The 57,416-nt window shown below is 59.9% G+C and carries 55 protein-coding genes (2 of these 55 cut by a window edge); 35 read left to right on the forward strand and 20 right to left on the reverse strand.

Annotated features, from left to right (window positions below; all coding sequences use genetic code 11):
• Nucleotides 1-406, forward strand: partial view of a thiamine pyrophosphate-binding protein gene (locus LG281_RS06755; protein WP_404405626.1) — the end only. It extends 1,259 nt beyond the left edge of the window; the window shows 406 of its 1,665 coding nt (coding positions 1,260-1,665); its start codon lies off the left edge, out of view; it ends in the stop codon at nt 404-406.
• Nucleotides 407-446: 40 nt separating this feature from the next.
• On the opposite strand, the gene LG281_RS06760 is transcribed toward LG281_RS06755, so the two are convergent.
• The 7 genes from LG281_RS06760 to ehuB form a co-directional block, all read right to left on the reverse strand.
• Complete coding sequence (locus tag LG281_RS06760) at nt 447-1,817, reverse strand: aspartate aminotransferase family protein (RefSeq protein ID WP_404405628.1); 1,371 nt, start codon at nt 1,815-1,817, stop codon at nt 447-449.
• Nucleotides 1,818-1,844: 27 nt separating this feature from the next.
• Nucleotides 1,845-3,335 carry an NAD-dependent succinate-semialdehyde dehydrogenase gene (locus LG281_RS06765; protein ID WP_404405630.1) on the reverse strand — a complete coding sequence of 497 codons (1,491 nt, stop codon included), beginning with the start codon at nt 3,333-3,335 and terminating at the stop codon, nt 1,845-1,847.
• A 136-nt stretch (nt 3,336-3,471) separates the two neighbouring features.
• Nucleotides 3,472-3,954, reverse strand: a complete 483-nt coding sequence (locus LG281_RS06770; protein ID WP_404405632.1) for an Lrp/AsnC family transcriptional regulator — start codon at nt 3,952-3,954, stop codon at nt 3,472-3,474.
• A 470-nt stretch (nt 3,955-4,424) separates the two neighbouring features.
• Nucleotides 4,425-5,201, reverse strand: coding sequence for an ectoine/hydroxyectoine ABC transporter ATP-binding protein EhuA (ehuA, locus tag LG281_RS06775; protein WP_404405634.1), 777 nt, complete (start codon nt 5,199-5,201; stop codon nt 4,425-4,427).
• A complete protein-coding gene (gene ehuD, locus LG281_RS06780) occupies nt 5,198-5,890 on the reverse strand; it encodes an ectoine/hydroxyectoine ABC transporter permease subunit EhuD (protein ID WP_404405636.1) in 693 nt (230 codons plus the stop codon). The genes ehuA and ehuD overlap by 4 nt, the downstream gene beginning before the upstream one ends.
• 3 nt (nt 5,891-5,893) lie before the next feature.
• The gene (gene ehuC / locus LG281_RS06785; protein ID WP_404405638.1) at nt 5,894-6,565 is read right to left on the reverse strand and encodes an ectoine/hydroxyectoine ABC transporter permease subunit EhuC; all 672 of its coding nucleotides are present in this window, start codon (nt 6,563-6,565) and stop codon (nt 5,894-5,896) included.
• Nucleotides 6,566-6,726: 161 nt separating this feature from the next.
• On the reverse strand, nt 6,727-7,608 hold the full coding sequence (gene ehuB, locus LG281_RS06790) for an ectoine/hydroxyectoine ABC transporter substrate-binding protein EhuB (RefSeq protein ID WP_404405640.1): 882 nt from the start codon (nt 7,606-7,608) through the stop codon (nt 6,727-6,729).
• Between the two features lie 339 nt (nt 7,609-7,947).
• Here ehuB and eutB point away from each other — a divergent pair, with 339 nt between their 5' ends.
• The 4 genes from eutB to argE all read left to right on the forward strand — a co-directional run bounded on the left by eutB (nt 7,948) and on the right by argE (nt 12,637).
• Complete coding sequence (eutB, locus tag LG281_RS06795; RefSeq protein ID WP_404405642.1) at nt 7,948-8,967, forward strand: hydroxyectoine utilization dehydratase EutB; 1,020 nt, start codon at nt 7,948-7,950, stop codon at nt 8,965-8,967.
• 268 nt (nt 8,968-9,235) lie between these two features.
• Nucleotides 9,236-10,228, forward strand: a complete 993-nt coding sequence (gene eutC / locus LG281_RS06800; RefSeq protein WP_404405644.1) for an ectoine utilization protein EutC — start codon at nt 9,236-9,238, stop codon at nt 10,226-10,228.
• 36 nt (nt 10,229-10,264) lie between these two features.
• The gene (locus LG281_RS06805) at nt 10,265-11,449 is read left to right on the forward strand and encodes a M24 family metallopeptidase (protein WP_404405646.1); all 1,185 of its coding nucleotides are present in this window, start codon (nt 10,265-10,267) and stop codon (nt 11,447-11,449) included.
• An 18-nt stretch (nt 11,450-11,467) separates the two neighbouring features.
• Nucleotides 11,468-12,637 carry an acetylornithine deacetylase gene (gene argE, locus LG281_RS06810; RefSeq protein WP_404405648.1) on the forward strand — a complete coding sequence of 390 codons (1,170 nt, stop codon included), beginning with the start codon at nt 11,468-11,470 and terminating at the stop codon, nt 12,635-12,637.
• On the opposite strand, the gene LG281_RS06815 is transcribed toward argE, so the two are convergent.
• Together LG281_RS06815 and LG281_RS06820 are read right to left on the reverse strand one after the other, a co-directional pair.
• A complete protein-coding gene (locus LG281_RS06815; protein WP_404405650.1) occupies nt 12,634-13,248 on the reverse strand; it encodes an SRPBCC family protein in 615 nt (204 codons plus the stop codon). The genes argE and LG281_RS06815 overlap by 4 nt on opposite strands.
• Entirely contained in the window at nt 13,245-15,533 is a 2,289-nt protein-coding gene (locus LG281_RS06820) for an RND family transporter (RefSeq protein WP_404405652.1), read from the reverse strand. Before LG281_RS06820 ends, LG281_RS06815 begins: the two co-directional genes overlap by 4 nt.
• A 248-nt stretch (nt 15,534-15,781) precedes the next feature.
• On the opposite strand from LG281_RS06820, the gene LG281_RS06825 reads away from it, so the two are divergent.
• From LG281_RS06825 to LG281_RS06845, 5 genes are all read left to right on the forward strand, one after another.
• Entirely contained in the window at nt 15,782-16,375 is a 594-nt protein-coding gene (locus LG281_RS06825) for a uracil-DNA glycosylase family protein (RefSeq protein ID WP_404405654.1), read from the forward strand.
• A 65-nt stretch (nt 16,376-16,440) separates the two neighbouring features.
• Complete coding sequence (locus LG281_RS06830; protein WP_404405656.1) at nt 16,441-18,312, forward strand: ATP-binding protein; 1,872 nt, start codon at nt 16,441-16,443, stop codon at nt 18,310-18,312.
• The gene (locus tag LG281_RS06835) at nt 18,309-19,673 is read left to right on the forward strand and encodes a sigma-54-dependent transcriptional regulator (protein ID WP_404405658.1); all 1,365 of its coding nucleotides are present in this window, start codon (nt 18,309-18,311) and stop codon (nt 19,671-19,673) included. The genes LG281_RS06830 and LG281_RS06835 overlap by 4 nt, the downstream gene beginning before the upstream one ends.
• A 210-nt stretch (nt 19,674-19,883) precedes the next feature.
• The gene (locus tag LG281_RS06840; RefSeq protein WP_404405660.1) at nt 19,884-20,861 is read left to right on the forward strand and encodes a TAXI family TRAP transporter solute-binding subunit; all 978 of its coding nucleotides are present in this window, start codon (nt 19,884-19,886) and stop codon (nt 20,859-20,861) included.
• Nucleotides 20,862-20,974: 113 nt separating this feature from the next.
• The gene (locus LG281_RS06845; protein WP_404405662.1) at nt 20,975-23,158 is read left to right on the forward strand and encodes a TRAP transporter permease; all 2,184 of its coding nucleotides are present in this window, start codon (nt 20,975-20,977) and stop codon (nt 23,156-23,158) included.
• Here LG281_RS06845 and LG281_RS06850 read toward each other — a convergent pair.
• Nucleotides 23,155-24,537 carry an FAD-containing oxidoreductase gene (locus LG281_RS06850; protein ID WP_404405664.1) on the reverse strand — a complete coding sequence of 461 codons (1,383 nt, stop codon included), beginning with the start codon at nt 24,535-24,537 and terminating at the stop codon, nt 23,155-23,157. The two genes, LG281_RS06845 and LG281_RS06850, sit on opposite strands and share 4 nt — an antisense overlap.
• 369 nt (nt 24,538-24,906) lie before the next feature.
• Here LG281_RS06850 and LG281_RS06855 point away from each other — a divergent pair, with 369 nt between their 5' ends.
• From LG281_RS06855 to LG281_RS06890, 8 genes are all read left to right on the forward strand, one after another.
• Nucleotides 24,907-26,094: a substrate-binding domain-containing protein gene (locus LG281_RS06855; RefSeq protein ID WP_404406651.1), complete on the forward strand. Its 1,188-nt coding sequence runs from the start codon at nt 24,907-24,909 to the stop codon at nt 26,092-26,094.
• 76 nt (nt 26,095-26,170) lie between these two features.
• Nucleotides 26,171-26,938, forward strand: coding sequence for an ABC transporter ATP-binding protein (locus LG281_RS06860; RefSeq protein ID WP_404405666.1), 768 nt, complete (start codon nt 26,171-26,173; stop codon nt 26,936-26,938).
• 135 nt (nt 26,939-27,073) lie between these two features.
• Nucleotides 27,074-27,808 (forward strand): ABC transporter ATP-binding protein, encoded by a 735-nt coding sequence (locus LG281_RS06865; RefSeq protein ID WP_404405668.1) that lies wholly within the window; start codon nt 27,074-27,076, stop codon nt 27,806-27,808.
• Nucleotides 27,805-28,839 (forward strand): branched-chain amino acid ABC transporter permease, encoded by a 1,035-nt coding sequence (locus tag LG281_RS06870; protein WP_404405670.1) that lies wholly within the window; start codon nt 27,805-27,807, stop codon nt 28,837-28,839. Before LG281_RS06865 ends, LG281_RS06870 begins: the two co-directional genes overlap by 4 nt.
• A 6-nt stretch (nt 28,840-28,845) precedes the next feature.
• A complete protein-coding gene (locus LG281_RS06875) occupies nt 28,846-29,907 on the forward strand; it encodes a branched-chain amino acid ABC transporter permease (protein ID WP_404405672.1) in 1,062 nt (353 codons plus the stop codon).
• Nucleotides 29,904-30,743, forward strand: a complete 840-nt coding sequence (locus tag LG281_RS06880; protein ID WP_404405674.1) for an alpha/beta fold hydrolase — start codon at nt 29,904-29,906, stop codon at nt 30,741-30,743. Before LG281_RS06875 ends, LG281_RS06880 begins: the two co-directional genes overlap by 4 nt.
• Nucleotides 30,744-30,880: 137 nt before the next feature.
• On the forward strand, nt 30,881-31,027 hold the full coding sequence (locus LG281_RS06885) for a hypothetical protein (RefSeq protein WP_404405676.1): 147 nt from the start codon (nt 30,881-30,883) through the stop codon (nt 31,025-31,027).
• 82 nt (nt 31,028-31,109) lie between these two features.
• Nucleotides 31,110-31,655 carry a universal stress protein gene (locus LG281_RS06890; protein WP_404405678.1) on the forward strand — a complete coding sequence of 182 codons (546 nt, stop codon included), beginning with the start codon at nt 31,110-31,112 and terminating at the stop codon, nt 31,653-31,655.
• 97 nt (nt 31,656-31,752) lie between these two features.
• Here the strand turns inward: LG281_RS06890 and LG281_RS06895 are convergent, their stop codons facing one another.
• Complete coding sequence (locus tag LG281_RS06895; protein ID WP_404405680.1) at nt 31,753-32,379, reverse strand: TetR/AcrR family transcriptional regulator; 627 nt, start codon at nt 32,377-32,379, stop codon at nt 31,753-31,755.
• 100 nt (nt 32,380-32,479) lie between these two features.
• Here LG281_RS06895 and LG281_RS06900 point away from each other — a divergent pair, with 100 nt between their 5' ends.
• The 5 genes from LG281_RS06900 to LG281_RS06920 all read left to right on the forward strand — a co-directional run bounded on the left by LG281_RS06900 (nt 32,480) and on the right by LG281_RS06920 (nt 39,398).
• Nucleotides 32,480-34,516, forward strand: a complete 2,037-nt coding sequence (locus LG281_RS06900) for an FAD-dependent oxidoreductase (RefSeq protein WP_404405682.1) — start codon at nt 32,480-32,482, stop codon at nt 34,514-34,516.
• 352 nt (nt 34,517-34,868) lie between these two features.
• Nucleotides 34,869-35,963 (forward strand): ABC transporter ATP-binding protein, encoded by a 1,095-nt coding sequence (locus LG281_RS06905; RefSeq protein ID WP_404405684.1) that lies wholly within the window; start codon nt 34,869-34,871, stop codon nt 35,961-35,963.
• A gap of 82 nt (nt 35,964-36,045) precedes the next feature.
• On the forward strand, nt 36,046-37,137 hold the full coding sequence (locus LG281_RS06910) for an extracellular solute-binding protein (RefSeq protein WP_404405686.1): 1,092 nt from the start codon (nt 36,046-36,048) through the stop codon (nt 37,135-37,137).
• A gap of 28 nt (nt 37,138-37,165) precedes the next feature.
• Entirely contained in the window at nt 37,166-38,527 is a 1,362-nt protein-coding gene (locus tag LG281_RS06915) for an ABC transporter permease (RefSeq protein WP_404405688.1), read from the forward strand.
• A gap of 19 nt (nt 38,528-38,546) precedes the next feature.
• A complete protein-coding gene (locus LG281_RS06920) occupies nt 38,547-39,398 on the forward strand; it encodes an ABC transporter permease (protein ID WP_404405690.1) in 852 nt (283 codons plus the stop codon).
• 100 nt (nt 39,399-39,498) lie between these two features.
• Here LG281_RS06920 and LG281_RS06925 read toward each other — a convergent pair whose 3' ends face one another.
• Nucleotides 39,499-39,954, reverse strand: coding sequence for an Lrp/AsnC ligand binding domain-containing protein (locus LG281_RS06925; protein ID WP_404405692.1), 456 nt, complete (start codon nt 39,952-39,954; stop codon nt 39,499-39,501).
• Between the two features lie 242 nt (nt 39,955-40,196).
• On the opposite strand from LG281_RS06925, the gene LG281_RS06930 reads away from it, so the two are divergent.
• Together LG281_RS06930 and LG281_RS06935 are read left to right on the forward strand one after the other, a co-directional pair.
• Nucleotides 40,197-40,814, forward strand: a complete 618-nt coding sequence (locus LG281_RS06930) for a helix-turn-helix domain-containing protein (protein ID WP_404405694.1) — start codon at nt 40,197-40,199, stop codon at nt 40,812-40,814.
• A 225-nt stretch (nt 40,815-41,039) separates the two neighbouring features.
• On the forward strand, nt 41,040-41,597 hold the full coding sequence (locus LG281_RS06935) for a hypothetical protein (RefSeq protein ID WP_404406653.1): 558 nt from the start codon (nt 41,040-41,042) through the stop codon (nt 41,595-41,597).
• A gap of 175 nt (nt 41,598-41,772) precedes the next feature.
• On the opposite strand, the gene LG281_RS06940 is transcribed toward LG281_RS06935, so the two are convergent.
• The gene (locus LG281_RS06940) at nt 41,773-42,507 is read right to left on the reverse strand and encodes a GntR family transcriptional regulator (RefSeq protein ID WP_404405696.1); all 735 of its coding nucleotides are present in this window, start codon (nt 42,505-42,507) and stop codon (nt 41,773-41,775) included.
• Nucleotides 42,508-42,640: 133 nt separating this feature from the next.
• On the opposite strand from LG281_RS06940, the gene dctP reads away from it, so the two are divergent.
• The 4 genes from dctP to LG281_RS06960 all read left to right on the forward strand — a co-directional run bounded on the left by dctP (nt 42,641) and on the right by LG281_RS06960 (nt 46,550).
• Nucleotides 42,641-43,648 (forward strand): TRAP transporter substrate-binding protein DctP, encoded by a 1,008-nt coding sequence (gene dctP / locus LG281_RS06945; RefSeq protein ID WP_404405698.1) that lies wholly within the window; start codon nt 42,641-42,643, stop codon nt 43,646-43,648.
• A gap of 71 nt (nt 43,649-43,719) precedes the next feature.
• Nucleotides 43,720-44,283 carry a TRAP transporter small permease gene (locus tag LG281_RS06950; RefSeq protein WP_404405700.1) on the forward strand — a complete coding sequence of 188 codons (564 nt, stop codon included), beginning with the start codon at nt 43,720-43,722 and terminating at the stop codon, nt 44,281-44,283.
• Nucleotides 44,280-45,575, forward strand: a complete 1,296-nt coding sequence (locus LG281_RS06955) for a TRAP transporter large permease (protein ID WP_404405702.1) — start codon at nt 44,280-44,282, stop codon at nt 45,573-45,575. Before LG281_RS06950 ends, LG281_RS06955 begins: the two co-directional genes overlap by 4 nt.
• A 24-nt stretch (nt 45,576-45,599) precedes the next feature.
• Nucleotides 45,600-46,550: a dihydrodipicolinate synthase family protein gene (locus LG281_RS06960; protein ID WP_404405704.1), complete on the forward strand. Its 951-nt coding sequence runs from the start codon at nt 45,600-45,602 to the stop codon at nt 46,548-46,550.
• Between the two features lie 9 nt (nt 46,551-46,559).
• Here the strand turns inward: LG281_RS06960 and LG281_RS06965 are convergent, their stop codons facing one another.
• The 7 genes from LG281_RS06965 to LG281_RS06995 form a co-directional block, all read right to left on the reverse strand.
• The gene (locus LG281_RS06965; RefSeq protein WP_404405706.1) at nt 46,560-47,402 is read right to left on the reverse strand and encodes a shikimate dehydrogenase family protein; all 843 of its coding nucleotides are present in this window, start codon (nt 47,400-47,402) and stop codon (nt 46,560-46,562) included.
• 666 nt (nt 47,403-48,068) lie between these two features.
• Nucleotides 48,069-48,524: a hypothetical protein gene (locus LG281_RS06970; RefSeq protein WP_404405708.1), complete on the reverse strand. Its 456-nt coding sequence runs from the start codon at nt 48,522-48,524 to the stop codon at nt 48,069-48,071.
• Nucleotides 48,525-49,293: 769 nt separating this feature from the next.
• Nucleotides 49,294-49,506: a hypothetical protein gene (locus LG281_RS06975; RefSeq protein WP_404405710.1), complete on the reverse strand. Its 213-nt coding sequence runs from the start codon at nt 49,504-49,506 to the stop codon at nt 49,294-49,296.
• Between the two features lie 55 nt (nt 49,507-49,561).
• A complete protein-coding gene (locus LG281_RS06980) occupies nt 49,562-49,771 on the reverse strand; it encodes a cold-shock protein (RefSeq protein ID WP_404405712.1) in 210 nt (69 codons plus the stop codon).
• A 541-nt stretch (nt 49,772-50,312) separates the two neighbouring features.
• Entirely contained in the window at nt 50,313-51,299 is a 987-nt protein-coding gene (locus LG281_RS06985) for a hypothetical protein (protein WP_404405714.1), read from the reverse strand.
• A gap of 47 nt (nt 51,300-51,346) precedes the next feature.
• On the reverse strand, nt 51,347-52,267 hold the full coding sequence (locus tag LG281_RS06990; protein ID WP_404405716.1) for a nucleotidyl transferase AbiEii/AbiGii toxin family protein: 921 nt from the start codon (nt 52,265-52,267) through the stop codon (nt 51,347-51,349).
• A complete protein-coding gene (locus LG281_RS06995) occupies nt 52,264-52,866 on the reverse strand; it encodes a type IV toxin-antitoxin system AbiEi family antitoxin domain-containing protein (RefSeq protein ID WP_404405718.1) in 603 nt (200 codons plus the stop codon). Before LG281_RS06995 ends, LG281_RS06990 begins: the two co-directional genes overlap by 4 nt.
• 775 nt (nt 52,867-53,641) lie before the next feature.
• Here LG281_RS06995 and LG281_RS07000 point away from each other — a divergent pair.
• The 6 genes from LG281_RS07000 to LG281_RS07025 all read left to right on the forward strand — a co-directional run.
• Nucleotides 53,642-53,869, forward strand: a complete 228-nt coding sequence (locus tag LG281_RS07000; protein ID WP_404405720.1) for a hypothetical protein — start codon at nt 53,642-53,644, stop codon at nt 53,867-53,869.
• Between the two features lie 37 nt (nt 53,870-53,906).
• Nucleotides 53,907-55,013, forward strand: coding sequence for a hypothetical protein (locus tag LG281_RS07005; RefSeq protein ID WP_404405722.1), 1,107 nt, complete (start codon nt 53,907-53,909; stop codon nt 55,011-55,013).
• Nucleotides 55,007-55,459, forward strand: a complete 453-nt coding sequence (locus LG281_RS07010; RefSeq protein ID WP_404405724.1) for a toxin-activating lysine-acyltransferase — start codon at nt 55,007-55,009, stop codon at nt 55,457-55,459. Before LG281_RS07005 ends, LG281_RS07010 begins: the two co-directional genes overlap by 7 nt.
• Complete coding sequence (locus tag LG281_RS07015) at nt 55,456-56,577, forward strand: cupin-like domain-containing protein (RefSeq protein WP_404405726.1); 1,122 nt, start codon at nt 55,456-55,458, stop codon at nt 56,575-56,577. The genes LG281_RS07010 and LG281_RS07015 overlap by 4 nt, the downstream gene beginning before the upstream one ends.
• Before the next feature lie 158 nt (nt 56,578-56,735).
• The gene (locus LG281_RS07020) at nt 56,736-57,014 is read left to right on the forward strand and encodes a hypothetical protein (RefSeq protein ID WP_404405728.1); all 279 of its coding nucleotides are present in this window, start codon (nt 56,736-56,738) and stop codon (nt 57,012-57,014) included.
• A 295-nt stretch (nt 57,015-57,309) separates the two neighbouring features.
• A protein-coding gene (locus LG281_RS07025; RefSeq protein WP_404405730.1) for a M16 family metallopeptidase crosses the window boundary here: on the forward strand, nt 57,310-57,416 show its beginning. Its footprint extends 1,231 nt past the window's final position; the window shows 107 of its 1,338 coding nt (coding positions 1-107); its start codon is at nt 57,310-57,312; the stop codon falls past the right edge of the window.

A 57,416-nucleotide genomic window follows, 5' to 3' on the forward strand; every position in this document is an offset into this window, starting at 1 on the left:
GGTTGCTGCCGCACGGCTCGATAAGGGCCGGCCGGTCGTCGCGTTTGCGGGCGATGGGTGTTTTTTGATGAACGGACAGGAATTTGCGACGGCAATTCAATATGATCTGCCGATCATCGTGGTCATCGTGGACAATGCGATGTACGGCACGATCCGCATGCATCAGGAGCGGGAATATCCGGGCCGGGAGATGGGAACCGCGCTCACGAACCCCGATTTCGCGGCCTATGCGGAGGCCTTTGGCGGGTATGGCGAACGCGTTGAAACAACAAGCGAATTTGCTCCGGCCTTCGAGCGCGCGAGGGCCGCGGGCAAGCCCGCGATCCTCCATTGCATCGTCGACCCGGAAGCGATCACGATCGATGCGACGCTCTCGGAAATCCGCGCCAGGGCTTTGTCATCGTAAGCGCGACAATTGTTCCATTGTCGCGCACGATGAAAACCCGCTAGCCGAGCACGGATTTCACCGCGTCGACGGTTTTTTCCACAACGATATCCGCCTCGGCTGGGGTGAGGCAGAAGGGCGGCGCGAAGCCGATGATGTCGCCCTGTGGCATGGCGCGGGCGATCACCCCGTTCTTGGCCATCTCGGCTGAAATCCTGGGGCCTACCTTCTCGGAAACGTCAAAGAATTCAGTCGCTTCTTTATCCTTGGCGAGCTCTACAGCGCATATCATCCCCTCGCCGCGCACCTCGGCCACATACGGATGATCCGCCAGCGCCGCAGCCATTGCCTTGTTGAGATATGCACCTGTTTTCCCAGCGTTTTCCACAAGACCGAGCTGATCGATGAGGTTCAAATTGGCCACACCGGCAGCCGCACCGATCGGATGGGCCGAATAGGTCCAGCCATGCCCGATCGGACCGAACTCATCGGTGCCATCCTCGAGCACTTTCCACACCTTTTCCGAGACAATCGACCCGGAAAGCGGAGCGTAGGCGGAGGTCAGGCCCTTGGCGATGGTGATGATGTCGGGTTCGATGCCGTAGTGAAACGAACCGAACATCGAGCCAAGCCGCCCGAAGCCGGTCACCACCTCGTCAGCGATGAGCAGAATGTCGTGCTTTTTCAAGACCTTCTGGATCGCCTCCCAATAACCCTCCGGCGGCGGAACGATGCCGCCGGTCCCCAGAACAGGCTCCCCGATGAAGGCCGCAATCGTATCCGCGCCCTCGCGCTCGATCAGCGCTTCGAGCTCGGCGGCGCAATGCGCGACGAACTGCGCTTCACTCAACGCCTTGTTTTTCCTGCGCAAATAGTAAGGCGCCTCGGTGTGGATCACCTGAGCCAGCGGCAGGTCGAATTTGTTGTGGAAGGCCGCAAGGCCGGTCAGCGACCCGGTCATCAGCCCCGATCCGTGATAGCCACGCCAGCGCGAGATGATCTTCTTTTTCTCCGGGCGACCCAGTATGTTATTGTAATACCAGATCAATTTTATATTGGTTTCATTGGCGTCCGAGCCACCGAGGCCGAAATAGACCTTGCTCATATTCCTCGGAGCGCGGTCGAGAATCATCTTGGCGAGCGTGATCGAAGCCTCGGTGCCGTGGCCGACATAGGCGTGATAGTACGCTAACTCCTTGGCCTGCCTCGCAATTGCGTCAGCGATCTCGGGCCGGCCATAGCCGACATTGACACAGTAGAGCCCCGCGAACGCATCGAGCAGCCGGTTCCCGTCGCGGTCCTCGATATAGACGCCTGAGCCGCCGGTAACGATGCGACTGGGGCTTTCGCCGCGCGCGTGCTGGGCGAGATGGGTCGAGGGATGGAAGAAGTTTTCGCGGTCCCAGCGGTCGAGTTGATCGTTCGAGAGCATTGTTGTTTTCCTTTTTTCTTGAATGGGTTAGCGCCAGTCGCGGCAAACGTATTTGACTTCGGTAAATTCTTCCATCCCCAACCGGGCACCCTCGCGGCCCATGCCGGATTGCTTGTAGCCGCCGAAGGGAATGGGTGCACCGGTCACCTTGGTGCGGTTGACCGCGACCATGCCGAATTGCAGCCGTCGCGAGGCACGATAGATGCGGCGCGGGTTGTTGGTGTGGAGGTAGGCGACGAGGCCGTATTCGGTCGCATTTGCGCGTGAAAGCGCCTCCTCTTCGGTGTCGAATGCGCAGAGCGCCGCCACCGGTCCGAAAGTTTCTTCTTTCATAATCAAAGCATTATCGGGAACGTCAGCGAGCACAGTCGGTTCGAAGAACAACGGCCCCGCCGCGTGCCCACCGCCGCCGGTCAGAAGCCGGGCGCCCTTGGCCACGGCATCCTCGACATGGCTCTTCTGCTTGGCAATGGCGCGCTCGTTCATCAGCGGGCCGATATCGGGATCGGTATTCCCCGGCCCGACGCTCAACGCCGCTGTCGCCCTGGCGAAGCGCGTACAGAAGGCCTCATAAACCGGGCGTTCGATATAGAACCGGTTGGCGCCGAGACAGTCCTGCCCGGATGTCGCGAACTTCGCCTTGATCGCCTCGGCAACGGCCTGATCGAGGTCGGCGTCGGCGAAGACGATGAAAGGCGCATGGCCGCCCAATTCCATCACAAGGCGTTTCACGGTATCGGCGGATTGCCGGTAAAGCAGCCGACCGATTTCGGTTGAGCCAGTGAAGGACAACACCCGCACGCGCGTATCGCGGGTCCATGGCTCGACGATGGTGGAAGCCTTGCCCGTAACCACGTTGAAGCAGCCGCCCGGCATCCCCGCTCGACTGGCCAATACCGCGAGTGCGGTCGCCGAATAGGGCGTCTCGGACGATGGATGCACGACGCAGGTGCAGCCGGCGGCGAGCGCGGCGGCGGCCTTGCGCGTGATCATGGCCGAGGGGAAGTTCCACGGCGTAATGAGCGCGGCAACGCCCGATGGCTCGCGCCAGATCTCCACCTCTGCATCGGGAAGATGCGAGGTGACGGACTCGATATTGGGCCGCTTCGCCTCCTCGGAATAGAACTCGATGAAGCTTGCGGCATAGTCGATTTCGCCGCGCGCCTCGGAGAGGGGCTTGCCCTGCTCGGCCGTCATGATTTGCGCAAGGTCTTCCCTTGCGTCGACCATCAGCTCGAACCAGCGGCGCAGGATCGCGGCGCGCTCTTGCGGCAACAGCCCGGACCATTGCTCGAACGCAGCCTCCGCGGCATCGACCGCTGCGATTGCGTCCTCGGCTTCGAGCGATGGGATGGCCCCGATGGCGGTGCCGGTGGCGGGGTCGGAAACGGCAAGGTCCGTACCGGTGCTAGAGGCGACGGCCTGTCCGTTGATATGGGCGAATTCGCAAAGGAGTTCAGGGTCGGCAAGAAGGCTTGCGAGCCCGGATGGCTGATGTTTGTGAGATGAATTGGACATGATCGGGTGCTCCCAAGGCGATGGGAGAATCATAGCGATCATTGCGGAGAGACGTTCGCCAAACTAAGCCGCGCGAAGCGATGGTTGTTCTCCCGGGAGCCATCCCGAAGCGAGGAAAATTCTCCCCAGGCGGAATTTAGCCCGGCTCGGCGATGATGCCGACCGGCAGGGGCGTATCCTTCACCGGCATGGTGACGACATAGGAATAATAGCGGTTAACCCCGATCTTTGCCGCCAGAAGGTTTTCGATCAGTTTCTGATAACTCTCGAGGTCGCGGGTCATCACCTTGAGCATGTAGTCGATACCGCCCCCCACCGCCCAACATTCGACGACTTCGGGGATGTCTGCAATGGCCTTTTCAAAGCGCGCGAAGTCCTCGGCCTGATGGCTTTGCAACTCGATCTCGACGAAGATGACCGAAATTGGCCCCAGTGCCCGCAGCGATATGCGCGCGCCATAGCTCTCGATAATCCCTGCGTCCTCCAGCCGCTTGAGGCGCTCCCAGCAGGGCGTTGGGGTCAGATTGACCCGCTCGGCCAGCGTGGCCTTGGGAATGCGGCCTTCGTGCTGAAGGATCGAGAGGATTTTCAGATCACGATCGTCGAGTTTAGCCCGCATTTCTCACATTCCTTGCGCCCTGCGTCGGATTTTGGCGAGTCGCATACGGGTGCGGAGCGAAAAAGCATAGTAAACCTATGCTTTTCTCGCTCCGTGCCTGTAGGCGGCCGCCAAAATCCGACCCGGAGGGCCGCTTGAAAATGGCGACAGAGGGCGTCAGAGAACTTGCACGTATGTCCAATACGCGCTGCGCTCTCTTCTTGCCCTGCTCGCCATTTTGAAGCGGCGCAGGGCACAAGGAATGTGAGAAATGCGGGCTAAACTGACCGTTGCGAATGGGCCTGTCTCCGGATCGGCAATGTCGAGAACTATGCGGCCACGGTACATCCGCAAGGGTCGGCGCGTCCAGATTGACCGGAAAAAAGTTTCACAACAAGACTTTCGCCGGACGAGACCACCCAGCGGGGAAGATTTGTCCTGCCGCGGCGTGCGCGCCCGCGGCAGCCATAGGGCCTGGACCGTTCCGAGCCCTATTCGCCTTCGAGCACCGCCTTCAAGAAGGCGCGCGTTCGTTCTTCCTTGGGATCGCCGAAGATCTCGTCGGGCGTCCCCTGCTCCTTAATCTTGCCGCGGTCAAAAAAACAGACGCGGTCGGAAACCTGCCGCGCGAACTGCATCTCGTGGGTGACGAGCAGCATGGTTAGATCGTGCTCCTCGGCCAGCCGGCGGATGACGCCCAGCACCTCGCCTACGAGTTCTGGGTCAAGCGCGGAGGTCGGTTCGTCGAACAACATGATTTTCGGCCGCATCGCCAGAGCCCGCGCGATGCCCACGCGCTGCTGCTGCCCTCCCGAGAGCTGGTGGGGATATTTATCCGCCTGGTCGGACAACCCGACCATCTCAAGCAAACCCTCGGCGCGCTCGCGCGCTTCGGCCTTGGACATCCCGAGCACCTTGACCGGCGCCTCGGTGAGGTTGCGCCGTACACTCATATGCGGGAACAGATTAAACTGCTGGAAGACCATGCCCATTTTCTCGCGCATTTTACGCAGATGCGCTTCGCTGGCAGGTTTGATGCCACCATTGGCCTTCTCGTGCCAAAGCATGTCCCCGTCGACATAAACGATGCCTTCCTGGATCGGTTCGAGCGTCATCAGGATGCGCAGCACTGTAGATTTGCCGGAACCGGACGGGCCGATAATCGTCACCTTCTCGCCTTGGCCGACCTCGAAATCGAGCTCGTCGATCACGGTCAACGTATCGAAGCGCTTGACGACCTTGTCGAATTTAATGATGGGGTCAGTCATTTGAGCGGCAAGCCTCTCTTGGGAAGGGTCATGTCGAGGTAACGTACGGCGCTCGAAGCCACGAGCGTCATGATGAGGTAGAGCCCGCCCACCATCGAGAGCGGGATCAGATAGTTGAACGTCCGGTCGCCGATGATTTGGGCCACGTTGAGCATTTCAAGGACGGTGACCACAGAGAGGACCGGTACGTCCTTCATGATGGAAACCAGGTAATTGCCCATCGCCGGAATGATGCGCGGGATTGCCTGAGGCAGGACGACATGCGTGAATGTCCGCAGTGCCTTGAAATTCAGCGCGCGCGCGGCCTCGTGCTGCCCTTTGGCAATGGCCTCGATGCCGGCCCGATAGACTTCCGACGTATAGGCGCTGTACTGGATGCCCAGTGCCAGCGCCCCGGTCAGGAAGGCGGGGAATACCAGCCCATATTCCGGTAGCACGTAATAAAGGAAGAAAAGCTGTATGAGCAACGGTGTATCGCGGATGAACTCCGTGATCGCATAGGCGGGCCAGGAAACGATCTTCAAGGGCACCGACTTGAGCCCGGCCAGAATGAGGCCAAGCACGATAGCAATAAGAAAGCCAAGGACTGTCGCCTGGATCGTCACCCACATGCCGATAAGAAGAATCGGTAGGATTGATATAGCGAAGGCTAGGCCGCTCGAGGTATCCCATTCAAATCCGAAGAGCATTGGCTACCTCCTCACCGCACGCCAGCGGCCGACATTCCGCTCAAGCAGCTTCATAAAGGCGGTCAGAACTAGCGCCATACCGAAATACATAAACAGGACCATCGTGTAGATCGTAGTCGAATCCTGGGTAAAATTACGCAGCTGTTCGGCACGGAAAGCCAGATCGCCGAGGCTGATCAGCGAGACCAGAGCGGTATCCTTGAGGTTCTGGATCGCGAGGTTGCCAAAGGGCGGCATCATCTCAGGGACCGCCTGGGGCAGGACGATGGAATAGAGTGTCTGCCGGGGTGTGAAATTACAGGCCTTCGCCGCCTCGTATTGCTCTTTGGCGACCGCCTGGATCGCCCCGCGCACGACTTCGGCACCGTAAGCCCCGATGTTGAGCGAGAGCGCCATCACACCTGCGACGACGGGTGGCAACCGTAGGTCGATACCGACCGCGTCGCCCACAAGCGGAAGAGCGAAATACAGCCAGAAAAGCTGCACCAGCAAAGACGTGCCGCGGAACACTTCGATATAGACCACCGAAATGCCCTTCAAGATCGGATTGTGCGATGTCTTTCCGATGCCGGCGGCAAAGGAGAGGATCGCGCCGAGGATCGTCGAATAGATGGTCAGCTCGACTGTGACCCATGCCCCTTGCGAAAGGGGTCCGAAATATTCCGTCCAATGCATCAGAGTGTATCCATCGCAAATACCCCATGCCGGGGCTCAGGTCCCGAAATTTCCGACACGAAGCCGGTCGGGGCAGCCATCCTGGGGATGACGGCCCCGGCCGGGCCGATCGTTAAACGCCGGCACGACCTGCGCGAGTCGTGCGCGGACTGCAAAGCGCCTTACATAGGGGACTCGGCGCAGAGCTCTTCGGTGGTTGCATTAAACACACCGTTGATATCGGCTTCGGTGAAGCCGTAGCCAGCGAGCGTGCTGCTCCACTCTTCGGTCTGCTGGTATTCAGCCAGCACCTCGTTGACCGCGTCACGCAGCGTTTCCGAGCCCTGGGCGAAGGTGAATCCGCCCCAGGACCGGATTTCAGTGCCATCGATCACCGGGTCGACAAAATCCGACGCCGCTTCCACGGCATCGCTCCGGTTATCAAGCTCGCCTACCGTCAAGCCGGTTGCCGCATAAGCGTCAGCGCGACCCGTCGAAACGGTCGAGATCGCATCGGCGTTGGAGTTGATGGTTACCATCTGCCCTTCGGAAACGCCGAGGGCCTGCAGCATATCGAGCTGGTCGGCCCCTGCCATGATGGCGACCGTCAGGTCGGGGTTATCGGCGAAGTCCGAATAGGCATGGACGCCGGAGGGATTGCCCTCAGCAACGAGCAGACCTTCGCCGTACGAAGTCGTGGGGCTCGAATAGATCACCTGCTCGCAACGCTGCGGCAAGATCGCCATCTCAGCCGCGACCATATCGAAACGGTCGGCCTGCAGACCGGGGATCAGCGACGAGAATTCCGTGGTGATCCACTCGATGTTCTCGATGCCGAGTTCCGACATGACATAACTGGCCACGTCCGGGCCCGCGCCCTTGGCTTCGCCGTTAGGATCGATATAGCCATACGGGATTTCGTTGGCTACGGCGATACGAATGGTACCGCTTTCCTGGATTTCCTCGAGCGACGCTGCCTGCGCGGTGCCGGTCATCGCCAGCGCACCCAGCGCGACGCCGGCGAGAAGCGTATTGCGCAGTTTGTGTGTTGTTTTCCCGTGCATGAGGTCTCCTATCCTTTGATGTTATCGCGGTTGTGCAAGTTCCTATGAAGATGAAGCGCACTATTGTGCGCAAATCACTCATAGGTTTGAGCGGGCACATCGACTATGGTAGTCATGTCCGCACAAACGCTTTGTCATCTTCGATACTTGCGAAGATGGAAACGGATTGAGCACGTAAGGGTTGCCAACTTCTCGCCACAAGTCGAGGGACGATGCGTCTTTTTAGACGCGCTATGGCAGCAAGATCGCCTATTGCGGGTGCTATAATTGGAAGGACCGCCCTTCGGAAGTGGCTGCATAGTCCATTGAATATGCGTCGCTTTTGTCAGCGGTGCTTCCATGAAATTCTGGTGGTCACTGGGTGCGTGCATGGGCAAGGCTGTTGCGTTCACCGATATTCTGGCGGCGGCCAAACGGCTCGCTCCACACATTCGCCGTACGCCCGTCGAAGCGAGCCTCGCACTCACTCGCCGTTGCGGGCATCCGGTGCATCTAAAGCTCGAACACCACCAGATCACTGGCAGCTTCAAGCTGCGGGGCGCGACTAATGCCGTGCTCAACCTGCCGGAGGAGATGCGCAGGCGGGGCGTCTCGGCGGCGTCAACCGGTAACCACGGGCGTGCCGTATCGCATGCGGCCAGGGCGACGGGGACGCATGCGATCATCTGCATGTCATCACTTGTGCCGTCCAACAAGGTCGAGGCCATCGAAGCGCTTGGCGCCGAAGCACGGATCGTCGGCAACAGCCAGGACGACGCTCAGGTCGAAGTCGACCGGTTGGTCGCCGAGGACGGGTTCAACAACATCCCACCGTTCGACCATCCGGACGTTATCGCCGGGCAAGGCACGATCGGGCTGGAGCTGATGGCCGAATTGCCCGAGCTTGAGGCTGTGCTCGTGCCGCTCTCGGGCGGCGGGCTGATTTCGGGTATCGCACTGGCGGTCAAAACCATGAACCCGAAAACGCGTATTATCGGCATCACTATGGAGCGCGGCGCAGCGATGGCGGCATGTCTCAAAGCCGGACGGCCGATCCACGTCGAGGAAGTTCAGACGCTCGCGGATTCGTTGGGCGGCGGCATCGGACTCGATAATAAGCTGACATTTACGATGGTGCGCGATCTTGTCGACGAGACGATCCTCGTATCCGAGCGCGAGATCGCCGAAGCGATGCGCTTCGCCTATGAGGTTGAGCGCGAGGTCATTGAGGGTGGAGCCGCAGTCGGGCTTGCCGCGCTTTTGTCGGGCAAGCTTGCGACCAACGGGCCCACGGGTGTCGTTCTGACCGGCCGCAATATCGATACCGCGCTACACCGCGATATCATATGCGGAACCCATCCAGCATTCGAGGAGGCTTAGGACCTGTTAACACTATGGATAGGGGTTTGATTTTGCATAAATCGTTCAATGACAAGCGTTTCCCGCAATGCGGGGTTGTCCCCCGTGCTGCGGGAAACGCGCTGGCAGTGGGCGATTTATGCAAAACCGTTCGGGCGGGTCATGGTCCGGCCCCTTGTCGCGAAAAACCCGCTTGTGGACAAGCGTCCACGGCGCGGCATTTTTCCACGAAAGGTTCTCGGACTATGACCCGTCAAACCCCTATCCATAGTGTTAACAGGCCCTAATCATGCCAGACGTTTCAATCCTCACCGAAGCCCAGTTGCGCAATCTCGTGCCGCTCGACCGCGAAGCCGTGGCATGCGTCGAAGATGCATTCACAACGCTAGCGAGTGGCAAGGTGGTCATGCCCGATATCCTGCGGCTCGACATCTTCGACGCCAATGGAGAGGTGGACGTCAAAACAGCCTACGTGCCTGGGTTGGATTCCCTTGCGATCAAGGTCAGCCCCGGTTTCTTCGACAACCCCAAGATCGGGCTCCCCTCGGTCAATGGCCTGATGGTCGTCCTTTCAGCGCGCACCGGGCTGCTCGAAGCTTTGCTTTTGGATAATGGGTATCTCACCGATGTGCGCACGGCGGCCGCTGGCGCGGTCGCCGCCAAGCATCTTTCGCGAATCGACGCCAGGCGCGTGGCGGTCATCGGCGCGGGCGTTCAGGCTGCGCTACAGCTTGAAGCGTTGGCGCTGGTCCGCCCGCTTACCGAAGCCGTGATCTGGGCACGCGATCCGATCAAGGCCGAAGCGCTGGCGGAAAAGATGTCACAGCATTTGCGCATCGCCGTCGCACCCGCGCGCGACATTCCATCCGCGATTGAGGGCGCCGATATTGTCGTAACGACAACCCCGGCGAAGGAGCCGCTTGTAATGGCCGACTGGTTGGTGCCCGGCCAGCATCTGACTGCAGTAGGCTCGGACGCCGAGCACAAGAACGAGATCGACCCCGAACTCGCCGTCAAGGCCGATCTCTATGTCGCCGACCGGCTCTCGCAGACCCGGCGGCTGGGCGAGCTGCACCACGCCATTAAGGCCGGGATCATCGATCCGGAAACAATCTTTGCGGAACTTAGCGCCGTCGTCGCGGGCACCGCAGCCGGTCGTACACGCGACGACCAGATTACCTATGCGGATCTCACCGGTACAGGAGTGCAGGATACCGCCATTGCCAATTTCGCCCGCAAACGCGCACAATTGGCGCGAGCAGGGACGATACTTTCAACCTAGCAACCCGAAAGGGGTTTCTTACGGAGCATACCTTGAATGCCTAGTACGCGTTTGCCCTTTACCCTGCCAGAGTTTCACGAGCGGCTCGATTCCACGCGCCGGGCGATGCAGACGCAAGGCATTGATATTCTGATCGTCACCAACCCCTCCAACATGCACTACCTCACCGGCTATGACGGCTGGTCGTTCTACGTGCACCAGGCCGTGGTGGTTTCCCTCGTCGAAGATCCCATTTGGTGGGGACGCCCTATGGATGCCGTCGGAGCGCAAATGACAACGTGGCTCGGCGACGATTCGATTTATTCGTACCCGGACGATTACGTGCAGAACGTCGAACGTCACGCCTACGAGCACCTGTGCGGGATTCTTGAGGAGCTTGGCTGGAACGAACGCCGTATCGGCGTGGAAATGGACAATTACTATTTCACCGCCGCGTGCCTCGAAACGCTCCGCGCCAAGCTTCCCAATGCAACCTATGTAGACGCTACCGGGGTCGTCACCTGGCAGCGCTCGGTCAAATCGCATGCCGAGCTCGAATATATGCGCCGTGCCGCGCGCATCATCGAGGCGACGCACGCGCGCATTCGCGAGATCACCGAGCCGGGTCTGCGCAAGAGCGACCTCGTAGCGGAAATCTATGCCGCCTCGATCAAGGGGGTCGACGGGTATGGAGGGGACTACTCCGCCATCGTCCCGCTGACCCCTTCCGGACGCGACGCAGCGGCAGCGCACCTCACCTGGGACGACCGTCCACTGGTCAAGGGCGAAGGCACATTTTTCGAGATTGCGGGCTGCTACCGGCGCTATCACTGCCCGATTTCACGCACCGTCTATCTGGGCACGCCGCCGCCGGAAATGATGCGTGCGCAGGAAGCCGTGCTCGAAGGCCTTGAAGCCGGCCTTGCCGTCGCGAAACCCGGCAACACCTGCGGGGAGATCGCGGAAGCGTTTTTCGGGACGCTTCTGAAATACGGAGTCGAAAAGACCAGCCGTGCCGGTTATTCGGTGGGGCTTTCCTATCCGCCCGACTGGGGCGAGCATACCATGAGCATCCGTCCCGGCGATCCTTCGATCCTCAGGGCCAACATGACCTTTCACTTCATGCCGGCGATCTGGACGCCCGACTGGGGGCTCGAGATCACCGAAACCTTCCGCGTGTGCGAAGAGGGCAGGCCCGAGTGCCTCGCTAACGTGCCGCGCGAACTCTGCATCAAGCCCTAATCGCAAGCTGGGGGATCAATGGCACATAAACTCCTGGGCGAAACGCTCGAAATCCTTGCCGATCTCATCGCGTTCGAATCCGTCTCGCGCGACAGCAATCTCGATCTGATCGCCTATGTGAACCAAAGGCTCGACCAGATTGGGACGCGGACCTATCTGACGCTCGATCCCACCGGCACAAAGGCAAATCTCTTCGCCACGCTCGGCCCGCCTGAGATGGACGGTGGCATCGTGCTCTCCGGACACACCGATGTCGTGCCCGTCGATGGACAGGAGTGGAGTTCGGACCCGTTCACCGCGACCATCCGGGCGGGCAAACTCTTCGGGCGCGGTACTTGCGACATGAAGGGCTTTCTTGCCTGCGCGCTGGCCTATGCGCCCTACTACGCCGAACTGGACCTCAAGCGTCCACTGCACCTCGCCTTCACCTATGACGAGGAGGAAGGATGCCTGGGTGCGCAAGTGATGCTCAAGGAACTCCAGGCTGTCGGACGCAAGCCCTCGATCTGCATCGTGGGCGAGCCCACGATGATGAAGATCATCGAAGGCCACAAGGGCTGCTGCGAATATACGACGAGCTTCTCCGGCCTTGAAGGCCATGGATCGGTACCCGACCGCGGCGTCAATGCCGTCGAATATGCCGTGCGGTTCGTCTCCAAGCTCCTTGAAACCAGCGAAGCGCTCAAAACCCGCGCGCCGGAAGGATCGCGCTTCGATCCGCCCTGGTCGACGATCCAGATCGGCAAGATGGCTGGCGGGATCGCGCGCAATATCATTGCGGGTTCGTGCTCGGTCGATTGGGAATTGCGCACGGTCAACACGTCCGATTTCGACTTCACGCATGAACAGATCAAGGCCTATGTTGAAGACGAGCTTCTGCCGCGTATGCGGCACGTCCATCCCGAGGCCGAAATCGTCACGCAAGTGATCGGAGAAGTCGTCGGACTTGAACCGATGAGCGATTCCGAGGCGGTCGCACTCGTCCGCGCGCTTACCGGCACCAATGATGAAGCCGAATGCGTATCGTTCAACACCGAAGCCGGGCTTTACCAGCAGCTCGGCGTAGACGCGGTCATATGCGGCCCAGGCTCGATCGAGCAGGCGCACAAACCCGACGAGTTCGTTGAGTTGAGCCAGCTTAGCGCCTGCCTCGAAATGATTGAGAAGCTCGAGTCGAACCTGACCTAACTCCACCCCCGGCGTGCCGAACGGCGGACCTGCCAGGCGCGCACGAACGGCAGGTTGTGCGGGAAGGTTGCCCCTTTGCGGGTGAACTGGTGCGTCCCCACCCTGCGCCGGTGGACCTCGGCCTGCATGAGTTTGCGCGCCCAGCGCACAGCCCATTTATGGTTCCAAACGAAGACTGGATGAAGGATCCGCATGAAATAGCGGACATAGGGATGACCGATATTGACCGTCCAGACGAGCCGCGCCCGGCATCCGCCGTCCGGATCGGGCTCGACGTAAAGATCTCCGAACCCATCGAAGTCGCCGGTGACCTGCAACCTCATATATCTTTCCGGGATGACGTCGACGACCTCCGCTACAAAAAAGAAGCTGTGCGGCAGCAGTCCCTTGGAGTGCAGCCTGACAACCATTCCCAGGCCGTCGGCCGCGCCGCGCTCGACCATTTCGGAGGTCAGGAAAACACGCGGGCACCAGACGTGTAGCAGTTCGGGCGTCAGCGCGATCGCGGAGAGTTCGTCTGGTGTCGCATCGAGGTGCCATTGGGTGAGGATCGTGAAGTCCGGTCGATCGACCCCGGCCGTCCCTCGGGCGATTGCAGGTTGTCCGCTCACGCGTCCCCCTCTTGTAAAATGCGGCTTTCGCGCCGTTTCTGTTCAAACCCGTGAAGCACCATGAGGCATGCGGGCAGCACCACGAGATCGGCGAAAATGGCGAGGATAAAGACCGCGATCGACAGGACCCCGAAATAGCCGATCATCGGCGACGCGCTTGAAAAGGTGCTCAAAAGCCCGAATGACAGCACTGCTGTCGTCACGACCAGTGCCGGTGTCACTTCTACGACAGAGCGATGGATCGCGCCGGGATCGAACGGCTTGCCCTTCGGCGCATTGATCCGCAGCCGGTTGATGATGTGAACCGTATCGTCCACCGCGATGCCGAAGGCGATGGTGAGCGCCACACCGCTGGAAAACTGCAGCCCCCGCCCCGAAAGCACCAACCAGGCTCCGACCGCCAGGATCGGCAAAACGTTGGGTACGAGCGCCACCGCGCCATACCGCCAATTGGCAAACCACAGTGTCGTCAAAAGCCCCGAAGCGACCACGGCGATGAAGAAGCAGTAGTTGAGATCGAGGATCATCCCCCCGCTCACGAAGGACGACATCACCATGAAGCCCGTGGGTGTTCCTGCGGCTTGGGATGCGATGGGATCTGCGGCGAGCGCGTGTTCGATGCGTTCGGTCATGGCGCGGATTTCGCCGGCGTCGTAGGTGTTGATATGAAGCCGCACGAGCGCAGTCGTGCCATCCTCGGACAGCACCCTGCCCCTTTGGTTCGCCGACATTGACGATACGATCCGCGAGAGGCGCTCCGCTCGCTCGGCGGGCGATAGTTCGGCGCCATCGGGTACAAGACTATGGAGCGAGACCGTCACCGTTCCCGGGATAAGGCCGGCAACAGCCTCATGCGTGGCCGCAACGCGCTCAAGGGCGCCGGCGTCGAGCCCGTTGGAGGCGTCGACAGCAACGGGTATGTCGATCGTATTGATTGGCGCGAGTTCGTTGTTCAGTGTTTCGATCGCCTGCACGCGCGGTGCATCGCGATTGATGTTTTCGAGCACCGAGTAGGACGGCTCAATCGCCGTATAGACAGCCCCAAATGCGATGAGCACCGCAATGGCGGTCGCCGCTATGGGCTTGGGATAGCGCAAGCCGAATTCTGGCAGAAACCGCCAATCGAAAACGCGCAGCATCGCTTTCCGCCGCGGTGGGAACAGCTTTTCGGCCGGAACAAACCGCCCCGCCGTTGCGAACACAAGCGGCTGCACCGTGAGTACCGCAACCAGCGCAATTAGCGCCGCGACGATACCCGCCACACCGAAATCGCGGACGATTTCGCTTTCCGAAATCATAAGCCCGCCAAATGCAATGGCGGTGGTGAACGAAGCCAGCGCACAGGCCGGCCCGACACGTTTGAGCGCCAAAATAGCGAGCCGGTCGGGCGAGGGTTCGTCAGGCGCCAGCCGTCGAATCTCGAAAGCCAAATGCAGACTGTCCGCAAAAGCGAGGACAAGTATCAGCACCGGCAACGCAATCGAAAGCACGTTGATACCGAAACCGAAGATCGATAACGCCCCGAGCGACCACAGCAGCGCAGTGCCCGCCGGCAGAGTCACAAGGAACGCGAGCCGAATGCTGCGCAATGCCAGAACGCAGATCGCAAACCCCGCGATCATACCCAGCGAGTTGAGCCTGATAAGATCGCTGAAAAGGCTGTCGACAATATCGAGGCGAACCGCTGGCAGCCCGGTCAGGGTGTAGGAGACATCCGTTCCAGCCGTGAGTTCGGTGGCGATCGTCTCAAGTTCTCCAATAATCGTACGGGCGCCATCGATCACCGCGGAGGAATCCGTCGCGATCACGACTGCCGTCAGTTTACGTCCCTCCGAGACAAGCCGCCCGCCTGAGGTATTCCCCGCAATATCGTCAAGCGTTTGGGCCAGTGAGCCATCGCGCGGCACATCGATCCCGATCAGCGGCGCACCAACACCACCTTCGGTCGGTTCACGCAGCGCGAAAACCGAAAAAACGTCGACAACGCCATCGAGAAAGCTTGTCTCGATAACGAAATCCGAAACCGGCTGTAGATTGTCGGGATCGGCAAAGTCAGGACTTTCAAACACAACAACGGTATCGCCCTCGCTGGGCGTAAATTCTCCCGAGAGTTCCCGATAGTCCGCATTCCGTGCGCTATCGGACGCGAAAACGCGCCCCAGCCCATCATCGAACCCAAGACCCGTAACCGCGATGAGCGCGAGAAGGTCGAGGATAAGCACCAGCGCCCACATGACCGTCGGGGCGAGCCCGCGCATGCCTCTGAAACCTGACGGGACCGGCATCACCAGCCGATCCGACAGGTCGCCGGCCTTTTCCAATAAGCGTCGAGGGGTCCGCGCGCAGAACCTGCGCCTGCCGGTCGACAAAGCATCCGAACCCTCATGGAATCGTGTAACCTCCCGCCATTGCTACACATTCGGCCGAGCTGAGCAAGCCGACCGACGACTGGAAACGTGTTATTGATCGGCCCGTGTTTTGGCATGCGAGGGTTCCGGGCTATTGTCATGCGCGTCTTTATTCGGGGGGACCGATGACCGAAGACAGCTTGCAGGCATTGCGCGACCAGGTTCAGGGGTGCGACATCTGCGCCGCCGAACTGCCTTTGGGTCCGCGCCCGATCGTCCAGGTCGGCAGTGCGGCGAAAATCCTCATCATCGGACAGGCACCGGGCCGGAAGGTTCACGAGAGCGGCGTGCCCTGGGATGACCAGAGTGGGCAAAGGCTGCGCGAATGGCTGGGGATTACGCCTCAGGACTTCTACGATTCTGAAAAGGTAGCGCTGCTGCCCATGGGGTTTTGCTATCCCGGCGTCGCAGCCGGTGGCGGTGATCTGCCACCGCGCCCGATCTGTGCGCCCACATGGCACCGGCGCTTTCTCGAGAAGATGCCCGACATCGGCCTGACACTCCTCGTCGGGCTTTACGCCCAGCGCGCCTATCTTCCGGGTGCGGACAAATCGCTTGGGACAAATGTGGCATGCTTTGCCGATCATATGCCCCGGATTTGCCCCTTGCCCCATCCGAGCTGGCGGGTCGTGGGGTGGATGAAGCGCAATCCGTGGTTTGAAAGCGACGTTCTGCCTGCACTCAGGTCGCGCGTTGGCTCTTGCCTCGGAGACACGTGATATCGCCCGATACTCTGGCTTACAAAAGCGTTTCGCCGCCCGTGCGCCACAAGTAAGATGAAACGATGACGCGCTCACCGCTCTCGAAAGGTCAAGCATATCTCCTGCACCACCTCCGGCGCCCCTGGACGTGGCTTGGCGTCGTTGCGCTCACTCTTATCGTCGTGATCGGCAGCGTAGGCGGCGACTACGCAACGCGAGCCTATCTCGAGACCACTGCCGAGCGCGGGCGCAATACGGTTACGCTCGCGGTTGCCGCATTGCGCGCACAGATGGCCCGGTACCTGGAATTGCCAGAATTGATTGCAGATCAGCAGAGCATCAAAGCGGTTGTCGCCGATCCGGGCAACCCTGCAGAAGTGGTCGCTGCCAATATTTACCTATTGGAAACGAACGCACTGCTCGAAGCGACGCAGATTTATGTGCTGGTGCCGGACGGCACGACCGTTGCGGCGTCCAACTTCCTCGGCCCGACGTCGTTCGCGGGCGAGCGCTTCGATGACCGCCCCTATTTTCAGGATGTTATATCGGGGCGAGAGGAGCGGTTTTTCGCGCTGAGTTCCGACACTGACGACCGCGGCTATTATTTCGGTGCGCCGATCCGCGTGAACGGCACGATTGAAGGGGCGCTTGTGTTCAAGGTCGATGCCGGCGCGCTCGAGGACGGCTGGCGTGGCGCAGATTACGAGATCATCGTCGCCGATCCCGAAGGGACGATCTTCATGAGCGGACGGCCAGAATGGCTGTTAACGGGCATCAGGCCCGTCCAAGGCGGACGCGCCGACAGCGAGAACACTGTCTACGCCAACGCGCGCGTGCGCGACCTTCCAGTGTCGCGTACGACGGCCGAGGAGGGTCATGAGCTCCTCACTATTTCCGGCAATGAGGAAACAACGGAATATCTAGTGGTCAGCGAAACGCTGCCAGAGGCAGACTGGACGCTGAGTGTACTGCTGGATACTGCGCCCGCGCGGGCGCAGGCGCTCAACACCGTCATCGCCGCACTTCTTGTCGTAGGCGTATTGGTCCTCGGCGTCGCCGTTTACCTCCAGCGTGGGGCACGCCTGCGCGAGCGCATGGATCTCCAGCGAGAGGCCAGGGAATTGCTCGAACACCGTGTTGCCGAGCGCACTGTCGAGCTTGCCGCCGTCAACAAACGGCTCGAAGGTGAGGTCGCCGAACGCCGCGCCACTGAGGATCGCCTGCGCAAGACCCAGGCGGACCTCATCCAGGCAGGCAAGCTCGCGGCGCTTGGCCAGATGTCCGCGGCACTTTCGCACGAGTTCAACCAGCCGCTCGCCGCAGCGCGCAATTATGCCGATAACACGCAGGTGCTGATCGAGCGTGGTCGGATCGATGAAGCTGCGGAAAACGTGTCGCGCATCGCAGGGCTCATAGACCGTATGGGTTCGATTTCGCGCCACCTGAGAAACTTCGCACGCAAGCCCAACCAGAAGCTCTCCGCAGTGCCCGTAGCCCAGGCAATCACTGATGCGCTCGACATTCTGGGCTGGCGCGTTAAACAGACGGCGGTCCAAATAGAAACGGATTTCCCCGATACACCACTTTATGCGCGCGGCGGTCCGGTCCGGTTGCAGCAAGTGCTCGTGAACATTCTTTCAAACGCGATCGACGCGGTGAGCGAAACCAACGACAAACGTATTAAGCTCAGTGTCCAGGGCGACGGTCAGACCGTTGTCATCGCAATCCGGGATCACGGCCCGGGCATCGCTGAAGGTCTCGGCGAGCGCATTTTCGACCCGTTCTTTTCCACCAAGGGCGTGGGCAAAGGGCTCGGTCTGGGGCTTTCGATCTCGTATAACATCGTCAAGGATTTTGGTGGTGAGTTGCGTGCGGCCAACCACCCCGAGGGTGGCGCGGTCTTTACCGTCGAGCTCGTGGAAACTGGAGCCGCAGTAGCCGAGGCCGCGCAATGAAACCGGGCAAGGTTCTTCTGATCGATGACGAGGATGAACTGCGTCAATCGACGGCACAGGCGCTCGATCTAGCTGGTTTCGCGGTCGAGCATTTCGCCACCGCCGAACGAGCGCTCGACCTCGTAGGGTTCGGGTTCAAGGGCATCGTCATCACCGACATCCGCATGCCCGGCATGGACGGCCTCAGCCTCATGAACCGCATCCATGCTCTCGACCGCGACATTCCGGTCATTCTCTTTACGGGTCACGGAGAAGTGCAACTTGCCGTGCGCGCGATGCGCGAAGGAGCCTTCGACTTCATAGAGAAGCCCTTCCCCAGCGGCCAGCTCACCGAAATCGCCGCCCGCGCACTCGACTACCGCCGCCTCGTCCTCGAAAACCGCGTGCTGCGCGCCGCCGCTGGGCAAAGCGACGATCTTGAGCAGCGCATGCTGGGCCGCTCCAATGCGATGATCGATCTGCGCCGTAAAGTGCGCACCGTCGGGCCCACAGATGCGGACGTGCTCATCGTCGGCCCAACCGGCTCGGGCAAGGAAGTCGCAGCCCGCGCATTGCACGACCTTTCAAGCAGAGCCCAAAAGCCGTTTATCGCCATCAACTGCGCGGCACTTCCAGCCAACCTAATCGAAAGTGAACTCTTCGGCCACGAGGCTGGTGCCTTCCCCGGCGCGATGCGGGCACGGTTCGGCAAGTTCGAGCACGCGCAGGGCGGCACGATCCTGCTCGACGAAATCGGTTCGATGCCGCTCGACGTACAAGGCAAATTACTGCGCGTCATCCAGGAGCGCATCATCACCCGACTGGGGAGCAACGAACCCCTACCGCTCGACGTGCGGTTTCTCGCAACCTCCAAGACCGATCTCTCCAAAGACGTCGCTGAAGGCAGGTTCCGATCCGACCTGCTCTACCGGCTTAACGTCATCACGCTAGAAGTCCCTCCGCTCGAAGACCGCCGCGAGGATATTCCGCTCCTTTTCATGCAGCTGGTGACCGAGGCGGCGTCCCGCTACCGGCGCGATCCCGTTGCGGTCCCACCGCATGTCATCGCCGCACTGAGTGAACGGAAATGGCCCGGCAATGTGCGCGAACTTCGCAACGCCGCGGACCGGTACGCGCTCGACCTCGGCCTTCCCTTTACCGGCGAGGAGAACAGCGCGCCCGATGGCGGGAAGCGGCTCGCAGAGCGCGTGGCCGATTTTGAGCGCAGCATCATCGAAAACGCGCTGCGCGCGCATGGCGGACGCATCAGACCAGTTTATGAAACTTTGGGCCTGTCGCGCAAATCGCTTTACGAAAAGATGCAGAAACACGGCATCGACCGTCGCCAGTTCCTGCTTGAACCGGGCGCCGAAGTCGAATGATGGGTGGGAATCCACCCACACTTTTGCGCCCATGATACCGTTTCCACACATAGCCCGCCGCTTTTGCGAAAAAAGAGTCGCGTGACGCAGCCACAGCGCTTGCGCATGTCGATCTCATGGGGACTTTTCGAGTATCGCATTCGGCGCGGAGGAGGATATCCGGTGCCGGATGGGTTGAACTGACAAAGCTAAACCCAACGGGAGGACGCAATGCGTTTCACCACTTTTGCTGCCATCGCGGCAGCGTCAATGCTCGTGGCTGCGCCGGCTTTCGCGCAGGACGACCGGGCCGACTGGCCGTCGAGCCTCACGATCGGCACCGCCAGCCAGGGCGGCACCTACTTCATCTACGGCACTGGCCTGGGTGGTCTGATCACCGAGGAACTCGGCATCAATGCCTCGGGCGAAGTGACTGGCGGGCCGGTTCAGAACGCTACGCTGGTCGAAACCGGCGACCACCAGATCGGCCTCGTTACGATGGGCCCCGCCTATGATGCCTGGACGGGGCAATCTGAACTGGCGCCGGGCGTCGAACACAAGAACCTGCGCGCGCTCTTCCCGATGTATCAGACGCCGTTCCAGGCCGTTGCGCTCACCTCTTCGGGCATCGACTCGGTCGACGATCTCGACGGCAAGCGCGTCGCGGTTGGCCCCGCCGGCGGCACCTCGGCAACGTATTGGCCGCGCTTCTTCGAAATCCTGGGCGTGTCGCCCGACGTGAGCTATGCGGGCGCCAATGACGCCGTCGGTCAGGTCAAGGACGGCCTTATTGACACATTTGCCTTTTCGGCCGGTCTGCCCATCGCGGCGTTCGCGCAAATCGCCGCGGAAAACGACGTCAACATTTTCGCGTTTACCGAAGAGCAGCGCGGCCAGATCCTCGAGGCGCGTCCCGAGCTTGCCGCCTTCGACATTCCCGCCGGCACCTATGAAGGCTTCGAGGATCCTCAGCTCACCGTTGCGCTCTGGAACTTCGCAGTCGCGAACCAGGATATGCCCGAAAGCCTCGCCTATGAGATCACCAAGCTCGTGATGGAGAATACCGAGAGCATGGTGCAGATCCACTCGGCCGCGCGCGAAACGCTTCCTGAGAACGTCGACAAGAACACCTTCCTGCCGTTCCACCCCGGCGCGGTGCGGTACTTCGAAGAAATCGGCATCGAAATTCCCGAAGACCTGCGCGGCTGACGCCACCAACTTACACCAGGACGGATGGCGGTATGCCGCCATCCGCTTACGAAACGTTAGGCGGCCGCGTATGCCGCCGGTCGGGGACGAGTGGCCCCGGGGAGGATCTCACAATGTCGAAGACGAACGCAACCGCATCGCAACGCGATGCCGGCCCGATGATCGCACAGGGCGTGGACGAGGAACCTCTCGCCACCAACCAGCGCTCGCCGCAGGGGCGCCTCAACTGGTTCGTTGTCGTATTGTGCATCGCCTATACGGCGTTCCACGTTCTAACGATGAACCTCTATCCGCTTGAGACGTGGACCTACCGGCTGATCCACGTCGCAGGCGGGCTGTTTATCGGGTTCCTCATCTATTCGGCGCTTTCGCTCTCACCTGAAGCGCCGCAGGAAAAAGCCAAACGTTCGCCCCTGGAACTGGGTCTCCTCGTGGTTGCGGCTGGGGGCATCGGCTATGGCTTCGCGATGATTGCCTATGCCTGGCTCGGCCTTTGGGCCGCTGGCATCCGTATGCCTGACCCGTTCGTTTTTTCGAGCTACGGTCTTCCACTGGTCGTCGGCACAGCAGCAGCAATAGCTGCCGGCTGGCTTTTCGGCGATCGCAACGCGCATCGCATCTATGTGGCGGACTGGCTCTTGGGCATCGCCTCGCTCGCCGTTCTCGGCTACATCCTCTTCAACGTCGAACCGATCCGGCTGCGCGCGGGCACAGCGCTTGCGCAAACCGCTGACTTTTACGCCGCGCTCGTCGGTGTCGCGCTCATCCTCGAATTGACCCGCCGCGTGGCCGGGCTCGCGCTCGTCATCATCGCAGGCGTCTTCATCGCTTACTCCTTCCTCGGACCGTGGCTGCCGGGCTTCCTCACTCACCGCGGTTATTCCCCGGAACGGTTCTTCACCTATATCTTCACCGATCAGGGCATTCTGGGCGCTCCGATCGCCGTCTCCTCGACCTACATCATCCTCTTCATCACCTTCGCGGCGTTCCTGCAGGCCTCGCGCGTTGGCGATTATTTCGTCAACTTCGCGTTTGCCGGCGCTGGCGGCTGGCGCGGTGGTCCGGCAAAGGTGGCAGTCTTTGCCTCGGGCCTCATGGGCATGATCAACGGCACGTCCGCCGGCAACGTGGTCGCGACTGGCTCGCTCACCATCCCGCTGATGAAAAAGGTCGGCTATCCGTCCCGCAGTGCGGCGGCGATCGAAGCCACCGCGTCCTCGGGCGGGCAAATCCTGCCACCGATCATGGGCGCGGGCGCGTTCATCATGGCCGAGGTGACGGGCATTCCCTACACCGAGATCGTCATCGCCGCGATCATTCCGGCGCTGCTCTATTTCGTCTCGGTCTTCTTCATGGTGGACCTGCAGGCGACCAAGCTCGGCATGAAGGGCCTGCCCAAGGACGAATTGCCGAAATTCACGGTCCTCGCCAAGCAGGTCTATCTCTTCCTGCCCATCATCATCCTGATCTATACGCTGTTTTCAGGCTATTCCGTCATCCGCGCCGGCACGCTGGCGATGGCGTCGGCGGCTGTGGTGTCGTGGTTCACGCCCTATAAGATGGGTCCGATTGCCTTCGCCAAGGCGCTCGAACTCGCGGCGAAAATGGCCATTCAGCTCGTTGCGGTCTGTGCCGCCGCAGGGATCATCGTGGGTGTCATCGCATTGACCGGCGTCGGCGCGCGGTTCTCTACGCTCCTTTTAGGGATCGCCGAGCAGAACCAGCTCATTGCCCTCTTCTTTGCGATGTGCATTTCCATCATCCTGGGCATGGGCATGCCAACCACCGCAGCCTATGCGGTCGCGGCCGCCGTCGTTGCGCCAGGCCTCGTGCAACTGGGCATTCCCCCGCTCGTGGCGCACTTCTTCGTCTTCTACTACGCGGTCATGTCCGCCATCACGCCGCCGGTCGCGCTTGCCGCTTATGCTGGTGCCGGGCTTGCGGGTTCGGACCCGATGAAAACCTCGGTCGAAGCCTTCAAGTTCGGCCTCGCCGCCTTTGTCGTGCCCTTCATGTTCTTTTATAGCCACGAACTGCTCATGCAGGGGGCTTGGTACGACATCCTACACGTCGTCATCAGCGCGACCGTCGGCGTCTACCTGCTCTCAGCTGCGGTCCAGGGTTATTTCTTCGGCAAGATCGGCCCGATCCTTCGCGCGGTTTTGCTCGTCGCCGCCCTTTCGATGATCGACGGCGGCTGGCTTACCGATATCGTCGGACTAGGCGTCGGCGCGATCGTCTTCGCCATCCAGAAGGGTGGCCTGCGCGCCCGCACGGTCGTCCGGGGATCGGACTAATCCTCCACAGGTTCGAGCTCACCCAGTATCGTCGGGATGAGCTCGGACACTGTGGGATGAATGTGCATCGTATCGCGCAGAGCTGTGTAGGGAGCACCGGACTGTATCGCGTCGACAAGCACGTGAACGGCCTCGTCGCCCCCGACCCCGAATACAGCCCCACCGATGATCCTTTCACTGTCGGCGTCAACGATCACCTTCATGAAGCCCGTTGTCTCGCCCTTCTCGGTAGCGCGCGCCACGCGCGTCATTGGGCGCTTGCCGATAAGGACACGGCGCCCCGCCGCTTTGGCCTCAGCGACAGTCATCCCCGCTCGCCCGAGGGGCGGATCGGTATAAAGCGCATAGGCTTGCGTTCTGTCGGTAACCGCCCGCCCTGCCCCATCGATAAGATTGCCGGCAACGATCTCATAGTCATTGTATGCGGTATGGGTGAATGCGCCACGGCCATTGCAATCACCGAGAGCCCATATGCCTTCGACATTGGTCTCCAATGCATCGTCAGTGACGATATAGTCGCGCTCGTCCGTCACTATTCCCGCAACATCGAGACCGAGATCGTCGGTATTGGGACGCCGCCCAACGGCAAGAAGCACATGCGACCCCGCAACGCTCGGCGCTCCCTCTGTGCAATCCACCTTTACCGTCGGTCCCTCCGTTTCTTGTGAGAACGCAACGCAATCGGCGTTGAGCCGGAGTTCAATGCCTTCGGCTTCAAGCAACGCAGCCACCGTTTCAGATGTGTCCTCGTCCTCGCGCTTGAGCAGCCGGTCTCCCCGCTCGATCACGGTGACCGCACTGCCGAAGCGCCGGAACATTTGGGCAAATTCGAGCCCGACATAGCCACCGCCGACCACCACGAGGTGCCGCGGCACCGTATCGAGGTCGAGGATCGTGCTGTTGGTCAGCGCTTCGATCTCGTGGACGCCGGGATAGTCAGGAACGACGGCACGGCCCCCAACATTGAGAAAGATGCGCGGCGCCGTTATGTGCCTATCGCCGACCGCCAGCGTACGATCTCCAATAAAACGGACATGGCCACGGATCGGCGAGACCTTGTCGAGGCCGCCCAGCCAGCGTTCGAGGCCCGTTCGGGACTTCTCGACCATCTTGTCCTTGCGGTCCTTCACCGCCGCCATGTCGATGGTGACCGTACCGGAAATCTCCACGCCGTAGTCGGCGGCGCGGCGCGCCATATGCGCAGCATGGGCGCTGGCAACCATGGCCTTTGTCGGCGTGCAGCCGGTATTGACACAAGTGCCTCCGAAATGATGGCGCTCGACAATCGCGACCGCCATCCCCTCACTCGCCAGCCGGGCTGCAAGCGAAGGCCCCGCTTGGCCAGCACCGACAACAATGGCATCGAAACGCTCCACCATAGGTCTCCCTCTTCCAGTTCTGGCGCCAGGCGCGAGGCAGGCTACCACACGGATGCATGGTCTGGGGAACGGAGAACGCGACGCCAGCGTTCCTGTCCGATGCGCCGGACTCGTCTGTCCTGCTATCCGGACAGGTCGTCTGAATGCTGGAATCGATCGCCAACCCGCAGCATCAATTGCACCCGGAAATCCAGGGTTTGACGGTTCTCACGCTTCCAATCTCAACTTGGCACGCAATTTGAGGAAAGAGCGGTAGAGGGTCTGCGCTCATTGGGCGGGGCCTTAGGAGGATGGTTCCGCTCGACAGGCGCGGAACCAGGGAACCACAATAGCAGGACGCCATCGTCCAATCGGGAGGAATTCATGAATTTGTCCAGGACACTCGGCATGGCCGCATCGGCAATCCTAGCCGTCACCGGCGCTGTCACCGCGCAGGATACCGATCCGATCACGATTGCCCATGTTTACGGAAAGACCGGCGCGCTCGAGGCCTACGCCACGCAGTCGCATAACGGTCTCATGCTGGGGCTGGAATACTATACCGACGGCACGATGGAAGTGGCCGGGCGGCCCATAGAGGTGATCGAGAAGGATACCCAACTCCAGCCTGATATCGGGCGCGCCATGCTCGCAGAAGCCTATGGCGACGACGAAGTCGACCTCGCGGTTGGCGGTGTCAGCTCGGGGGTTGCGCTCGCGATGCTGCCGGTGGCCGAGGAGTATGGCAAGGTCTTCATCGTCGAACCGGCTGTGGCCGACTCCATCACCGGCGAAAACTGGAACCGCTACATCTTCCGCACGGGACGCAATTCGTCCCAGGATGCCATCGCCAACGCCGTTGCGCTCGGCCAGGAGGGTGTCAAGATCGCTACGCTTGCGCAGGACTATGCCTTTGGCCGCGACGGCGTTGCCGCATTCCGCGAAGCGCTCGAAGGGACCGGTGCCGAACTGGTGTTCGAGGAATACGCGCCGCAGGATACCACAGACTTCACGGCCCACGCCCAGCGCATTTTCGATGCGCTCGACGGCGAGGACGGCCGTAAGGTCATCTTCGTGATCTGGGCTGGTGGCGGCAATCCGCTGGGCAAAATCCAGGATATGGACCCAGGCCGTCTCGGTATCGAACTCGCCACCGGGGGCAACATCCTGCCCGCGTTGGTCGCTTATCGGGATTTTCCCGGCATGGAAGGGGCGACCTATTACTACTACGAAAACCCGGAAAATCCGATCAACGATTGGCTTGTCGAGCAGCATGAAGCCCGCTTCGGCAGCCCGCCCGACTTCTTCACCGCAGGCGGCTTTGCAGCAGCGGGAGCAATCGTTGCGGCGCTCGAGGCGACCGGCGGGGATACCGACACCGAGACGCTGATTTCGACCATGGAAGGCATGAGCTGGGATACGCCAAAGGGCGAGATGACCTTCCGGCCCGAAGACCATCAGGCGATGCAGGATATGTATCACTTCAAGATCGAGGTGCAGGAGGGCGTCGAGTGGGGCGTTCCAGCCCTCGTTGAGGTGATCGAGGCCGAAGAAATGGACGTTCCGATCCGGAACTGACCTCCTCTTTCTTCGGCACGCGGCAGGCGACGGGGACGCGCCTGCCGCGACCTTTCTGTTCAGCGAAAGACAGGCGATGCTAGAGACCACCGCGCCAGCCCTGCAAACCCGCGACTTGACGATCCGCTTTGGCGGCCATGTTGCCGTGGATGCGGTCACCTATAACTTCCGGCCCGGACGCCTGGTCGCCATCGTCGGACCGAACGGGGCTGGCAAGACGACGTATTTCAACCTGATTTCCGGCCAGTTGCGCGCCAGTGGCGGCACCGTGATCCACCGTGGTGAGGATATCACGCGCCTCTCTGTTCCCGAGCGCACGCGGCGCGGCATAGGGCGGGCGTTTCAGCTTACCAACCTCTTTCCACGACTGTCCGTGCTCGAAAACGTCCGCCTCGCCATCCAGGCGCGGCACCCCGGCGCGATGCATCTGTTCCGTCTCGCGGACGCTGACCGGCCCACAATTGAAGCCGCGATGGGCTATATCGAACGCTGTGGACTGGCGGGCCGGCGCAGCGAGCCCGCCGCCAATCTCCCACATGGCGACCAGCGCAAGCTTGAGGTGGCGCTGCTGCTGGCGCTCGAAAGCTCCATCGTCATGTTCGATGAACCGACCGCCGGCATGAGCGCTGACGAAGCACCGATCATTCTTGAACTGATCCGGTCGATCAAGGCGGATACGAGCAAGACCATCATCCTCGTCGAGCATAAGATGGACGTCATCCGCTCGCTCGCCGACGAGATCATGGTTCTGCACAACGGCCAGCTTGTCGCTTCCGGCGCACCGGCAGACGTCATGAAGTCCGACGTCGTGCGCGACGCCTATCTTGGGACGATGGGACACTAGTGCCCCACTTCGTCCAAATTGACAGGCGTCAGCCTGGCGATTTGGGTGAAGGTAACGGGGCCACGGCAAAAAATGAGTGAGGCGCTTCTCATTGATGTCCTTCAAACAACATGAAGCGCCTCACCAGGAGGGGCTATGGTCGACACGAATACGCTTTTGTCGCTCTCGGGCGTCCACACCAATATCGGGCAGTACCATATCCTGCATGGGGTGGATCTGGAGGTTCCGCGCGGCCAGCTCACCATGCTGCTCGGACGCAATGGCGCTGGCAAGACCACGACAATGCGGACGATCATGAAGCTCTGGCCGGTCCGTAACGGCCGGATCGTCTTCGCGGGCGAGGACATCACCAGGCTCGCGACGCCCGAAACCGCGCGGCGCGGCATCGCCTATGTGCCCGAAACAATGGGCATTTTTGGAACCCTGAGCGTCGAAGAGAACATGCTTCTGGCGGCGCGCAGCGGCGAGCCCGATGCGAACCGGCTCGAATGGATCTACGAGCTTTTTCCGGCGCTAAGGAAATTCTGGCGCTGGCCCGCCGGACAGCTTTCAGGCGGACAGAAACAGATGCTCGCCATCGCACGCGCGATCATAGAGCCTGCGGATCTGCTGCTCATCGATGAACCCACCAAGGGTCTCGCCCCCACCATCATCGACGCGCTTGCGACCGCCATTGTCGCGCTCAAAGAGACCGGCGTCACCATACTGATGGTCGAACAGAACTTCGCCCTTGCCGAGCGCGTAGGCGACTGGGTCGCGGTTATGGACGACGGCAGGATCATCCACACCGGCACCATGGCAGCGTTGAGCGCTGACGCGGCCCTGCAAGGCCGGTTGCTGGGCTTCGACGTTGGGGGAGACGCGGCATGAGCGCGAACATCGAACCGGTCGGCCTCTCGGGCGCCGACCGTGGCCTATTCGGATATGTTCGGGACCGGCTCGCCTATTTCACGGTCCCTGCACTCATCGCCCTGGCATTCCTGCCGATCGGCAGCATGCCGACCTGGGGCACACTGACCCTCGCCGGGCTCGCCATGGGGCTGATGATTTTCATCATGGCATCCGGCCTCACACTCGTTTTCGGGCTGATGGACGTTCTCAATTTCGGGCACGGCGCGATGATCTCGTTCGGCGCTTTTGTTGGGGTGTCGGCACTCCTGGCCCTCGGGCCGCTCTATGGCGCCGCCGGGATCGAACTCAACCTCCTTGCCCTCTTGCTGGGTGCACTTGCCGCCATGATCGCCGCCGGCGCCCTCGGCCTCGTCTTCGAGCGTCTCATCGTGCGTCCCGTCTATGGCCATCACCTCAAGCAAATCCTGATCACCACCGGCGGGCTGATCGTCATCGAACAGCTCATCGTCGTCATCTGGGGACCGAACGAAATCCCCATCCCACGCCCCGAAAGCCTCAAGGGCGCCTTCATCGTCGGCGGCATCGTTCTCGAAAAATACCGCCTGCTCGCCATCGGACTCGGCCTCGCCCTATTCGCCGCGCTGCGGATCATTTTGACGAGGACCAAGATCGGGCTGCTCGTCCGGGCGGGCGTAGAGAACCGCGAAATGGTGGAATCGCTGGGCTACCGCATCTCGGTCCTCTTCATCGGAGTCTTCGTCGTCGCCTCCGCGCTCGGTGGGCTGGGCGGCGTCATGTGGGGGCTCTACGACGAGGTGATCACCGCGCAAATGGGCATGAGCGTGATGATCCTCGTTTTCATCACCATTATCATCGGCGGTCTGGGTTCGATCGAAGGATGCTTCGTCGCAGCACTACTGATCGGGCTGACCAACAATTACGTCGCCTATCTCGCGCCCAAGCTGTCGCTGGGTTCGGCAATCCTGCTCATGGTGCTCGTTCTGATGTGGCGGCCAAACGGCCTCCTGCGGCCCAGCGGTTCGAGGTAAGCGAAGATGTTCAAGTCCATTCTTTCAGGCGATACGCCCGGCAAGCCGCTCCTGAGCCTCATCATCATAGCCATTGTCCTCTGCCTCGCCTTAGCGCCGTTCATCTTCCCCGGCACGCGCTCGGTCGATACGGCGGCACGCATCTGCATCATCATCGCGCTTGTCGCGAGCTATGACCTGCTGCTCGGCTATACCGGCATCGTTTCCTTCGCCCACACCATGTTCTTCGGCCTCGGCGCGTACGGCGTCGCTATCGCCTCGTACAATATGGGTCCCGGTTGGGGCTCCATTGGTCTCGGCGCTTTGATCGGCGTGGCAATCGCAGCGGTTCTCGCCCTGATTATCGCCCTCGCTTCGCTGCGCGTGCGGGCGATCTTCTTCGCCATGATCACGCTTGCGGTTTCGAGCGCCTTCGGCATCCTCGTCTCACAACTTTATACGATCACCGGCGGTGAGGACGGACTGACCTATCGCGTTCCGCAAATCCTGACCCCGGCCTTCAAGCTCGCCGATTTCCGCATCCTAGACGTGCGGCTCGACGGCAAACTGCTCGCCTACTATCTTGTCTTCGCCGGCGCCGCGGCCCTGTTTCTCATCCTGCTGCGCTTCGTCAATTCGCCCTTCGGCCGCGTACTGCAAGCCATCCGAGAGAATGACTTCCGCGCCGAAGCGCTGGGCTTCAAGACAGTTTATTACCGCACGATCGCGTCAGTAATATCGGCGGTTGCCGCCGCGCTCGCCGGCGTCCTTTTTGCCATCTGGCTGCGTTATACCGGCCCCGACACAACGCTTTCGCTCGACCTGATGATCGACATCCTCGTCATGGTCGTGATCGGCGGCATGGGAACCATGTGGGGGGCGATCCTGGGCGCGACGATCTTCGTTCTGGCACAGAACTACCTGCGCGACGTGATGGGCACCGCGAGCGCGGTAACGGCGGACATTCCCATCGCCACAGACCTATTACATCCGGACCGGTGGCTCTTCTGGCTCGGTCTCCTGTTCATCCTCAGCGTCTACTTTTTCCCGACAGGCATTGTCGGGCGGTTCAGGGGAAAAATCGAATGACGCAACCGATCTCCCGCTATTTCACCCTGCGCCACAGGGAAATCCACGTCACCCAATGGGGAACCTCGGACAAGCCCGCGCTCGTCATGTGGCACGGCCTTGCCCGGACGGGCCGCGATTTCGATACGATTGCGCGGGCTTTGAGCGGCGAATATTTCATCCTCGCGCCGGATACGCTGGGCCGGGGCCTGAGCCAATGGGCCGAGAATCCGGCGCGCGACTACCGGCTTGACACGTTCGGCGCGATGGCCATGGAAATGCTCGACACACTCGGCATTGCCACATGCCGTTGGATCGGCACGTCCATGGGCGGCGCCATCGGCATGCATCTCGCCGGCGGTTCCATGCGCGAGCGCATCACTCACCTTGTCATTAACGATATCGGTCCGGAAATTCCCGCGGAGGCAGTCGAGCGCATTTCGGCCTATGTCGGCAACCCTCCGGTTTTCGACACGATCGGCGAACTCGAAGCCTGGCTGCGTACCGTCTATGCGCCGTTCGGGACCCTGAGCGATACCGAATGGCGGACGATGGCGGAAAGTTCGACCCGGCGTACGGATACAGGTAAAGTGACGGTCCACTACGACCCGCGCATCGTCGCCCAGTTCGACGCCAAGAACGATGTCGGCGACCAATGGTCTGATTTCGACGCCATCACCGCGCCGACGCTGCTGATCCGCGGCATGGAAAGCGACCTCCTGCGTGAAGATCTTGCAGTCCGCATGCAGGCGCGCGGTTCGCGCCTGCAACGGCTGGATATCCCCCATATCGGCCACGCCCCTGCGCTCAACGTTCCCGCACAGATCGAGCCCGTGCGAGCGTTTCTGCGCGGCTGATATCTGGTGATCTGCGGCGGGCTCTCTGGTGGTCGAAAGCTCGCTCGCCACGTCCTTGATCTGCACCCCACCGGCTATTAGGCGACGGATATCCTCGCCTTCGCGTTCTTTCATAATGCTCAAGGCCGGAGTTGAGGGTGATCACCAACGCAATCCAGAGACTCGGTCTCAAGCATAAAATCGTCATGATCACGCACGAATTGACGCCGACCCGCCGCCAATTGCTGCGTGATGGCATTCTGGGTGTCGTTATCGATCGAAATCTGTCGCTCGATGAGAAGTAGTGCCTGTATCGCGCTTTGACGTGCGTCAAACACGCTGCTCTCTAGATAGCGTATCGTTGGTGGGGAAATCGCGGAGGACGGCATGAAAAAGATCGTTGCAGGATTGGATGGATCGGCACACGGGGAAGCCGTGGTTGCAGCCGCAGCCGATCTGGCCAAAACATATGCTGCGTCGCTCACTCTGGTTCACGTTGCTGAAAAGCGCAGATTCGGGGAGGCGGAGTGGCACTATGGCGAGGCCGACATGCCGGTTCATACCAGCCGTTTCGGTGCGCGCATGATCGAAGAGATGCCGGACTGGTATACGGATATCAATTCCCAGGAGGCTCTGCGCAGATACGACCTTCAATCCGCTGCCATTGAGGAAGCGGTGGGCGAATCCGTTCTCGCGCACGGTCGGGACATTGCCGAGGGCGCCGGTATCAGCGAAATTGCCTCGGAACTCCGTTACGGCGATCCGGCGCAGGAAATCCTTGAGGTAGTGGACGATGTTGGGGCAGACTTGATCGTCCTGGGCCGGCGTGGAATGAACCGCTTTGCGGAACTCCTGCTCGGCAGTGTCTCCCAAAAGGTTTTGCACCATACACGGACGAACGTCCTGCTGGTCGCAACCGACGCCCGCGATTAGGTCAGCGGGAACGCCTCATATCTTTCCTTTTGTCGTGTCGAGCGCTTCGGCCGGACCGGATCGGTCTCGCGCGCCCATACGTCGCTCGTTTGGCCGGCTATTCGGGATATCCGTGCCGGGCATAAAAGCGATCGATCTCGTTCTGGGCTGGGGGGTGGCCGGTAAAGACCTCGACGTATTGGGGAATACGCTTCATGCGGACGGATATGTCTTCCTGCGTCTGCATCGAAATATACCCGATCTGAACGAGATAGATCGTGCGGGCCCTGACATCTGCCGACGCCTCGCCCAATCCAAACCGCATAAGCATCCGGCCTAGCGCATCGAGGCGCTGCCGGTCGGCGGCCTGCACCTCGGCGAGAATCTCTGGCGATTGAAGCGCCCAGCTTCTGACCGCGAACTCAAACCGCGCGTCAAAGAGCGCACTATCCAGCCAGCAGTCGAAAACGTTGAGCATCGCCTCGGCGACCGTCTCGGCATAGGCTTCTGATTGTTTGACCAGATTGCCCGTGTTCTTCTCGCGCCACCGCGCGATCAGGGCATCGAGCAATGCCTCCCGGTCTTTGAAAAACCAGTAAAAGCTCGTCCGTGACAGACCGAGCTTTTTCGCCAGCGGCTGGATCTTGACCGCATCGACACCCGCCTCGAGCAGCGCATTGTACGCTGCCTCCCACCACAGGTCCGCAGACCCCCGCCAGCCGCTCTCGTTCATGGTCCGCTCCATATGCCCATCGTATTGAAATGTACATAATCGTCAACACAATTGACACTAATGTACATTTCCAATTATGCTTCCGGCAAATCTCTAGCCCGGAGCCCGGCCGATGTCGAACGACCCCCTCCTTCAGCCGTTCCAGCTCAAGCATCTCACACTGCGCAATCGCATCATCATGACGGCGCACGAGCCGGCCTATCCGGAAGAGGGCATGCCCAAGGCGCGCTACCGCGCCTATCATGTCGAGCGCGCCAAGGGTGGGGTCGCCATGACCATGACGGCGGGTTCGGCGGCCGTTTCCAAGGATAGCCCTCCGGTCTTCAACAACCTGCTCGTCTACAAGGACGAGGTTGTGCCGTGGATGAAGGACATGACCGACGCCGTGCACGAGCAGGGTGCCGCCATCATGATCCAGCTGACCCATCTCGGCCGCCGGACGCGCTGGGACAAGGCATTCTGGCTGCCCGTCGTCTCACCCTCGCACCGCCGCGAGGCGTCCCATAAAGCCTTCCCCAAGAAGATGGAAGACTGGGACATCGAGCGGATCATCACCGATTACGCCGACGCGGCCGAACGGATGAAGGCCGGCGGCATGGACGGCATCGAGCTGCAGGCTTATGGCCATTTGATGGACCAGTTCTGGTCCCCCCTGACCAACGAGCTCGATGCTCCCTATGGCGGCTCGCTGGAAAACCGGCTGCGCTTCACCTTCGATGTTCTCAAGGAAATCCGCAAGCGCGTCGGCCCCGACTTCATCGTCGGGGTGCGCTATACGGGCGACGAGATGCTTGAGGGCGGGTTGACCAAGGCGGATGGCCTGGATATCTCCAGGCGCCTCAAGGAGAGTGGCCTTGTCGATTTCCTGAACGTCGTCCGGGGGCATATCGACACCGATGCCGGGCTGACCGACGTCATCCCGATCCAGGGCATGGCCAATTCCCCGCATCTCGATTTTGCAGGCGAGGTGCGCGCCGCCACCAATTTCCCCACCTTCCATGCGGCCAAGATCCCGGATGTAGCCACTGCGCGCCACGCGATCGCCTCGGGTAAGCTCGACATGGTCGGCATGACCCGTGCCCACATGACCGATCCCCATATCGTGCGAAAGATCATCGAAAGGCGCGAAGATGACATCCGGCCCTGCGTCGGCGCGAACTATTGCCTCGACAGGATCTACCAGGGTGGCGCTGCCTACTGCATCCACAACGCGGCGACCGGGCGCGAACTCGACATGCCGCACACGATCGCGCGGGCGGAAACGCGCAAGAAGATCGTCATCGTCGGCGCGGGCCCCGCGGGCCTCGAGGCCGCGCGGGTCGCCGGGGAACGGGGTCACGAGGTCGTCGTCTTCGAGGTGGCCCCGGATCCCGGCGGCCAGATCCGCCTGACCGCGCAGAGCGAGCGGCGCAAGGAAATGATATCCATCATCGACTGGCGCATGGCACAATGCGAGAAATACGGCGTCACCTTCCACTTCAACACCTGGGCCGACGCCGGGACCGTTCAGGCGGAAAACCCCGACGTCGTCATCATCGCCACGGGTGGCATGCCGCATACCGAGGTCCTGACCAAGGGCAACGAACTGGTCGTCTCGAGCTGGGATATCATCGCCGGCGATGTGAAGCCCGGGTCCAATGTGCTGGTCTTCGACGACGCGGGAGATCATGCCGGGCTTCAGGCCGCCGAAATCCTCGCTGATGCTGGAGGCAGGGTCGAAATCATGACCCCTGACCGGTCCTTTGCGCCCGAGGTCATGGCGATGAACCTGACCCCTTATATGCGCGCGCTCCAGAACAAGGAGGTGACCTTCACGGTCACCTACCGCCTCGAGGCTGTCGAAAAGGACGGCAACCAACTGATTGCGTATGTGGGGAGCGATTATGGCGGGGTTTCCAAGCAACGCACCTTCGACCAAATCGTGGTCAATCACGGCACCGTCCCCCTCGACGAGATCTATTTCGACCTCAAACCGGCGTCCACGAACCTCGGCGAGGTGTCCTATGAGCAACTGATTGCGGGCGTTCCCCAGTCTGTGATCCGTAATCCCGATGGCGGTTTTCAGCTGTTCCGGATCGGCGATGCAGTCTCTGCCCGCAACACCCATGCCGCGATTTACGACGCGCTGCGGCTAATGAAGGACGTCTGACCGGAGACGCGGCACGTTCAGATCAGACGCAAGTGACAATAGGGAAGACCGCGATGAACCTTCTTGGGCCGATCAAGCAGTCGATATCCGCGCCTCCGTCACCCGTCCAAAGGCTCGGTCCATCGCAGAATATATATGGCCGCGCATTTCCTGCCGCCGAAAATAAGACACAAGCCGATCCCACCAATTTCTATCGAAACATTGGTGTTTATCGCTACCTTTTACCCAAAACTTAGTGGACTTCACTTCGTCGGGTTTTGCTAGGCTGCTCGTGAAATCGACGCAGAACGTCGCATTCTCATCGCCGATGGGCCGGCAAAACCATCGGCGACGACAAGGGGAAAGGAATAGCATGACGGTCCAGTCCGGTGCGGATGTGCGCTTTGATAAAGTGCAAAAAAGCTACGATGGCGAGACACTGGTCGTTAAAGAGTTTACGCTGGACATCGAAAAGGGCGAATTTCTGACCATGCTCGGGCCCTCAGGCTCCGGCAAAACGACATGCCTGATGATGCTGGCTGGCTTCGAACCGGCGACATCTGGAGAGATTTTCCTCAATAACGAGCCGATTAATAATGTGCCGCCGCATAAGCGCGGCATTGGGATGGTGTTCCAGAACTACGCCCTGTTCCCGCACATGACAGTTGCCGAGAACCTCGCCTTTCCGCTGCAGGTGCGCGGCATGGGCAAGGCTGAACAGGAAGACAAGATCAAGCGCGCGCTTGAGATGGTGGAGCTCCCTGGATTTGGTAGCCGCCGGCCCGCACAACTTTCGGGCGGGCAGCAACAGCGCGTCGCTGTAGCAAGGGCGTTGGTTTTCGAGCCTCAACTCGTGCTTATGGACGAACCCCTTGGGGCCCTCGACAAGCAGTTGCGCGAGCAAATGCAGTACGAGATCAAACACATCCACGAAAATCTCGGCGTCACCGTCGTTTATGTCACGCATGATCAGTCGGAGGCGTTGACGATGTCCGACCGGGTGGCTGTCTTTAACGACGGAGTGATCCAGCAGCTTTCGACGCCAGATGCGCTCTATGAAGCCCCTGAAAGCTCTTTCGTCGCTCAGTTCATCGGCGAAAACAACAAGTTGCATGGCAAAGTCGAGGCGATAAACGGCAAAACCTGCGATGTCCGGCTGGCGGATGGAACTCTGCTTAAGGCCGAGAAAGTGAACGTCGGTGCGGTCGGGACGGGCACCACGCTGTCGCTGCGGCCCGAGCGCGTGGAATTCGACGATGCAGAGGGCATGGACAACGTCGTCACCGGCAAGATCAAGGAAATGATTTATCTGGGCGATCACATCCGGATTCGCATGAATGTGGCCGGCAATGACGAATTCATCGTCAAGGTCCGAAACCGCGGACAGAAACGTGATCTCTCGGTGGGTCAATCGGTTCAGGTAGGTTGGGCGACCAGCGATTGCAAGGCACTCGACCTGTTCACCTGACGAATGCTGGCCATCGGGGCCGGCACGCCGCGCTGAGTTTGCGCAATTCGGCAATCTTAAACAAAGGATGAGGGAACATTTCATGAAACCACAATTGCTATTGGCGCTATCCGCGTCACTGGTTGCCATGACGACTGCGGCCAACGCCGAGGACATTACGGCCGTATCCTGGGGCGGCGCGTATTCGGAATCGCAGCTCAAGGCCTATGACGAGCCATTCACGGCTGAAACCGGTATTGAAATTCTGCACGAAGACAAGTCCGCCAACGCTCTGGCGGGCATCCGTTCGCAGGTCGAGGCCGGCAACGTGACCTGGAATGTCGTCGACATGCTGCAGGCGGACGCCCAGCGTGCCTGTGACGAAGGGCTCATCCTCGAGATCGACCCGGATGAATGGCTTGCGCCTGCCCCCGACGGCACGCCGCCGGCCGAAGACTTCGTTGAAGGCACGATGGGTGACTGCTTCATTCCCCAGATTCTGTATTCGACGATGTTTGCCTACAACACCGAAGCCTTCCCCGATGGCGGGCCGCAAACGATTGAAGACGTGTGGGATCTGGAAACCTATCCTGGTGTCCGCGCGCTGCAGAAAATCCCGCAAAAGAATCTGGAATGGGCTCTGATTGCCGATGGCGTGCCCGCTGACGACGTTTATGACGTGCTGGCGACGCCTGAAGGACAGGATCGTGCCTTTGCCAGCCTCGACCGGATCAAGGACAGCGTGATCTGGTGGGATGCCGGCGCCCAGCCGCCGCAGATGCTCGCCGACCAGGAGGCTGTCATCGCGACGGCCTACAATGGCCGCATCTTCAATGCCCAGGTCAACGAAGGCCAGCCTTTTGAGATCATCTGGGACCGCCAGATGTTCGAGACCGATGGCTGGGTCATTCCGGTGGGCCAGTCCGAAGAGGATCTCGCCCTCGTGAAGGAATACATCTACTTCGCGACCGATACCCAGCGCCTTGCCGACCAGGCCAAATACATCTCCTACGGCCCTGCTCGTAATTCGTCGGCGCCGCTGGTTGGCGTGCTCGAAGGTACGGATATCGATATGAAGCCGCATATGCCTACGAACCCGGAGAACCTGGCAACGGCAGTTGCGTTCGACGTCGACTTCTGGACCGACTACGGCGACTCGCTCGAAGAGCGTTTCGCGGCGTGGCTGGCGCAGTAGCTTTTAACCACGGCCCGGGGCGGCTCCAATGCCGACCCGGGCCGAACGTTTCTTCGGGATGCGCAATGCGCCCGGAGGTGGGGCAGGACCAACCGAGCAGGCAAAGATCACGATGGCGGAAACGACGGCAAGTCCAATCCCAGAGCACGATTCTGCACCATCGGTATTGGATGGTGGAACGTTAAAGTCGGCTCTACGCCGGTCGCAAGCCAAGGCACGGCGCCGGGCTTTCTATCTTGTGTTGCCGATCCTGATTTTTCTGGTTGCGTCGTTCGCGGTTCCGATCCTGCAACTTGTCGTGCGCTCGGTATATAATCCGGAAGTCGCCGAGTATCTGCCGAATGTCTCGCAGGTGATAGGAAACTGGGATGGGGCCGAGGTTCCATCCGAGGACGTTTTCGCTGCCCTGGCCGAGGACATCCGTATCGGCGCGGAAAACAACACGATTGGCCGCGTCGCCGCCCGTATCAATCGTGAAATCCCCGGAGCGCGGTCGACCTTCATGGGCATGTCGCGCGAGATCGACGAGATCGAACCGCCTTATCGCGAGGCGTTCCTTGCCGACGATGAGGACTGGGGCGATCTCCAGCTCTGGCGTCTCATTCAACGCGAAACACGCACAATTACCCCTGTCTATTACATGCTGGCGATGGACCTGGAATACGATTCCGAAGGGAACATCGTGGAACGGCCGGAAGACTACCGGATCTTCCGCATGCTCTTTGTCCGCACGGCATGGATGAGCCTGACGATCACCGGCCTTTGCCTGCTGCTCGGCTTTCCTGTCGCCTATCTGCTCGCGACCCAACCGGCGCGAATTGCCAACCTTTTGATGATCCTCGTACTTCTTCCGTTCTGGACGTCGCTTCTCGTGCGAACCTCGGCCTGGATGGTGCTGTTGCAGCAGCAAGGTGTTATCAACGATACTTTGGTTTGGCTTGGCATTGTATCGGATGATGGCCGCTTGCGGCTTATCTATAATCAGATCGGCACGATCATAGCGATGACTCACATCCTGCTGCCGTTCATGATCCTGCCGGTCTATTCCGTCATGAAAACGATCTCGCCATCCTACATGCGCGCCGCGCGCTCGCTTGGCGCAAACAGCCTCACAGCATTCACACGGACTTATCTGCCGCTGACGATTCCCGGAATCGCCGCTGGCGTGCTGCTCGTCTTCATCCTTGCCATTGGCTACTACATCACGCCGGCTCTTGTTGGCGGCGAGAGCGGCATCTTCGTCTCGAACCTCATTGCCAGCAACATGCAAGGATCGCTCTCTAGCTTGAAGCTCGCCGCAGCGCTTTCGGCGATCCTCCTGGTGTTCGTGATGGCGTTCTACTGGCTCTTTAACAAACTAATCGGCGTCGACCGGTTGAAGTTCGGCTAATTTCGGGGAGACCGGCCAAATGGCACTACCTGCTTACGCTTCGACAGGCGAACGGATCTGGTACTACGCATTCCGTGTCATCTGCGCGCTGATCCTGCTGTTTTTGATCTTTCCGATCCTGGTGATCATTCCGCTATCGTTCAACGCGCAGCCCTACTTTACCTTCACTCAGGAAATGTTGCGCTTTGACCCCGCCGGCTACTCCACCCGCTGGTACGATGCGTTGTTTTCAAGCGAGGAGTGGCTATCGGCCATCCGCAATTCATTCTTCATCGCGACCATGTCGACGCTGGTCGCCACATCCCTCGGAACGCTCGCGGCAATTGGCCTGAGCCGTCCGGAAATGCCCGCGCGTAGCCTCATTACGGCGCTGCTGATCTCGCCGATGGTGGTTCCGCTCATCATTACAGGCGCAGCACTTTATTCCTTCTACGCCAGGCTCAATCTGACCGATACATACTTTTCCATCATCATGGCGCACGTGGTCCTCGGCACGCCATTCGTCATCATCACCGTGACTGCATCGATGTCCGGTTTCGATCAGGGGCTTATCCGCGCGGCACAGAGCCTCGGCGCCAATCAGGTTACGACCTTCTTCAAGGTGATTCTGCCGCTTCTCCTTCCCGGCGTCATCTCCGGCGCGCTGTTTGCGTTTATCACCTCACTGGACGAGATCGTCGTCGTGCTGTTTCTCGCCGGTCCGGAACAAACACCGATGACAGTGCGCATGTTCTCGGGCTTGCGTGAGGAGATCAGTCCGATCATCCTTGCCGTCGCGTTCATACTCGTACTGGTTTCTATAGCGACACTAACCACCCTGGAGATGTTGCGCCGCCGCAGCGAGCGGATACGGGGTATGAGCCCCGCCTGAAAGCCCAACCGATAATTCGGCGGCCGAGGCCCTGAGATACAGGTCGCGAATGGCGGCCCGTCTTCCTGCCTGCCGAGACAACGATCAGTGAGGACGGGCGTTATTCGCGAACTGCTTCCATTGCGACGAATGTCGTGGTGTTCGAGACGTGCGGCAACGCCGACAAGACAGTTCCCAGCACCGCGCGATATTCCGCAATATCGCTGGTTCGCACCTTTAGAAGATAGTCGAAGCCGCCCGCAATCATGTGGCATTCCTCGATTTCCGGAATGCGCAGGGCTGCCTCGTTAAAGGCCTTCAAGGCTGCGTCTCTGGTATCGGAGAGGCAAACCTGGACAAAGGTGATGTGGCTGCGCCCGAGTTTGGTCTGGTCGACCGATGCGCGATAGCCGGTTATAAAGCCCCTAGCCTCGAGTTTGCGGAGTCGCATCTTGCACGGCGTTGCCGACAACCCGATCCGATCGGCCAGTTCCGTGATCGTTATACGTCCGTTCGTCGATATCACATCCAGAATATGCCGGTCGAACCGATCAATATGCGCGCCCTCTTTACTCATGCACCCACGTCCTCGCACGTCATCGCACCGCTCCCTTGCTGCTTCGAAACCCTCCAGAATCGAATTAGTACGACGGAGATTGCGTATATGCAAATTCCATGCGCATTGTGGATTTTCTTTGAGCGCTTTCGGGGACCGGAGGTCGGTGTCGGCGGAAGGCGCGAGAAAGAATGTGCTATATCGAATACCGAGAGAATCTTCGCGATTCAGAATGTTGCGAGAATGTTCTAGCAAGAGCACCCATGTCGAAACCGTCATCAACGAAGATCCGGAATCTGTTCCGCCAAGACAAGCCCGATCCCGCTATCTGGGAGAATCTCAAGGCTTTGCGGCGCGATAAAGGGATGACGTTGAGTGCGGCCGCGGCAGCCTGTTCGGTTTCAACCGCTACGCTTTCGCGGATCGAGAACGGGCACCTCTCGCCGACGTTCGATGTCATCTCGAAGATCGCCGAAGGTATGGGCGTAGGGCTAAGCGACTTCCTTTTCTACACTGACATGCGCATGCTGAGCGGCTGGCGCAGCATGACGCGCGGCGGCTCCGGCCGCATCGTCGAAACGCCGCAATACCGGTTCGAATTGCTGTGCGACGACGTGCTGCGCAAGGCCTTTCTGGTTCTGCGCGCAACGGTCCTGAAACGCAGCCTCGAGCAGTTCGGTCCCCTCCACTCTCATTCCGGACACGAACAGATCATCGTGCAGACCGGTCGTGTCGAGGTATGGACCGAGCATTACAAGCCCGAGGTGCTCGGCGTTGGCGACAGCATGGCCTTTGACAGCACGCTGGGGCACGCGCTGATTTCTCTCAGCGAGGACCCGGCAACCGTCCTCTGGATCTGCGACTCCCAAAAAGTGATATGACCGCCGACGTTTGGGACGGGAAAAGCCGCGCGACGGTTGTGCTCGACGCTTCGCCCGACCTTACCGACATTTCAGCGCAGGCCAGCCGGCTCGCCCGGTTCTAGGAGACAACGATGCACATTCTTTCGCTGGAGGAAACCCGGTCCGCCCTGCCCTTCGACCGGCTGATCGCGGCCCTCAACGAAGGATTCCGCGTCGATTGCATGTCTCCTCTGCAGCATCATCATTTCATCCGGACGCGTGGGCGCCAATATTCCGGCGGCCTATCGCGCCGCGCTTCCCATTGAGGACGTTGAAATCTGGAGCTGCACGGCAAAGAACGCGCGGGACCTTGCCGAAACCTTGCGTAGGCAGAACTTTTCCGCCACGGCCGCGACAAATCTTGAGGCAGCGGTTGGTCGCGCGGATATAGTCTCAAGCGCAACCTTGACGCGCGAGCCGATCCTGAAAGGTATCTGGCTTAAACCGGGCCAGCATCTCGATCTGATCGGCAGCCTCACGCCGGACATGCGGAAGGCCGATGACGACGTCATTCGCCAGGCGCGTGTCTTCCTGGACACGGACCATGCCAAGGGGGAAAGCGGCGACATCCGAATTCCGCTTGAAAGCGGCGTGATCGATGAAGCGAATATTGCAGGTACATTGCAGGATCTCTGCCGACATGACCTCTTTCGGCGCGCTTCGAACAACGAGATCACGCTGTTCAAGGGCGTCGCCACCGCTATCGAGGATCTGAGCGCGGCGGCCTTGGCCGCACCCTTTGTCTCCGAGGCCCGCCCGTGATGTGTAAAGGTATCGATACTGCCTTATGTTCTCATTACGTCGATGCGGCGGATCGATTTCGGTTTAGACGATGACCGTCGTTTGTCAGGAAACGTCTGTCGGAAACCGACCTCGGTGCAATGAAGATCCTGGCGCGACAAAACAAGTTTTCTACGTCGCTAAACGCGCTGCCCCGTCACCTGATGCGGTCGATATTTCCGCCGAGCGCTATATGGAGGGAATTGTCGATATGCTGCATCAAGGCGCGCTCGGTTTTTTCCTGATCCCGGGCTGCCAGCGCCTCCAGGATCTTGTAGTGCTCGCCAAGGATCCGCTCGGCGTTGTCCCCGGTGACCTGGAGCCGGGATTGAACCGCCATCCGGATCTTGATCGCCGTCACGCGGTAGATGTTGTCGATCAGCCTGTTTGACATCGTCCGCACGAAAGCGGCGTGCATGTTCCAGTCTTCGCGCTGAATCAGGTCTAGCAGTTGCGGCGACGCGTTCGGCCCATTCTCCAACAGTTCGGCTTCGAGCGCTTTCTGCTTGTCGATGAAAGCCGCGATCGTCCGGTCGTCGAACCTGCGGATCATGTCGGGCACCGCCGTATATTCGATCATCCGCCGCACCTGATAGGCGTCACGCACGAAGGTCACATCGAGGCTGGGTACCATCAGCCCCTTCTTGGGCACCGTGACAAGCAGCCCCTCGGCCTCGAACCGGGGCACCGACTCACGGATCGATCCGAGCGTCGCACCCGTAAGGTCTACAAGCTCGCGCTGCGATATCAACTGCCCGGGTTTCAGCCGGCCCGAATTAAGCAGGTCCTCTATCTGCTCATAGGCGAACTTGCGCAGACTGCCGTTGCCTGATCCGCGTACGTCGCGGCGCGCGCTCGGAATGGGCTCTTGCCGGGACATTTCCTTCACCATGACCTCTCCCGTAGAAGGATTGAAAACATCCTACTGACATGTTAACGTGATGTCTAGCCGAGACTGCACTCGGACACCGGCTGCGAGCGCAATAGCGGCTCAATCACCTAAGTCTCTGGGAGGAGAATACGAAATGACACTTTCCCGCCGTCAGTTTTCCATCAGGGCGTTTGCACTGACCTGTTTGGCCGCAATCGTTCCCGCCAGCGCGCAGGCGCAAGACACCGTCACTCTTCGGATGTCCACACCGGCATCTGAAACCGACCAGCGCAGCATCGCACTTGAAGAGGTCTTTGCTCCCGCGGTCGCCGAATTTGCGACCTATGAACCCCATTACAACGCATCGCTGATCGCTCAGGGCTCCGAACTCGAATCCATCGCCACGGGCGATCTGGAAATGTCGATCACCTCAGCGCAGGAACTTGCCACGTTCTTCCCCGAATTCTCGATCTTCACGGCGGGCTATGTGCATCAAAGCGCCGAGCATCAGGTCGCCGTTTTCAACGACGCGGTGATGGATCCGTTCAAGCAGAAGGTTGAAGACGAGCTTGGCGTGAAGCTTCTGGCGGTGATGTATCTGGGCAAGCGCCACGTGAATCTGCGTTTCCCCCGGTCCGAACGCGACGTGCAGACACCGGACGATCTGGCTGGTGTGAACCTGCGTATGCCCGGCAGCGAGGCCTGGCAGTTCCTTGGCCGCGCGCTCGGCGCCAATCCGACCCCGATGGCCTTCACCGAGGTTTATACCGCATTGCAGACCGGATCAGTCGACGGACAGGACAACCCTTTGCCGACGGTCGTTGACGCCAAGTTCTACGAGGTGACCGAGCAGATCGCTTTGACCCAGCACTTGGTCGACCTCAACTACATCGCGTTCTCCAAATCCGTTTGGGACAGTCTGACCCCTGAGCAGCAGGCTACCGTTGAACAGGCCGCTGTCGATGCCGCCGAGTCCGCCCGGCAGGCTCAGCTTGCCAAGGAAGAAGAGCTTGTTGCCTTCCTTGAGGAGCAGGGTCTCGACATTTATGAGCCCGATCTCGCGGCCTTCCGCGAGCATGTCCAGGCCGAATACCTGGCCTCCGACCTCGCGGCATCCTGGCCGGAAGGCGTGTTGGACCGCATCAACGAACTCGGTGAATAACGCCGATCGGTGACAAAACGGAGGGCGGGAACCGCCCTCCGCATCCCTCTCGTTTTCATAGAGAACACGACATGTCCAACGTCATTCGCTTCCTGCGCTGGTTGAGCGAAGCCGTCGCGGCGCTGTTCATGCTCCTGATGTTCGCGACGTTCATCGTACAGGTCGCCATCCGCTACGGAGCGCGGCTGGATGGATTGACCGCGGCACTGCCGTTTCTCGATCCCAACCTTTACGGCTGGACACTCGAGTTCTGCCTCGCCCTTTGGGTCTGGCTGATCTTTTGGGGCAATTCCTTCATCGTGCGGGCTGCCGATCACGTGTCGTTCGATATCATCGCGGAAAGCGTGCCGCGCCCGGTTGCACGCGTCTTTTTGGTCATCACCGGCCTGGCCATCGGCATTGGACTGCTGGCATCGATCGTACCGACTTGGGAGCGTTTTGCCATTCTGCGCATAAAGCAGACCGCGACGCTGGGCGATCTTTTCGGCGACTGGATTCGCATGCGCGACGTCTACGCGATCTATATCCTCTTCCTCGTCGTCGTGGGCCTCAGGGCCCTCTGGGCCGCTGCACAGGCGATCTGGGGCAAGAGAAGCCCGCTTCTTGCGCAGACCGACGAAGGGCAATCGGAATGACGCTCGAATTCTTCCTTTGTCTCGCGACCCTGTTCCTGATTGCCGGGATGGGCGCACCCATCGCCTATGCAATTCTTGTGGGCGCATTCGTCTATCTTCTGGCCGCCGGCCAGAGCATAGGCATTGCCGGTAAGGTGTTGATGGATGGGCTCTATCAAAGCTTCATCCTTCTCGCCGTGCCGCTCTTTATCGTTGCCGCGAATATTATGAACGCCGGAACGGTGTCGGACCGCCTGCTGCAGTTTTGCGTAGCGCTGGTCGGGCGTTTCCGGGGCGGATTGGGGCACGTCAATGTCGTTGCCTCACTGGTCTTTTCCGGCATGTCGGGATCGGCTGTGGCCGACGCTGCCGGGGTGGGCAAAATCATCATCGGGATGATGATCAAGTCGGGTCATTATACGCGCGGCTATGCCGCCGCAATTACCGCCGCGTCCGCGACCATCGGCCCGATTATCCCGCCGTCCATTCCCATGGTGCTTTATGCGCTCATCTCCAATACGTCGATTGGATATCTCTTTCTGGCCGGCATTTTGCCGGGCCTGCTGATGGGCGCGGTACTGATGGTGATGAATTTATGGATCTCGCACCGGCGCGGGTTCGGCAAGGAAGAGCCGGTACCGCTCAAGGCGTTTCCCAGGGTCACAGCGCGAGCATTCCCCGCATTGTTGATGCCGGCAATCCTGCTTTACGGCATTTATGGCGGCGTGACGACGCCGACCGAAGCGGCGGCTGTTGCAGCACTCTACGCGCTTCTTCTCGCAGCCATATTCTATCGTTCACTGAGCCTGAAAGGCTTCTACACCATCCTCGTTGCGAGCGCGCGCTCCTCCGCTGCAATCGGCCTGGTGATCGGTGGTGCGTTGATCCTCAATTATGTCGTGGCGTCAGAAAACATTCCGGGGCGCGTTGCCAACGCCCTTGTCGGGTTGGATGTGGATCCGCTGGTGTTCTTTCTTGCCGTCAACCTGCTGATTTTGCTTTTAGGCTGCATTCTCGATGCCACGACCATCATCCTCGTGATCATTCCGCTCTTTCTGCCAGCGTGCCGGGAGCTGGGTATCGATCTCGTGCATTTCGGCGTCGTAGCGATCGTCAATTGCATGATCGGCCTGATCACCCCACCTTACGGAATTCTCTTGTTCGTCATCAACGCCGTCACCGGTATTCCGCTGGCCGAGATTATCCACGAAATCTGGCTCTTCCTGGCCGTGCTCGTCTTCGCCCTTCTAATTTTGATCTTGGCGCCGGATATCACCCTATGGCTCCCCCGGCTGCTCGGCTATGCCGGCTGAGCCAACACCCTGATGGAACCCAAAATGCAGCATGACATCTCGGGCATTTTTCCCGTTGTTCTTACCCCGTTCGATGCTGAAAACCGCATCGACTGGGAAGGATATGCCCGTCTTCTCGACTGGTACGCCGCCAATGGCGCGAGCGGATTGTTCGCTGTGTGCCAATCTTCGGAGATGCAGCACCTCAGCCTCGACGAGCGCCAGGATCTGGCGCGGTTCACTGTCGAACATGTGAAGGGCCGCATACCGGTTGTGGCCTCGGGCCATATCTCGAACTCGGCGGACGACCAGAAGGCCGAATTAAGGGCCATCGCGGAAACGGGTGTCGACGCTGTGGTTTTCGTGACCAACAGGTTCGCAGCCGCCGACGATCCCGAAGGGACGTTGCTCGCCCGGATGCAGGACGTAATGTCGGCCCTGCCGAGCGATACCGTGTTTGGTCTTTACGAGTGCCCGGCACCCTATCGGCGGCTTTTGACCGACGAAGAACTTAAATGGTGTGCCGACAGCGGGCGCTTTGCCTTTCTCAAGGACGTCGCCTGCGATCTCGACATTGTGAAACGGCGGATCGCGCTCACCAAGGGAACGCCGCTTGCCATCAACAACGCCAATGCGGCGACAGCCTGGGCGGTGATGCAGGCAGGAGGCAAGGGATTTTCCGGCGTGATGAATAATTTTCATCCCGACCTCTATCGCTGGCTTTATGATCAAGGCGCGGCGTATCCGGATGCAGCCGACGAACTCGATACCTTCCTCGTCTTGTCGGCACTTTGCGAGCCCTTCGGTTACCCCAAACTGGCCAAACGCTTTCATACCCGGATCGGTACTTTTGCCAGCGAACATACGCGCTCCGTCCCCTATGACTTGCCCGATCGGCATTGGGCGATCGACGCCATCCTCGATCAGATCATCGCAGGCGCCGACCGTGCGCGGGCGCGGATTGCCGGGCTGGAGCGCCGTGACACGATTGCCTGATGGTGGCTTTCACGGATCGGCGCGTTTGGACAAAAGGTCGTCCCGGAGCCGGGCTGTATCGACAGACAGCCCGGAAAAAAGCGTCCATGCGTGAACGCCCTGAAAGAAGAACAGCTCCCAGCCTGAAATAAGGACCAATCCCTCCGCCCTGGCATCGGACAGAAATCGCGTATCGGGCGGAGTATAAACCGCGTCGAAAGCCCATGCCGCTCCCCTCATCGCCTCACGCGGGAGAGGTGTCCCCTCGAGGCCCGCCATCCCCACCGGGGTACAATTGACGAGACCGTCGGCCCCCGACGCAGCTTTCACAACATCGGTCCAGACGCTGAGATCGATACCCGGAACCGCGCGCTGCAGGTCCTCGGCCAGCCTATCGGCCCTTGCAGGGTCCTTGTCGACAAGACGGATCGCAGTCGCGCCGAGAGCCGCCAGGGCAAAGGCCGCCGCTCGTCCGACACCACCCGTGCCGATAAGCAAGGTCTCGCCGGGCGCCGCGTCGCCCCTGACCTTGCGATAGGCCTCGACAAAACCGGTGTAGTCGGTGTTGTACCCCTTTGCTCCCTCCGTCTCGAACAGCACGGTATTGACGGCCCCCATGCCCCGGACGAGATCGTCATCGATCGCCACCCGCTCCGCTGCGCGCTCCTTATAGGGATATGTAACGTTGATTCCGCGAAATGCTCCTTTGCCGCAGGCCGCAAACACCTCATCGAAAGACAGACCTAAGTCGCGCGGGACCAACCGGCGATACACCACAGCCACTCCGTGTTGCGCGCCGGCATGACGATGCAAATGTGGTGCACGCGACGAAGCGATGTTATCGCCAATGAGCCCGAGCTGAAGGCCTGTCATGTCAAATTCCGTTTTTTGGGATGCGCCCGACAACCCGACCTCCTGCGGCGCCAATTACAATCGAGAAGGCAGAACAGGATTTTTGCCCGATCGTTGGCAGCAAGCAGCCATATACGGAAAAGCGGAGTGTGGCGACAAGGATGTGGGCGCCTATCGGATGTCCCCGTGCTGAGTTCCTGTCACCGAGCGCTAAAGAGGCGGGTCAGGAAACGTGATCAGAAATTCCCTCACGTGCTGATCGATGGGCATTTCGCCCAGAACCGGGACGGAGGATTCTGGCATGCAGTCAGACCAACCTAACGCTTGACTATCAATAACTTGCATAAAAAATGGCTGAGCGCCAGGATTCGCAGTCAAGCCGAGAAGCCGCACTAACTTCTTGATTTTCAATGCATCCGCTGCAGCGCATTTCTCTCCGCGCGCCCGCGATGTGTCCTACCTATACAGGCGGGCAGGCCGCAACTGGGGAGGACGCGATCGAACCTAAGTAACTAGGCAACGCGAGCAGCGCAGGCGCATTAGCACTGTAGCCGTTCTGGGGAGAATTGATCCCATTCCCTGGCCCTCGGCCTTGTCCCTCTACCCGGTTAAGCATTCTGACCTCCGGCATTGCCGGAGGTCATTTATCAGTGCGCAAAAGATTGTCTCGGGCAAGCAGCCATCCTGTTATTGCGCGGTAGCATCGTCGGCTTCGTCCTCGGTCAACGCAGGCTCTTCAACCGCGCCCGGCTCTACCACGTCGCCATCTTCGACGACAGGCAGCTCTGAAGGATCAATCTCGGAAATCATTCGAGCACACAATGTCATGGTGGCGCGTGCGGCCTCGTCCTGGTTCGGCATCATCGCCCAACCGCCTTCCTCGATGATTTCTCGCTGCCGAATAGAACTCGACGTTTCATTGAGGTTTGCGAGGTTCTCTCGTGCGTTCTCGTCAGCCATGAAATTTTGAACGCATATAGCGGCGGCCAGGTCGGTGCGCCCTTGCGCAGCTGCGTCCGCAGCATTTTGGGCGGCTGTGCCGCCGGTGACCCAGCCTCCCCACGAGAAGCCGACGATCGCGACGGCAACGCCGCCAACGACCGCGCCGTACACGGCGGGTTTGATCCATTCGGGGATGTTCATAAATATCCGATCAGTTCGGGTGGGACGGCGGGATCACCGTCTGCAAAAACCCTAACACACCCGCTCCAGCTTTCCCAATTTCGCAACACTCAAGCAGGTTGGGTCGCGGTCCTATTGGGCAGATCGCCGAGCTTTTCTTATCCGGGAGTGGCATGTGCCGGTGCTTGAATGCTGTTCTGTTCCATAACCGCGAAATGGGTTGCCGCAACACCCAGCATGCAGACCACCACGAAAACCAGCAGTCCAAACCCTCGGAATCCCATCATGATTTCTCCGAACGGCCGCCAGGCCAACAAGACCACGACGAACCTCCGCATAGCTTGCGCAGCGGGCGCTTACCAGATGCCATTGGCACCGGTGTAATAGCCCACCATCAATAACGAGAGGCACAGCCCGGTCCAAAGCGCCATTCCATGGAGCCTGGACGGCCAACCGGATATTTTCGCGCGCCGGCTCATTGCTGCAACCGGGGCGCCGTTACGGCGGTCAATGGAACCGCCAAGACGGCCGCGGGCGTTGTCTGCGCAGTGGTGTGGGTCAGAGCGTGCGCCAGACGCGGGTAAAGGCGCCTGTCAAAGCGAAGAGCGGACATTGCCGGATTTCGTACCGGAAAGCTCACGACCTTGGATGTGTTGAGATGTTCGTGCTGCATGATATCGGCCCTCGATGGCTTCATTTGGAAGCTCGGGTTCCAGTGAACCGGATGGTCCATCGGATAGTTGACGGGCATTTGGGATGCATTCGTGGATCGATGCGACCATGCTGCTCCCTAAAGGGTAGTTTGTGCCCGTCGCTTGGCCTTCAGAAGCGAGGTACGGCTGGACGTGATCTCGGCTTGATGGGCCAGCCGCAGCGAACGCAGCCGTTCGGTTTTTTCCCGCATTGCCCGCTGTTGTTCCTCGACGGAATTCATAGCCGCAGTATCCTTGCGCAAAAGGGCTGCAAAACGGCTTTCGGCGTCTTCGCGAAGTTTGCTTGTCATAAGGTGTCCTTTCGATTGAACGGAAGCCGCCCCCACGTGGGGGCGGCTGCCAGGACTATTGCGCAAGCTGCAAGTTGGCCGCGGAAACCTTGCCGTCACGGCCCTGCTCCAGCTCGTAGGACACCTTCTGGCCCTCCGAGAGGCTGGAAATGCCAGCGGCTTCCAGAGCGGTGATGTGGACGAAAGCGTCCTTGGAGCCGTCAGACGGCGCGATAAAGCCGAAACCTTTGGTATGATTGAAGAATTTTACGGTGCCATTGGTCATTTAAACTACCTGTGTGTTGGCTCGAAGCGAAATGCACGAGCATGGACCCGCTCCGCAACAGCGCGGAGACGGTACGTTCGCAAAAATCGAAGGGTAGCCAAGCAATCCGGCAAAGCCGGTGATCAGATAGCCGATGACGGCTGTAAACGTGTTGCTAATATGGGTCCTCAAGTGACGCTTAGCAAGCCCTCATTCCCAAACGGTTGCTAGAGAGTCCGTTGGAAACCTCGGATGCAAGCCAACGGTCTCCGACAGAAGGGCCTTGCCAAGAAGGGTGTGCCCACTGAGGATTTCGGTGCGCAGTCATACCTAACGCTTGAATATCAATGGCTCGCATGAATGCTGGCTGGGGTTCCTGGAAGCATTTAGAACTTTGTGCGTTTCACCTCCAGCAGAAATGAAGGTGCTCATGGAGGATGCGGATGCGCTTGAGCGGGTTTCGGCGTAGGGGTGAAGCCTCTGCGTGTCCATCGCCATCGAACAGCTTACTGCCGCTCAAGGGTCTGGGCGGATGGTTTGATTATGCGGTGCGTTCCGGGTGTTACCTGTTCTTCTTGGGGCCATCTCCGATTGTGGCGGAGATGCGCTGAGCTAGGCGCTCGCGCAGGTCTTCCGACGCTTTCCAGACGATGTGATTATATTGGCGGGTGTCGAAGTGAACCTTGCCGAGCGCATCTTCCCGGCAAGTGAAGATGACCGGAATATTGGGGCCGTGGGCAAAACCAGCCTCGTAATAGACACCACCCCGAGCACCGGTTTCCCCTTGCGTGAAATCAGCAATAAGGAACCGGGAGCGCCGGATTTCTGCTATGATCTCGTCGTCGATCTTGTTGTTATGCTCCTTACCGTCAATCCGAACCGGCTGGTACCCCGCATCCGCAATGGCTGCGGCAATGCCCTTTTCGTAGGCGTCGTTCATGGAATTGTCGAACCACATGGCCACGAAGGCCTGGTCTGATGCGGAACTCGCACCGTCAAGCTCGGCGAGACGGGCATAGCCTGGCGGCCTGAGCATCAACTCATGGATTGTATTTTTGGATGCCCCTGTCCGCTCCGTGGCACGATGCTCAACCCACGCCTCCTGCGCGCAATACTCAGCGAGCGTAATGACTTCTGAAATTTGGCGAGAGCCAGTCCAGGCTAGCAACTCGTGCTCAGCTTCCGCAGCCTTGGAGTTATCCAATGCATAGAATTTAACGACCGCACCCAAGAGGTCGCTCTTGGTGCGGAGATAGCGCAGTAGATTGTCCGCGCGCTCGTGCACTGCCAGCGGGCGCCGACGTTCCGCCTCGTCGATGGTCGTGCTCATGATCTCCGGGCATTCGATGCCGAGTCGGCGCTGATCGACGAGCCATGTCGTGAGGCGCGCTTTTGTGGCATCGTCCGTCCGGCCCATATTTACTTCGGCGGTCCTGCTGATGAAATACCGACCGCCAGCGCGTGGTGAGTCGACATTAACGCCGTCACGTCCCGATGTTTGTGTATCTGCCGACGTTCCCCAAATTGGGCATTTGTTGTCGCTCGTCATCTTATTTTTCCTTGCTCCAATCACATATTCAACGACACCTGCCTCGCCTACTTCCAACGACCGCCAACAGCCCATTTACCCTCGAACGGCCTGCCGGCGGTAAGGGCTCGGACGGGTGGCAGAACAAACGCGGCCACCTTCGCCTGCATCTCCGCGAAGGGTCCCGGCGCCATGGCAAGGGCCGTCCGGCGCAAGAACCCCCGCCATTGCGCCTGCTTCGCGGCGTCTTCGGCAAAGGCTGGCGTCAGTGCGATGGGCGTTTCCGCAGGGACATTCGTATCGCGCCGCTCAAAGGTCGCGCGAATGGCGTCGGCGAGGATCAAGCCCTCGAACGAAAACGTCTCCGAGATCGCCCAGAGGTCGAAGAAGTCCTTCATGCGGCTGTTGAGCATGCCGAGCGCAACCAGCGCCTGGAACTTCTCGGCTACGACCGTCTCAGGCGGATAGGCCCGGAGCCGCGGCGCTGGCATATCGAGCAATGAGGGATAGTCGATTTCCTGCACGGCCGGGGTCACGGCATCGCCAAATCCGATGTCGATCTGGATGGGCAGGCGCGCGCCGGCGATCTCGGCGGTCATGGTGACCCGGACGCCGCTATATTCGTCTTCAGCCCGGGCCGGCTCGGCCTGCAGGGTTTCCGGCTTGAAGACCACGCCATCGTCCTCGACGTCGATCCCGCAGATTTCGCGGAAGACCGCAGCGATCCGCTCCGGCGCAGCATCGCCATATCCCAGAAGATCGAGATCGCCGGTGGCCCTGTAAGGCGTGGGTGCCCAGAGGCTGAACAGCATGGCACCCTTGAGGACGAATTGATCTCTGTGGGGCGACAGACTCAGCCGATAGAGAAGCCGCTCGATGGCGAAACGGATGAGCGTAAGCTGGACGTTTTCCTTGCGTTCGCTTGCGCGCCGTGTGAGCCGTCCCCGGACCGAGGCGCCGACATTCTTGAGGGGCGGCTTCGGGGTCATACCGTGGCCTCGATATAGGGGCGCATCACGTTCTGCACACGGTCGATAGCGGCGAAATGCCAGAGGTCATCGACCGTGGCGCGGCGGCTTCGGAGACAGTCTCTCAGCGCGTCGATGGCGACATCGAGACCGACCTGGCTGCGGTATTTGAAACAGTCGGCGACCGTCTTGGCCGGATTGGTGATGGGCACTTCCACCTGCTCGATCGTGCGCCAGTCCACGCCGGCCGTCAGGGCTTCGCCGGTGGCGCGGATGATACGAAGCGAGACGGGCGGTTTTTTCGGCGCCCATTTCTTGTGGCCGATCAGCATCCACACCTGATGCGGCAGTTGGGTCGTGAGTTCGTGGAACCTGAGCGCAGAGAGCAGGCATATAACGCCGTGGGGCACCGCCCGGGCGGCTTCGGCAAGGCTGTGGGACTCGGACCATTCCGCATCGGCAAGCTGGTAAAGACCGCGCCCCGTGCGCACCAGAAGCCCCTGGTCCTGCAGTCGCCGCAGATAGGCGCGCGGAACGCCCGCCGCATCGAAATCGCGCGCACGCGCGATGCCGCGCTCCCTGACGATGGTGAGCGCGCGATCCTTCAGCGTTCCTCCCATTGGCGGTTTTGGGGTGGCTCCCGCCATGCTTCTTAAGCTCGGCAATAATATATAAATGCCGAGAATTTGTATCACGAAAAACGATGTCCCGCAACCGGGGCCGGACAGCTTGACCACGAGTATAGCGCTCATGCGCCATCGGCTCTGCCCTTTGTTCTACATCAGCCGCTGCCACCGCCATCGATCCCACTTCAATCAAGTATCAAGTTAGGCAGCCTTTCGGGTTGACGAACCCTAAGTAAGATCACCTTCGATAGTGAGGCAGACGAGGGAGGCTGGCCGATTACCGTAGATTCTGTCCGGTATGCGCAAGTTTATTATCAAACGCACGGCCGTCGAATTGACACAGTATTAACGCAACATTAAGGCGAAGTAGAAGGCCTCGCACACATCTGGAGTGACTGGTGTAAGCCGCAGCGCTGACGACGATAGTTTTGCCGAATATCACTAGCAAGAACTTCCAAACTTGATATCGATCATAATAGGTAAGTTTCATGGGCAATATCCAAACGTTTACAGAATTTTGTTGTCGGTACATTTGTGGCGTCAGTATTGTTCTGTCTCGATAAACAGATAATCACCTCCGGAAACCATCTGATTTCACTGGAACGAATCGCCAATCCAACTCGCAGGCGTCGAAATGCCGTGCTCTACTGCGTCATTTGTCGCCCGGTCCAAGGTGCATCCTTATTTGTCTATAAGTTGAGGGGGTGATTTAACCGTTTCGCGGTGGAGGTCACGCCTTTTCCAACCGACCGATTCGAGAACTGAATATATGTTTCGTCTTTCCCTGTTCGGGCTTTCGACGCTGGTTTTGTGCATTTTCCAGCTCTGCAGGCCAAAATCCACTAACCGTTTCTGCCGACTGATAAAGACCTGGGCCAGACACTCGGGCGTTTCGGACGATATGGGATTCATTGCCGTTCTGGATATCGACTCCAGCTTTGGCGGCTTAAGCGCTTCGTTGGGCGATAGCGGCGTAACGGTCGAAGCGAGTGTGTAAGATGGGGCGGATTAGCGATTGGTTGAAACTGCACGAGATGGATGCAGCCACTGCGCAGGATATCATCGCTGCCTACCACTCTGGCGAACTTGCCAGTGAGCCGTTTCCTGCGAATGATCTTTCGTCAAGCTGCTCTGCGGGTTTGGAAATCGCGCGGACGAAAGCGGATTGTCTTGAGTTGCTTGTCAAACCGGCATTCGAAAAGGCATTCGAAGCGAGCGGCGACCTGGATGAACTGTTGCAACGGGTGGAGTTCGCCGATCTGTCTCCGGATGACTATGTGCAACCGCATACTGTCGACCGTGGGCCGGAAGCACCGACGCTTGTTGCAATGGATTGGCGCGGAACGCCAGACGATGTGATCTGTCTTGCTCACGAGGTGGCGCATGCACTGCAAATCCTGCTTTCCGCTCACGAAACCATGCCACCTCTGGCGCGCGAGACCTTCGCATTTCTTGGTGAGTTGCTGCTGATCGAGCACACGCGCATTGCAGCGCCCGATCTCTACGGAATGCTTTGCGATGTGTGGTGCTCCGAGAACGCGGCCTATCTCGGCGGCGATCTCGACGCGCTCGCAGCCGCTCTGGCAGACCCGCAAATGCCATATCACTATCGCCAGAACTATCCGATTGCCCGTTTGGCGGCTGTTCAATTGTTCCGGCGCCCCAAGGGAGCGTGGTTGCACGATCTTGCCGCGTCCGGTCGGAATGGCATACGGCACCTGCCCCTCGAGGTTATGGCAAATCGCGCTGGCGAGATCGCGAATTATTTGCCACCTTTCCCGCAGCCCGATACCGAGCGCCCCGCAATCGACGCCTATCGCAGCCTCGGTGCCATGGCTCTGCTCGATATCGATTATTGGCGCGGTGAATCGGAAAAGCGGATCGAAGATTACTATGCCGGCCTTCTCGCGCATCTGCACGAAAAGACAGCATTCCTTGCCCTCGATGCCGACCGCAAGCCGATGGGCTACGCGACCTGGACGCCTCCCGAAGAGGCAGGCTCCGTCACGCTGACCCGTCAGGCCGCACCGTTTGGCGATCACCTGCTGCTGCAACAGATGCTCGAACGCCATCTTGGTCATTCCGGGGCCGTATCCGCACGGCACACGAGAAGCGCGCGGCAGGAGCAGGTGGCATGGTGAATATCGACTACTACGCTAGCGTTGGCTACGCGCTCGAACTTTTGGCACAGTCCCGCTACCACAAGCAGCATGCCCTCGGAGAATACCTCAGGGTCGAGATTCTGCCGGCCCTGTGGGCAAAACAGGCACGCTTCTATGTGACAGACACCGGCATCCCCACGGCCATGGTCACCTGGGCCTGGCTCTCCGAGGCCGTTGAGCGCGATGTCCATGCCACAGGGCGCGCACTAGCCCATGACGAGTGGAATTGCGGTGACCGGTTGTTCTTCAACGACTGGATCACGCCCTATGACAATATCCGCGAAGTGCTGCACGACATGACGCACACCATCTTCCCCGACGAGGTGGCGACCAGTCTACGTCGTAACGCCGACGGCTCGGTGCGCCGCATCAATCGTTGGACAGGCGTCAATGTGCGTAAGGCGACCGAGGGGGCCGTGGCATGAATATCGCTTATCCGAAAGCGGACTTCGAGACAGACCGCGCCGCCATCGATGGATTCGCGGATTTGCTGAAATCCGGCTTTGAAAACCCTGAGGGCATAAGGGGAACCGTTCGGATCACGATCCCCGAATATCGGGATCAAGACTTTATCGCGCGTTACGACGATCAACTGCTCATCGAGCGCCACGATATGGAACGTGAGACCGACACGCAGGTCTCCATACCGATCGGCACCATTCATCGCATCTTCAATGAGTTTGAAGTCCTTGACTGGCGCGATCCGGACATCATCGGCACGATCACCTTCACCGGTAATCTTGCCTTTGCGAATCATCTGGCAAAATCCTGCATTCGACCCAGCAACTGGACGATGGCGCGGTTCCGCGGGGCCGAGCGGCGACATGCTGCAAAGGGATACCGCGAGCTGACGGAAATCGAGTATCTGAACCGGCCGACGCAGCGCCAGATTCTCGAGGTCATGAAGGAGGCTCGGCCCGTGGTCATCACCGGGCTGGAGCCGACTCCGCCATGTCGGGACTGGACGATCGACAAACTGGCCGAGCGCTATGGCGATGCGGTCGTGCGCGTGCGCTCCGCCACCCATCGGCAGACCATGGCGGAGTTCGTGGCCGAGTTGAAGGCGTTCCAGGCCAATCCCTACGACAACATGATCGAAGGCTTCGTGAAGCCCTATACCGAAGGTGCGAACCTGCCTGATGAGATGTGGGCGGATTTCGGTCCGCTCTTTTTCGACCGCGAGGATTTCATCCCGCCGCAGCTTTGGCTGGGCGCGGTGCCCACGCATATCCCGACCTCCAGCCTGCACCGTGACCCGCTGACCGGGTTCCTGTTGCAGGTGATCGGGCGCAAGCGGCTCGATCTCTATTCCGCCGATCAGGCGGAACTGCTCTACCCGATGAAGAGCTATAACAACTATCAGCCCTGCTGGTTCAAACCCGAAGCTCCGGATTACGACATCTATCCGAAAGCACGCGACGCAAGGTGCATTTCGGTGACGCTCAACCCCGGCGAGTTGATCGTGCAACCGGCGGGCTGGTTTCACCAGGTCTATGCCGAGGACAGCCCGAACATGTCGGTGAGTTATTTCTGGCGCTATTAGCGCCGCAACCGGTTTCGCTCCTCACGGTGGGGAGCGGAAGTGGGTGAAGGAGTCTTGACCACGCCTTCACCCGATTGAGCCGCCGGGCAGGAAAACCCGGCAGACAGCAACGCGGCAAGGGTAGCAGAACCCGGCCGCAACAGGAAGGATGACAGACCATGTCTCGTATCAACAAGAACGCGCTTACCGATCTCAACGGCACCGTCAGCTTCGGCGGCGGCGGCGGTGGCGGTGGCGGTGGTAGTTCCACCGTCCGGACCAGCCGATATACGGGAAACACCTGCGATGTCGGCGGAATGGCGAAGTCCGCTGCCGAAGGCGCCGTAATTGGTGGAGTAGGCGGTGCAGTCACGACAGGTACCGCCCCTGGAGCCGCGGTCGGTGCGTTGGGCGGGTCGCTGGTCGGTGCCGTCAGCCACTATGTAGGGTGTCTGTGAATTAAGGTGCCGGGGCGCTCTCAAGCGCCCCGGTCGTATCTCGAAAGGAACGAATCGTGACTAGAAAATTATTTTCGCACGCTACTCGACCATTCTTATCGTCTGTAATTTTCTTTATTATATATATGTTCGTTATTGTTTTTCCGCGCGACTTGCAGCTTTCTATATTTGAGCTGCTTTCTATATTTATATTATTATTCATTGTTAATTTGGCTGTAGATGTCATTTATAGAAAATTTTTCCCATAAATTTAACGCACCACTCCCGAGCCGGAATATGTGGCGGACTCAGTAATATGATGCCATCACAACCCCATCGCGGTTCACTCCGCGCACGATCGGTTCTTGTTCTCGCCGTCATCTGCATGGCGCTATTGGCGGCGGCCGGTTTCGCCACCTTCCG

Origin of the sequence: Pelagibacterium halotolerans (assembly GCF_044811015.1) — a bacterium.
GTDB lineage: Bacteria > Pseudomonadota > Alphaproteobacteria > Rhizobiales > Devosiaceae > Pelagibacterium > Pelagibacterium halotolerans_A.

Coding starts and splice junctions, on each gene's coding strand:
- LG281_RS06760 (WP_404405628.1), bottom strand. CDS start 1,817: ATGCTCTCGAACGATCAACTCGACCGCTGGGACCGCGAAAACTTCTTC.
- LG281_RS06765 (WP_404405630.1), bottom strand. CDS start 3,335: ATGTCCAATTCATCTCACAAACATCAGCCATCCGGGCTCGCAAGCCTT.
- LG281_RS06770 (WP_404405632.1), bottom strand. CDS start 3,954: ATGCGGGCTAAACTCGACGATCGTGATCTGAAAATCCTCTCGATCCTT.
- ehuA (WP_404405634.1), bottom strand. CDS start 5,201: ATGACTGACCCCATCATTAAATTCGACAAGGTCGTCAAGCGCTTCGAT.
- ehuD (WP_404405636.1), bottom strand. CDS start 5,890: ATGCTCTTCGGATTTGAATGGGATACCTCGAGCGGCCTAGCCTTCGCT.
- ehuC (WP_404405638.1), bottom strand. CDS start 6,565: ATGCATTGGACGGAATATTTCGGACCCCTTTCGCAAGGGGCATGGGTC.
- ehuB (WP_404405640.1), bottom strand. CDS start 7,608: ATGCACGGGAAAACAACACACAAACTGCGCAATACGCTTCTCGCCGGC.
- eutB (WP_404405642.1), top strand. CDS start 7,948: ATGAAATTCTGGTGGTCACTGGGTGCGTGCATGGGCAAGGCTGTTGCG.
- eutC (WP_404405644.1), top strand. CDS start 9,236: ATGCCAGACGTTTCAATCCTCACCGAAGCCCAGTTGCGCAATCTCGTG.
- LG281_RS06805 (WP_404405646.1), top strand. CDS start 10,265: ATGCCTAGTACGCGTTTGCCCTTTACCCTGCCAGAGTTTCACGAGCGG.
- argE (WP_404405648.1), top strand. CDS start 11,468: ATGGCACATAAACTCCTGGGCGAAACGCTCGAAATCCTTGCCGATCTC.
- LG281_RS06820 (WP_404405652.1), bottom strand. CDS start 15,533: ATGCCGGTCCCGTCAGGTTTCAGAGGCATGCGCGGGCTCGCCCCGACG.
- LG281_RS06825 (WP_404405654.1), top strand. CDS start 15,782: ATGACCGAAGACAGCTTGCAGGCATTGCGCGACCAGGTTCAGGGGTGC.
- LG281_RS06830 (WP_404405656.1), top strand. CDS start 16,441: ATGACGCGCTCACCGCTCTCGAAAGGTCAAGCATATCTCCTGCACCAC.
- LG281_RS06835 (WP_404405658.1), top strand. CDS start 18,309: ATGAAACCGGGCAAGGTTCTTCTGATCGATGACGAGGATGAACTGCGT.
- LG281_RS06840 (WP_404405660.1), top strand. CDS start 19,884: ATGCGTTTCACCACTTTTGCTGCCATCGCGGCAGCGTCAATGCTCGTG.
- LG281_RS06845 (WP_404405662.1), top strand. CDS start 20,975: ATGTCGAAGACGAACGCAACCGCATCGCAACGCGATGCCGGCCCGATG.
- LG281_RS06850 (WP_404405664.1), bottom strand. CDS start 24,537: ATGGTGGAGCGTTTCGATGCCATTGTTGTCGGTGCTGGCCAAGCGGGG.
- LG281_RS06860 (WP_404405666.1), top strand. CDS start 26,171: ATGCTAGAGACCACCGCGCCAGCCCTGCAAACCCGCGACTTGACGATC.
- LG281_RS06865 (WP_404405668.1), top strand. CDS start 27,074: ATGGTCGACACGAATACGCTTTTGTCGCTCTCGGGCGTCCACACCAAT.
- LG281_RS06870 (WP_404405670.1), top strand. CDS start 27,805: ATGAGCGCGAACATCGAACCGGTCGGCCTCTCGGGCGCCGACCGTGGC.
- LG281_RS06875 (WP_404405672.1), top strand. CDS start 28,846: ATGTTCAAGTCCATTCTTTCAGGCGATACGCCCGGCAAGCCGCTCCTG.
- LG281_RS06880 (WP_404405674.1), top strand. CDS start 29,904: ATGACGCAACCGATCTCCCGCTATTTCACCCTGCGCCACAGGGAAATC.
- LG281_RS06890 (WP_404405678.1), top strand. CDS start 31,110: ATGAAAAAGATCGTTGCAGGATTGGATGGATCGGCACACGGGGAAGCC.
- LG281_RS06895 (WP_404405680.1), bottom strand. CDS start 32,379: ATGGAGCGGACCATGAACGAGAGCGGCTGGCGGGGGTCTGCGGACCTG.
- LG281_RS06900 (WP_404405682.1), top strand. CDS start 32,480: ATGTCGAACGACCCCCTCCTTCAGCCGTTCCAGCTCAAGCATCTCACA.
- LG281_RS06905 (WP_404405684.1), top strand. CDS start 34,869: ATGACGGTCCAGTCCGGTGCGGATGTGCGCTTTGATAAAGTGCAAAAA.
- LG281_RS06910 (WP_404405686.1), top strand. CDS start 36,046: ATGAAACCACAATTGCTATTGGCGCTATCCGCGTCACTGGTTGCCATG.
- LG281_RS06915 (WP_404405688.1), top strand. CDS start 37,166: ATGCCGACCCGGGCCGAACGTTTCTTCGGGATGCGCAATGCGCCCGGA.
- LG281_RS06920 (WP_404405690.1), top strand. CDS start 38,547: ATGGCACTACCTGCTTACGCTTCGACAGGCGAACGGATCTGGTACTAC.
- LG281_RS06925 (WP_404405692.1), bottom strand. CDS start 39,954: ATGAGTAAAGAGGGCGCGCATATTGATCGGTTCGACCGGCATATTCTG.
- LG281_RS06930 (WP_404405694.1), top strand. CDS start 40,197: ATGTCGAAACCGTCATCAACGAAGATCCGGAATCTGTTCCGCCAAGAC.
- LG281_RS06940 (WP_404405696.1), bottom strand. CDS start 42,507: ATGGTGAAGGAAATGTCCCGGCAAGAGCCCATTCCGAGCGCGCGCCGC.
- dctP (WP_404405698.1), top strand. CDS start 42,641: ATGACACTTTCCCGCCGTCAGTTTTCCATCAGGGCGTTTGCACTGACC.
- LG281_RS06950 (WP_404405700.1), top strand. CDS start 43,720: ATGTCCAACGTCATTCGCTTCCTGCGCTGGTTGAGCGAAGCCGTCGCG.
- LG281_RS06955 (WP_404405702.1), top strand. CDS start 44,280: ATGACGCTCGAATTCTTCCTTTGTCTCGCGACCCTGTTCCTGATTGCC.
- LG281_RS06960 (WP_404405704.1), top strand. CDS start 45,600: ATGCAGCATGACATCTCGGGCATTTTTCCCGTTGTTCTTACCCCGTTC.
- LG281_RS06965 (WP_404405706.1), bottom strand. CDS start 47,402: ATGACAGGCCTTCAGCTCGGGCTCATTGGCGATAACATCGCTTCGTCG.
- LG281_RS06970 (WP_404405708.1), bottom strand. CDS start 48,524: ATGAACATCCCCGAATGGATCAAACCCGCCGTGTACGGCGCGGTCGTT.
- LG281_RS06975 (WP_404405710.1), bottom strand. CDS start 49,506: ATGACAAGCAAACTTCGCGAAGACGCCGAAAGCCGTTTTGCAGCCCTT.
- LG281_RS06980 (WP_404405712.1), bottom strand. CDS start 49,771: ATGACCAATGGCACCGTAAAATTCTTCAATCATACCAAAGGTTTCGGC.
- LG281_RS06985 (WP_404405714.1), bottom strand. CDS start 51,299: ATGACGAGCGACAACAAATGCCCAATTTGGGGAACGTCGGCAGATACA.
- LG281_RS06990 (WP_404405716.1), bottom strand. CDS start 52,267: ATGACCCCGAAGCCGCCCCTCAAGAATGTCGGCGCCTCGGTCCGGGGA.
- LG281_RS06995 (WP_404405718.1), bottom strand. CDS start 52,866: ATGGGAGGAACGCTGAAGGATCGCGCGCTCACCATCGTCAGGGAGCGC.
- LG281_RS07000 (WP_404405720.1), top strand. CDS start 53,642: ATGTTTCGTCTTTCCCTGTTCGGGCTTTCGACGCTGGTTTTGTGCATT.
- LG281_RS07005 (WP_404405722.1), top strand. CDS start 53,907: ATGGATGCAGCCACTGCGCAGGATATCATCGCTGCCTACCACTCTGGC.
- LG281_RS07010 (WP_404405724.1), top strand. CDS start 55,007: ATGGTGAATATCGACTACTACGCTAGCGTTGGCTACGCGCTCGAACTT.
- LG281_RS07015 (WP_404405726.1), top strand. CDS start 55,456: ATGAATATCGCTTATCCGAAAGCGGACTTCGAGACAGACCGCGCCGCC.
- LG281_RS07020 (WP_404405728.1), top strand. CDS start 56,736: ATGTCTCGTATCAACAAGAACGCGCTTACCGATCTCAACGGCACCGTC.